The organism is Paracoccus aestuariivivens (assembly GCF_009711225.1).
GTDB lineage: Bacteria > Pseudomonadota > Alphaproteobacteria > Rhodobacterales > Rhodobacteraceae > Paracoccus > Paracoccus aestuariivivens.
In genome coordinates, this window is record NZ_WMIE01000021.1 from 1 (window position 1) to 56,477 (window position 56,477).

Genomic DNA, 56,477 nt, shown 5'->3' on the forward strand with positions numbered 1-56,477 from the left:
GCAAGATACGGGCTCATCTCCGGGCGCTTTGCTCTCTATTCCTTAAGCTGGGTGCGACGACCATCCGGGATGCAAACAGACGTCAGGGTGCATTGGCACTCGCCTGAAACGGTTGTTCAGAGCGGACTAATCAGCTATGACCTGCCGCTGCGGATTGGTTCGAGGCAACCGGCAACCGCGGCCGCAATCTGGGCATGGTCTCAGGTGGGTCTCTAGACGTTTCTCGAATAACATCCAGCACGGGCGATGATCGCGACCATGAACGTGTAAGCCATCATCGCCGACGCCTGGCAATTGTCGTCACGGGAAATCGTCAAAATATAAGCTATTTTTATATTTAAGCCATCGATACTAAATTCATTGGATTGCCCTAGTGGATCCCGACTTTGTCCTCCCTTCGCATATTTCGTGTTGTTCCGGCCGAAGGCAGAAGATTTGTCCGTCAGCGTAACAAGATTTAGGCCCGGGCGGTCGGGCTACCAGATCTGTCGGGCTGTCAGTTGTTGAACACGATTCGCTGAAAAGGTCAGATCAACGCGATGGCGGTCCTACCCGAGTCAGGCGATTCACATCGCTTCCAGCACCACCGCCAGTTTCGAAGTGCTTTAGCATTGACGTTATCACGGTTCAGTCGGGTGTTTTTCGCGGTAGAATCCGGATCAAGATCCATGGTAACGTCAGGTTATCCTGTGTTTGTTATTCAAGATCTCTTTTTTTGACGGCCGAGCTCGCGCGGCATCTCCGGATCGTTGACTGTCGGGAGGAGTTCACGCCCGTTTTTGGCCCCGTCATTGACCCCGAAGGCGGCGCACCATGCATCTAGAGATTTGGGCTATGCGGGCTTGCGTCTGCCGCAAGACTTTGTGCGAATCTGCGCGAGCCGCCGAGACTGTGAGCGGGTCCAGATACATGTTGGGCTAGTCGCCAATCCATCATCGCCTATAGGTTCATCACTGTTACACAGGCCGCAACCATGGTCTCTTGGCGGCTCTCGGACGCGAGACATGGCCACCGCTGCCGGTCAGGGTGATCTCAAATTCGTCCTCGGCGGACATGAAAGGCGCGGGCGTCGCGCAGAACCGGCCAACGGCCGCGCCGGGGTTGTCGTTATGGCCGTAGACCCCGCCTAAGCGAATGCGTTCCTGTGTAGTCTGTCTCCTGAATTGCGAGCGCGCCCGTGGGCAAGTCCTTGGGGTCTGGCAAAAGAAACGTACGGTCTTCTCGAGGCCGCCCTTATCCGCAATCAATCTAATCTTGTTGATGTCACCCTAGAGCTGATCCGGGCTGATGTTTGATTTCCACTGGGTTTTGACCCATGCGTCCGTTCCTCAGCACGATGATCTGCGGGGGCATTGGCGTGTTCCTTATGGGACTTTTGAAAGTCATCTTGCGGATGGCGCTGCACGAGAAGTTGCCGATCCGCGAGATAGCCGGACGGACAAGCCTATCTAGGAGTGAGGCGTGATCCGCCATCGGCCCGAGGCACGCCGAACCATAAATAAGTATCTGAACGCGGGTGCGATCGAGCCTAAGTTCTCCGTGCCCTATCGCCCGAGTAAGCTCGATCCGTTCGTCGATAAGCTCGCGGCGTGATTGCAGATAGAAGCAACCAAGTCGCGCAAGCAGCGCCTGACCTTGAAGCAGTTACACACCGAGCTTGTCGTGCTCGGCCATACCGGTTCCTACAATAGTGCCGCTGCCTTTGCCTGGGACGAGCGTGTCGACCGGCAACGCGCGTAGCAGATCAGGGGGCGCGGCACTTTCGTGACGTTGGCCTTCCGCCCTGGCAAATCCTTCCAGGTCGATTGGGGCGAGGACTACGTGATGCTGGACGGAAAACGCGACCCCGCTGCAAGTCGCCCTTCATCTCGGCTATCGCACGGCCGTGCGCTTCTCCCCAACCTTGGACCGCCGGCTACTGGAGTTTTCCGGCTTGGTCATGGCGACGAACTGGCTGCGCCGCCGGGGCAATGCGGGGCGATCGGGACGCTATATAGGATTGCGCTGTGGGGTCGGTCTTCGTTGTAGTGTCGACGCGAAACCTCCAGTCTTTCCGGTGCATCCGCAAGGCTCATGAACCAGTGCGCGCTCAGGCATGCGGACCGGAGCTTGCTGTTGAACGCCTTGACGAAGCCGTTGTCCGTGGGCTTGCCGGGGCGCGAGGAACCCAGCGTGACATCGTTGGCATAAGCCCACAGGTCAAGGTCGCGCGAGATGGACTCGCTGCCGTTGTCGACCCGGATGGTTCTGGGTAGCCGAATTGGGCACCGACCCGTTCCAAGGTCTGGACGACATCTTCGCCGCGGTAGGTGAAGCGGGGATCGGCAACCGGACAGAAGCGGGAATGCGTGTCCACGATAGTCAGGATCCGCAGCTTGGTGCCTAGGGCCAGTTGGTCATGGACAAAATCCATGGCCTAACACGTTGCTGAAAGACGCCGGGGTCGACGCTGGACGCAGAACATGATTCACGGTTCCTGCAGGACGAGAGGGAAAGTGGATGCGGGGATCGGGCGAGGCGAGCGGTTCGCTTTTCAGCTATGTTGACCTTGAGCAGCGCATCCCTGCCCGGCATCCGTTGCGCAAGATCCAACAGGTGGTGAATGACGCGCTCGTTAGCCTCGATGGTGAATTCGATCGGCTTTATGCCATGGGCGATCGCCCCTCGATTGCACCTGAACGTCTGATCCGGGCCATCCTGCTGCAAATCCTGTTCTCGATCCGCTCCGAGCGGCAACTGATGGAACAGATGCAGTATAACCTGTTGTTCCGCTGGTTCGTCGGCCTCGGGATCGATGATCCAGTCTGGGTCCCGACGGTCTTCACCAAGAACCGCGACCGGCTGCTGACGATCGAGATGTCCCGCAAGGTAATGGCGGCAATCCTTGCGCATCGCGACGTGGCACCGCTTTTGTCGGACGAGCATTTCTCGGTCGATGGCACACTCATCAAGGCCTGGGCGTCGACGAAAAGCTTCCGACCGAAGTCGGCGACGACCCCGCCTGACGATGACGGTGGATCCGGAAAGCCGCCACCCTCAATGCCGATCGACCCTCAAACCCACGAACCGTCCAATCCAGAGCTCACCCAGATGACCACGCCGAAGCCTGAAACCGGAAAGGCCGGAGAAAACTTCCGGGGCGAAAAGCGCTCGAATGCGACCCACGCATCGGTCACGGATCCGGAGGCGCGGCTCTACAAAAAATCCCCCGGTGCCGGCGCCGTCCTCTGCTTCATGGGGCATACGTTGATGGAGAACCGGCATGGCTTCGTGGTGCAGGCCGACCTGATTCAGGCGGACGGGCATGCCGAGCGGAAGGCGGCTCTCGACATGCTTCACCGCCACGCGCCCGGCTCGACGAAGCGGCTGACGCTCGGCGCCGAGTTGCCAGCGGATGCGCCATCGGTCCGAGCACCGATGGCGACGCTTATGACACCCGTGATTTCGTCAAGGAATTGCGGCAGGCCTGTGTCACACCGCATGTGGCGTGAGACAGGCGAAATTCTCAGCGATCGACGGCCGAACTACCCGTCATGCAGGTTACGCGATCTCGCAGCGGTGCCGAAAAAAGATCGAGGAGCCATTCGGATGGGCCAAGACGGTGGGGCCAATGGCACAAACCATGCTGCGAGGCGTCAAACGGATTGCTGCCCAGTTCACGCTGACCATGGCAGCCTGCAATCTTGCGCGCCTGCCCAGATTGCTCGCTTCATAAGGCGAAGCCCGCCACTGCGGCGGGCCAAATGTCGGGTGCGGCAGCCCTCACTGGCTATTGAAGAACAATCTTTCACCTGCCGCGCGTTTTTCAGCGGCGTGCTAGGGTGAGGGAAGCCAAACCGCTCCCGAAAAGCGATGACGCGAAAATCGGGGAGCTTTGGTTTCATGCAAAGGGGAGACCGCATCAATCAGGGTCATATCTTGATGGGACATTCGCTGCCGCATACCTCGAAGGTCAGCTTTTGGGCCGAACATTGCGAGGAAACGCCGCGATGTCGAGCCGCAAGCGAGTGTCGCCTATGTGGCTAAAGCGACTGAGTGAGTGCGACCACTGTTGGCGCAATGCATGCTTGTCGCGGATAATATGCCACCACTCATGAGCGAACGAACCCGGGGCGCGGCGACGCAGCCTAGTGGGTGGCGGAAAGGCATCTGGTGATGGCGTCGTCGTCTCGCCCACTACGCGGATCGAATAGCGCACAGCCAGGGTGATACACTCGGTGAAACCGGACCCGCCTGACGGGGTGTCAGGCAAAAGATCGGCAGGCCCGAAAAATGACATGACCGCCCAAAAGGGGCGGTCATGCAAATTCAATGGCTTGTGGAATCTTTGCGCCGAACCGTTCGTAACTTAACCGATTTGGCGGTAACTTTGGTCCGATTGACAGATCAGTGCGACCAGGGCTCGCGGCGGTCGGTGGCGAAGTTTTCGCCGTAGCCGCGCGGGCGAACGTTGACGGCGCGGGATTGCGGCTCGATCACTTCGAAATCCAGCCCCTTTTCGCGGGCGTAATCCTCGGCCTGCTCGCGGGTCTCGAAGCGCAGGCGGACCTGACTTTGGGTGTCGTCGCTGCTGGTCCAGCCCATCAAGGGATCGATTTCGCGCGTGTCTGCCGCCGGAAAGTCCAGAACCCAGTTTTTCGTGCGGGCGGTGCCCGACTGCATGGCGTTACGTGCAGGCTTGTAGATACGGACTCGCATTGGCGGGAAACCTCAGTTCTTGCTTGCGGGTCTTATCCACCAACAGGCGGACAGGATCAAGATCCGGCGCTCCTCGATGCGAATTCTGCCGGCAAGACTTGCATCTGCGCCAAACCATGCCAGATTCCGACGGGAACAAAGGTGAAACCATGGGTCACAACAATACCAACGCTCCGGTCGCGCGCTTTGCTGAAGTCACCCGACCAAAGCTTGAAGGCGGGCGGCGTTTCGTCATGCAATCCGAGTTCCAGCCAGCCGGCGACCAGCCGACGGCGATTGTCGAGCTATCGCAAGGCATCCGGGACGGAGAACGTGATCAGGTGCTGCTGGGTGCGACCGGTACCGGCAAGACCTTTACCATGGCGAAGGTCATCGAGGAAACCCAGCGGCCCGCGATTATCCTTGCCCCGAACAAGACCCTCGCGGCCCAGCTTTACGGCGAGTTCAAAGGCTTTTTCCCCGACAACGCCGTCGAGTATTTCGTCAGCTATTACGACTATTACCAGCCCGAGGCCTATGTCGCCCGCTCGGACACCTATATCGAGAAAGAATCCCAGATCAACGAAGCCATCGACCGGATGCGCCACTCTGCCACCCGGGCGCTGCTTGAGCGCGATGACGTGATCATCGTGGCTTCGGTCAGTTGCATCTACGGTATCGGTTCGGCGGAAACCTACTCGGCGATGACGCAGGACATGATCGTCGGCGAGATGTACGACCAGCGCGAGTTTCTTTCCGAGTTGGTCGCGCAGCAATACCGCCGCCTGGACGCTGCTTTCCAGCGTGGCGGGTTCCGCGTGCGTGGCGATGTCGTCGAAGTCTGGCCCGCCCACCTTGAAGATCGCGCGTGGCGCTTCGATTTCTTCGGGAACGAGTTGGAAACGATCACTGAATTCGACCCGCTGACCGGCCAGAAAACCGACACCTTCAAGCAGATCCGCATCTATGCCAACAGCCACTACGTCACCCCTCGCCCAACAATGCAGCAGGCAATCAAAGGGATACGGGCAGAACTTCAAACCCGTCTCAAGCAGTTCAACGACGAAGGGAAACTGCTGGAAGCGCAGCGGCTTGAGCAGCGGACCAATTTCGACCTCGAAATGCTGGAAGCCACGGGCGTCTGCAACGGCATCGAAAACTATTCGCGCTTCCTGACCGGTCGCGCACCGGGCGAGCCTCCGCCAACGCTGTTCGAGTTCATCCCCGACAATGCCATCGTCTTTGCCGATGAATCCCATGTCAGCGTTCCGCAGATCGGCGGGATGTATCGCGGCGACTTCAGGCGCAAGATGACGCTGGCCGAGCATGGCTTCCGCCTGCCGTCATGCATGGACAACCGTCCGCTGAAATTCGAGGAATGGGATGCGATGCGCCCGCAATCGGTCTTTGTCAGTGCCACTCCAGCGCATTGGGAAATGGACCAGACCGGCGGCGTGTTCACCGAGCAGGTCATCCGTCCCACCGGCCTGTTGGACCCCGTGATCGAGATCCGCCCCGTGGAGATGCAGGTTGACGACCTGTTGGACGAAATCCGCCGTGTCGCGGCCCAAGGCTATCGCTCGCTGGTCACGACCCTGACCAAGCGCATGGCCGAGGATCTCACCGAATATCTACACGAACAGGGCATTCGCATCCGATACATGCATAGCGACATCGACACGATCGAGCGGATCGAGATCCTGCGCGATCTGCGGCTGGGCGCCTTCGATGTTCTCGTGGGCATCAACCTGCTTCGCGAGGGTCTTGATATTCCCGAATGCGGTCTGGTCGCAATTCTTGACGCCGACAAGGAAGGGTTCCTGCGGTCCGAAACCTCACTGATCCAGACGATTGGCCGCGCCGCTCGTAACGCCGATGGCCGCGTCATCATGTATGCCGACCGGATCACCGGCAGCATGGAGCGCGCCATGGCCGAGACAGAGCGTCGGCGCCAGAAGCAGATCGCCTATAACGAGGCCCACGGCATTACGCCGCAGACGGTGCGCAAGAATGTCGAGGATGTTCTGGCGGGACTGTGGCAGGGCGATACCGATCAATCGCGGATCACCGCCAAGGTCGACAAACCACTTGTCGGCTCGAATCTGGCGGCTCATCTGGAGGCCTTGCGCGTACAGATGCGGAAAGCTGCGGAGAATCTGGAATTCGAGGACGCGGCCCGCTTGCGCGACGAGGTGAGGCGGCTCGAGGCCGTCGATCTGGCCATATCCGATGATCCCATGGCGCGGCAGTCTGCAATCGAGGAGGCCGCAGAACAGGCGGTCAAGGCGTCAGGCCGATCGACGGCCGGCCGGGCCGGACAGAGAGGCGGCAACAAAAGATCGAAGCGATCTCGTTAGCCGCAGCTCACGCGGACCAGCTTACCGGACTTGTCATGTTCGAAATTCAGCCGCTTGCTGTTGTAATCCATCGTGACCGGATCGCCCGTGGTGTATTTGCGATAGGCCGCGTTGGCGGGAACAGAAATCACCGGTGCGGTCTGGCCTATCAAAGGCACATAATTATTCGCCCCGCAGGTATCGTCCGCCAAACGGGGCGGAGGTGCAACCTGATCGGATTCCGACGGGTCGGGTACGCAGGCAGCTAGCAGCAAAGGCAGCACGATTACGGCAGGAATGGCGAATTGCACGAACGATTCTCCTTTTGTCGGAATCGTGGTGCAACGTGTCGGTTGTGAAAAAGTTTCTGGACGAATTCCTGCGCGCCAGAAAAGCAGCGGAAACCCGCACAACCGTCGCTACGAGATCCGCGACAGGACTTCATCGGCCAAGGCCTCGATCTCGCCCCGCGCGGCGACATTTCGCGAGGTGTCGGCCGCGCTTAAGCCGATGCCCAGCGTCTCGGCAAAGGCCACGCGGTTCGCGACCTGTGCGGCTGCGACCTCGGTGCCAAGTTCGCTGGCTTTTTCCGCGATATCGGCTGCAAGGCGGGTGTTCGGGCGGGTGCGGTTCAGGACGATCAGTGTGTCGCATTTTTCGCGACGGGCAAGGTCCAGCACCCCTTCGGTGGCCCAAAGATCGACGTGACTGGCGGCGACGGGCACGACAACCAGATTAGCCACGCGCAAGGCCGGACGAAGATCGCTGTCGATTTTGGGCGGAGTGTCGATGATCACAAAGTCGAAACGCTTCTTGAGCTTCTCGGATTCGTAGCTCGCGCCCCAAGCGGAGGAGGTGCTGAATTCCAGCATGTCATCGTCGCCGATGCGGTCAAGCCGCTCGAGAAACCAGCGGCCCATGCTGCCCTGGGGGTCAGTATCAAGCAGGGCGACGCTATGCCCCCTGCTCCGCAGCGCGATCGCCAGATTCACGGCGATGGTGGTCTTGCCCGAGCCGCCCTTTTGCTGCGCAACCGTTATGATCCGCCCCGCCATGATCCGCCCCTGCCCCGTCGATTGACCTTTCACTTAGACTAGGGGCAGGTCAGGCACATTGCACGACTAATTCGCAGGTGCAGCATCGCTGCCGCCGCGGACGTGCCAGGTTTCGACGACGTCATACATCACCGGCTCAAAATGGCGGCACATCGCGTGGATGGCGCGGTTCCGTTCGCGCATCTCCGAACTGCGCAGCATCGCCTGATAATCACGACGGTCGCGCCATTGCGAATAGGTGGCAATACGCGTTTGCGCGTCGTTCAGGTGTACCGCACCCGAGACATAACCCGGTTGGCGGCTGATCACTTCATTGTAAGCCGCGTTCAAGGCATCAATCACATCATGAGCCGTTCCGGGTGACACCTCGAAGGTGCAGATCACGGTCTGTCCCTGGAACTCCTTGGCGATATTCGTCATGGCTGGGTCTCCTCACCTCGCTCGGGTCCAGATTACGCCGAATTTGCCGCGGTTGAAGGTCTTTTGCATCGGGTACATGGTGCAGCCGAACTTTAGGAGACAGCCACATGATTCCGGTATTCGACGGGCATAACGACTTTTTGCAGCGCATGGTCGATGCAGGCCCCGCACGAGACAGCCTTTGGCTAAAGGGTGACGGCACTGGCCATCTGGACCTGCCGCGGATGCGTGAAGGCGGTCTTGCAGGCGGGTTTTTCGCGATCTGGACCCCGTCTCCTGCCAGCGAGGATGACAGTCTGGCCGCGATGCTCAAGGGTAATCCTCCGTTCGCGCTGCCCCTGCCAGCCGAGGTTTCGAACGCCGATTCCTTGCCGCGGGCGCTGGCACAAGCGGGCCAGTTGATGGCGATGGAGCGGACCGGCACGCTGGCGATCTGCCGCAGCGCCGCCGATATCCACGCCGCGATGGCCGCAGGAAAGATCGCCGCCATCCTGCATATCGAAGGGGCCGAGCCGATTGCCAATATGGATGCGCTGCATGTCTGGCACGCGATGGGGCTGCGTTCGCTCGGGCCGGTTTGGTCGCGCCCGACCCGCTACGGACATGGCGTGCCGTTCGCCTTCCCCGGCTCGCCTGACACGGGCGATGGCCTGACGGATGCAGGCAAGGATCTGGTCCGCGAATGCAATCAGTTGCGGATCATGCTGGATCTGTCGCATCTGAACGAAAAGGGTTTCGACGACATTGCCGTCCTGTCAGATGCACCTTTGGTCGCCAGCCATAGCTGCGCCCATGCGGTCGCCCCCAGCACCCGCAACCTGACCGACCGCCAGTTGCAGGTGATTGCGGAAAGCAAAGGACTTGTCGGGCTGAACTATGCGGTCGGCTTCCTGCATCCCGACGGACGCCGCGACCCGATGCATGGTTTCGAGGTCATCCTGCGTCATCTCGACCACCTGCTGAAGTTTCTTGGCGAGGATGGCGTGGCGCTCGGCTCGGATTACGATGGCGCCCAGATGCCCGAGGATCTGTCCGACGCATCGAAAGTCCAGAACATCGTGCAAGCCATGCTGGATCACGGCTATGGCGAGGAACTGACCACGAAAATCGCGCATCGCAACTGGATCGGCGTGCTGGAACGGACCTGGGGTGGCTGACGCCCCAAGCGCCTCGGGTCAAATCACGACCTGAGGCTCGGCTCCCAAGGCGCTGGCGAGCGAATTGAAACGCGCCAGCGCCACCTCGCCCATCAGTGCCTGTCCCGTCGGGGTCAGGCGCAGTTCCAGAATGTTTTTCTTGGCCGAGTATTTCAGCCGTCCCGCCTCGGCTGGGTCCTTGATCGAGAACATCGCCCCGAACCGCATGGCCTTGCCCAGCACTTCGGCGTCACGGATCTGCTGGTCGCTGAGAAGCTTGAACAGCGGCGCCATCGCGGAATTGGCGCGGCTGTTGCGATAGCGGTGCAGCAGAGACAGACCCAGAAACACCCGCTCTGGATGGGACAAGGCGGCCATATTGGCGCGGGTCACATTATCGAAGCACGCATCGGCACGATAATCGGGGTGGGTGCGCCATGTCGTGTCATGCAGCAGGCACGCCGCCTTGACCAAGCGGTCTAGCGATGGTTCGGGATCTTTGTAGATCGGTTCGATGAACTGGTACAGCCGCTTGCCAAAACCCGGCACGCGGGCCATCTGCCGTTCTGCAAATCGCGCCGCTTCGATCAAAGGATCGCGCGAACGCAGGTTCAACGGCATCTGTTCGTAAAGCAGCCCCTCGCGGATACCATACGAAGACACCGCAAGGCATTGGGGCGAGAAGGTCTGCACCAACTGGCGCAACACAAGGCTTGCCAGCGGCACCAATTCGATCCGGCTGGACGAAATTCCAAGCTTGCCGCGCAGGTCCGACAGGTTCTGCTTTGAAAGCCAGTCCACAGTTTCCAGAACGTTTTCCGGTGCCATGCGATATTCATGCAGCACGGTCATCGGGTATTTCGTCCGTTCCATATCCAGACGGGCGATGGCCCGCCACGAGCCGCCAACCAGATAGATCTGTTCATGGTCGGAGCCCATCTTGGCGACCGCATCCTCAAGGATGTTGCGGATATGCGCGGTGAGGCCAGCTTGACCGCCCTTGACCTGCTGCAGCCGGAACGGACCCAACGGGGTCGAGATCCTGCGCCCGACCTTACCATCCGAAAGCTCGGCCAGTTCCATCGAGTTGCCGCCGATGTCGCAGATCAGACCCTTTGCCTCGGGCCAGCCCAGTAGAACGCCCTGCGCGGATAGCCGCGCCTCTTCCTCGCCATCGATGACCCAAAGTTTCAGGCCGGTTTCCTTTTCGACAGCCTTGCGGAATTCCGGCCCATCCTCGGCTTCGCGCACGGCGGCGGTCGCAACGCAGGTTAGCGGCTTGATCCCCATCCCCTCGGCCAAGGCGGCAAAGCGCTTGAGGGCAGCCATGCCACGCGTCACACCTTCGGGGTTCAGCCTGCCGGTTTCGGCAAGCCCTTGCCCCAGACCCGCCATGACCTTTTCGTTGTAGAAGTAAGCCGGAGAGCGCGCCGCGCCGTCAAAAACGACCATCCGGATCGAGTTCGAGCCCACATCGACCACGCCGACCCGACTTAGCGCCCTCTCGGAAACCCGATCGAATAGCGACCGGCCAAAGGGCTCAATGGTTTCTCCGCTTGCGGTTACAACACCGTTCATCGGGTTCCTCGCGTTACTGTCGTCTGTATCAGGCGGCTAGGGTTGGATCGTCAATTAACCATCCGGCGTCAATCCACCGAATGTGTGAGTGCAGGCACGTCCTTGGCCCCTTTGGTGCCGCGACCGGAAAGAGACGGGTTCTCCATGAAGAACTTATGACAGTTGAACAAATCATCACGCCCCGCAGGCAGGTAACGCAGGTAGCGGCCATCAGGTTGCAACAGCCAGCTTTGCGCCTCGTCCGCCATGTTGGCGGCCATGACTTGGCTGGTGATCTGCGCCTTGACGGTCTCGTTGTTGCATTCGACCAATGTCTCGACCCGCCGATTCAGGTTGCGACCCATCCAGTCGGCGGAACTGATGAACACCCGGGCCCGCTTCGAGGGCAATCCGTGGCCGTTGCCAAAACAAACGATGCGCGAATGTTCAAGGAAACGCCCGACGATGGATTTGACGCGGATATTCTCGGACAGTCCCTTGATGCCGGGCCGTAATCCACAGATGCCGCGGATCACAAGGTTGATGCGGACACCCGCCTGACTGGCGTCATAAAGCGCCTCGATGACATCCTTGTCGATCAGGCTGTTCATTTTGGCCCAGATTTCGGCGGGGCGACCGCGGCGGGAATAGTCCGCCTCGCGCGCGATCAGTTCAAGCAGACGTTCCTTGAGATCGATGGGCGAAATGGCGATGTTTTCCAACCCGTCCGGCTGGACATATCCCGACAGGAAATTGAACACCTTGGATGCGTCCCGTCCAAGCGGCGCATCGCAGGTGAATAGCGACAGGTCGGTATAGATCCGCGCGGTGATCGGGTGATAGTTGCCGGTGCCGAAATGGGTATATGTCACCAGTTGATCGCCTTCGCGCCGGACGACCGTGCTGATCTTGGCATGGGTCTTGTATTGCATGAAGCCGTAGACGACATGCGCGCCCGAACGCTCCAGCCTGCGGGACTGCCGGATATTCGCGGCCTCGTCAAAACGTGCTTTCAACTCGACCAGCGCTGTCACCGACTTACCGGCCTCGGCGGCTTCGCATAGCGCATCCACGATCGGGCTATCGCGCGAGGTGCGGTACAGCGTCTGCTTGATGGCCACGACGTTCGGATCAAGCGCCGCTTGATTCAGGAAGCGCACCACCATGTCGAACGTCTCGTAGGGGTGATGCAGCAGCATGTCCTTTTGCCGGATCGCCGCGAACAGGTCTCCGTCATGGTCCTGCACCCGTTCGGGCACACGCGGAGCGAACGAGGGCCATTGCAATTCGCGACGGCTGTCCAGAACCAGTTCGCGCAGGTCGGCCATGCCCAGAAGCCCCTCGACCTCGACGACTTCTTCGGGGGCGACGTGCAATTCCTGCATGATCAGGCGGCGCATCCGGTCGGGCGCACCAGCGGTGATTTTCAACCGGATGACCGAGCCGCGACGACGGCGCTTCAGCGCCGTCTCGAACTCGCGGACCAGATCCTCGGCCTCTTCCTCGACCTCAAGATCGCTGTCACGCAGCACGCGGAAGGCGCAATGGCCGATATCGCGATAGCCTGGGAACAGGCTGGGCAAATGCATCAGCAACAGGTCTTCCAGCCGTAGGAAACGCTTGCCGCCCGGAAGCGCGATGAAACGCGTGATCTGCTGCGGGATCGGCAGCAGCGCCTGCATCTGCCGCCCGTCGCTTTCCCGCGCCAGTTCGACCGCCAGTGAAAAGCCGAGGTTCGGGATGAACGGGAATGGATGCGCTGGGTCGATCGCCAGCGGCGACAGGACCGGAAACACCTGCTCGATGAAGTAGCGGTGCAGGAATTCTTCCTCGGCACGCGTCACGCGCGTACGCGACAGGATCGAGATCTCGGCCAGTTCCATCTCGCGACGCAGCCCGTTCCAGACCGCCTGCTGCGCGCCCATCAACCGCCGCGCATCGGCATTGACCAGCGCCAATTGCTCGGCCGGGGTCAACCCGTCATCGGAAAGCGCGGCATGACCTTCTCGGACCAACTCGCGCAAACCGGCAACGCGGACGGTATAGAATTCGTCAAGATTGGTCGCCGAGATCGACAGGAAACGCAAACGTTCCAGTAAGGGCACACGCGGGTTGCGCGCTTCGTCGAGAACCCGCCAATTGAAACTCAGCCAACTGATCTCGCGGTTGAAAAAACGGGCCGGACCCTCGGGTGTGCCCTCGGCAAGCTCGCGCGCGGCAGGGAATTCGTTACGCAGGAAGTCGGCTTGGGTCATGGCTACTCAATTAGGCAGAGGGCATTGCGGTGGAATGATCAGGCGGGGAAAGCTTGTCCAGAAGCTCTGCGGCAAGGCGCCGGGTGACCGGCCTGCGATCGGCAAGAGATCTTTCGTCAATGGCCGCGACCAGATGGCGCGCGAGGCCTAGGTCACGCTCCATCCGGGTCGAAAGCCAATCGACGACATCGGGCGCAACCTGAATCTGGCGGTCAGCGAACAGCTTGACCAATACGGCTGGCAATAGCGCATCGTCAGGCGGGCCAAGCACAGCCTGCGCGGCCGATTCCAGTCGCGACAGCAGATCCGGCAGACAGATCCCCCAATCACGCGGCGCCATGCGGGCGGTGATCAACAGCAGGGCCTTGCGTGCTCCGGCAAGGTTCCACAGGTGAAAAAGCGCATCCTCGCCTTCCGAGATGCCGGCGATTTCATGTGCGTTCTCGATGACCAGCGCGCCGTGACGACCCAGCATAGCATCGACGCCAGCCGGAAAGATCGTCGCGGCCCGAAGGATAGGAGCCTCGTGCTCGTCGGCCCAGAAACGCGCGAGATGGGACTTTCCCGCCCCTGCTCCGCCGATCAGCAAAAGCCGCCCGCCCGGCCAGCGGTCCGGTTCGTCCAGCATGGCAAGAGCGTCCCGATTGGCCGAAGTCGTCAGGAAATCGTCCCGCGACAATGCAGGCGGAATGGTCAGATCCAGAGCCATCTGGCGAATCAAGGACCGGTCACCCCTTCTTGGTCGTGTCGTGATCGTGCGACCGCGCTTCGCGGTACAACTCGGCTGGCGATGGAGGACCCTCGGCCCGCTCGGGAGGATGCTTCGCGTTCCGGTCACGTTCTTGCTGGTCTTCGAGCAGTTCGGCCAAAGTATCCTGATGACGCAGTTCGGCAACGCGGGTGTCGTGCGACAATTGCGCAAGGCGGCGTTCGCGTTCGGCCGTGCCGCGGGGGGCGATCTCGATCAGTGTCGGCGGTGCGGGCGGCGCGGGAACCTCTCGGCCAGTGTAAATTGCGCTTTCCTTGTAACGGCTGACGGCATAGCGCACCAGCACACCCAATGCCGCAGCCATCGGCACGGCGACCAGCAGACCGACGAAACCGAAGATCGTGCCGAAGCAGGTCAGTGCCAACATCAGCCAGACCGGATGCAGACCGACGCTGCCACCGACGATCTTGGGTTGCAGGTAATTCCCTTCCAGCATCTGGCCGATGGCAAAGATCGCGATCACGGCGGCGATCCAGAACGGTTCGCCCCAGAAGCTGAACAGCGCGACACCGATGGCGGTCGCGCCTCCGATCACCACACCGACATAAGGGATGAATGACAGCGAGGCCGCCAGAACCCCGATGGCAATTCCGAACGGCAACCCCACGATCCCCAGACCGACCGAGTAGAACGTCCCGAGGATCATGATCACCAGACCCTGACCGCGCACGAAACCCGAAAGCGCCGTGTCGATCTCATGCGCAAGGCTGCGGATCGTTGGCGCGTGCTCGCGCGGCAAAAGATCGTCCAGCCGCGCCACCATATGGTCCCAATCCAACAGCAGATAGAACGCAACCACCGGCACGATAACGATCAATGCCAGCATGCTGACAACGCCCATGACCGAGCCCAGCACTGTGCTGACCAATTGGCCCCCCTTGGCGCTGATGTTCTTGGCCGCGTCGGTCAGCGCGGTATTCAGCGTGCTACCCTCGGTAAAGACCGCCGGAAAGCGGCCGACCAGAAATTGCTGCAGATGTTCGGCCATTTCAGGCGCGGTGTTGATCAGGGCCGTCGTCTGACGCACCAGCACCGGCATTACCACAAGGATCGCGATGACGACCACCAGAACCACGGCCAGCGTAATCACCACGACCGAAAGCGTCCGCGACAGACCTGCCCGTTCGAGCCGGTCCGCAACCGGATCAAGCAGATAGGCCACACCGGCCCCAAGAATGAACGGCAAAATGGCATTGCCGAGTGTCCAGAGAATGACGAGTGACGCGAAAAGCGCGGCACTCCAGTACCAGACCTGCTTCTGAGCCGGCAGCCTCATGGGCGATTACTCCGTTACCCCGCGTCAAAGTCTATTTGGAACGTCCTGACGCAGCTTGCAAGGAAGGGCGTTGCTCCGTCTGGCGCTCTGGGTTAACTCGGCCCTCGCCAACATGAGGATAATGCCATGCGTCTGTCGCGCTATTTCATGCCCGTTCTGAAGGAAGACCCCAAGGAGGCGCAGATTGTCAGCCACCGGTTGATGCTGCGTGCCGGCATGATCAAGCAGCAGGCAGCCGGTATCTATTCTTGGTTGCCAATGGGCTTCAAGGTTCTGAACCGTGTGCAGCAGATCGTGCACGAGGAACAGCAGCGCGCCGGTCACATTCCGATGCTGATGCCGACGCTTCAATCGGCCGATCTTTGGCGCGAAAGCGGTCGCTACGACGATTACGGCGACGAAATGCTTCGCATCAAGGACCGCCAGAAACGCGACCTGCTTTACGGCCCCACCAACGAGGAGATGATCACCGACATCTTCCGTTCGCATGTGTCCTCGTACAAGGATCTGCCGCTGACGCTGTACCACATCCAGTGGAAGTTCCGTGACGAGATGCGCCCGCGTTTCGGCGTGATGCGTGGCCGCGAATTCCTGATGAAGGACGGCTATAACTTCGACCTGACCAAGGAAGACGCGCTGCACGCCTATAACCGCCATCTGGTCAGCTACCTGCGCACCTATGAGCGCATGGGTCTGCAGGCGATCCCGATGCGCGCTGATGGCGGCCCGATCGGCGGCGACTACACGCACGAATTCCTTGTGCTGGCAGAAACCGGCGAATCCGAAGTCTTCTATGACAGCCAGATCACCGACCTGACATTCGGCGCGCGCGAGATCGACTATGACAGCGTCGAGGCATGCCAGTCGGTTCTGGAAGAATTCACCAGCCGCTATGCCCGCACCGACGAAACCCATGACGAAGCGATCTTCGCCGAAGTCCCAGAGGAACGCCGCCGGACCGCGCGTGGCATCGAAGTCGGCCAGATTTTCTATTTCGGCACGAAATACTCCGAGCCCATGGGTGCGACCGTCGTCGGCCCGGACGGCAACCGCGTTCCCGTTCATATGGGCAGCCATGGCATCGGCGTCTCGCGTCTGCTGGGCGCGATCATCGAAGCCAGCCATGACGACAAGGGCATCATCTGGCCCGAGGGCGTGACCCCGTTCCATGTCGGCATCGTCAATCTCAAGCAGGGTGACGTCTCGACCGACAGCGCATGTGAGGCTTTGTATGCCGAGTTGAAGGCACAGGGCATGGACCCGCTTTACGACGACCGCGACGAACGTGCGGGCGCGAAATTCGCGACGATGGATCTGATCGGCCTGCCGTGGCGCATCACCGTCGGTCCGCGCGGATTGGCCAACAACAAGGTCGAGCTGACCTCGCGCCGCACCGGAGAATCGCTGGAGATGTCGCCGCAGGAGGCCATTGTCCGGCTGAAGGAAATCTACCAGCCGATCTTCGACGCAGCGTTCTGATACCCGCTCATTTTGCCCGCCCGTGCTGCGGGCAGGACATGCAAGACAATGAACCCTGCCCGTGGCGGCCGCTGCGGGCAGTTTTCTGTCGGTCGTTGCACCTTGTGCCAGTTGCGGTCGCCATGAATTCGCCCCCTATCCCATTGGCCTAAAGTTGAATTCGGGGCGTCCCTTGCACCTATCGATTTGGAGAACTAGACGGTTGCCAACCGTTTCACTCATCATCTTACGGATCGGGGCTTAGCAGAGATCGAGCACCTCAGTGTTGATGAAAGAGTTGGCCGTTCTGACCATCGTCTTCCCCGCGGTCGCTGCACTGCTGTTCTGGTCATGGCCCGAACCTGCAAGGCCGCATGTTCCCGTACCACAGCTTGCGTCCGAGACAGGCCAAGGCAAGGCTTTGGTTTTCACCGATCTGGTGCCCTTGCAGCAAGGTCTGACACCCGTACCTGCGCTGGTGACTGGGCGTGCGTCGGGCGGGGCAAAGGGCGCGCTCATGCAGGAATGGCCCGGCTTTCACGCCGAGGCGCGCTTCCACGGCACTATGGTCACCGTGCGGTTCGCAGATACCGTGAACCGCTGGCGCATTCAGATCGACGACGGGCATACCTCGGTGATCGAACTGTCCCGACCGGGCGTGAATGACCTTCGCATTCGCGGCATGCCCGAGGGCGAACATCACATCCGCGTCGAGAAAATCAGCGAATCCTCGATGCCCACAAGCTTCGGCGGCATTTTCGTCGATGAGGGATCGCAGGCACTGCCCGCTCCGGACGCACGACCGAAACTGATCGAGTTCATCGGCGATTCGGACACGGTCGGCTTCGCCAACACCGCCTTGCGCCGTGATTGCACCGAGGAAGAGGTCTTTTCCGCGACCGATACCAGTCGCAGCTTCGGCCCTCAGGTCGCTCATGCGCTGGACGCGGATTTCCGCATGGTGGCGCGTTCGGGCATTGGTCTGGTGCGGAACTATGAAGGGGTGTCGCCGCAAGCGACGATGACGACGCGCTATCCCTTGGCGCTACCCAGCGAGCCATCCGCGACGCGGTTGGCGGATCGCAAGGCGGACATTGTCGTGACGGCCCTGGGCTCGAACGACTTCGGCTCCAGCTTTACCGACAACGAGCAATGGTCAGACAAGGACACGCTCAGTCGGGATTTCGGCACGGCCCTGATCGGCTTCCTGCGGGATCGTGTCCGCGAGAATCCGGGTGCGCTGCAAGTTCTGCTGGCATTCGGCGAATATGGCGATCCGCTGGTCATGCCATATCTTCGGGCTGAATCGGCCCTGAAATCGGACGGCGCAAGGGCGGTTCTGGTGACCCTGCCCAAGCTTCAGCGCAATGCCTGCCTATGGCATCCGTCCGCCTTGGACCATGAATTGATCGCCAAGCAATTATTGGCAGCAGTTTCGGGCCTCATGTAGTATCCAACTACCGCTTTCACGAAGCGCAAGTGAACTAGTATGACGATGCGTTGAGATTTTTGATCTCGGGTAAGGTTGTTCTCGATGGTCTCGTTGCGTCCCTTGACCTACAGCATCGGCAAGCTCATCGGCTTGGGCAGCAGCAACATTGCCGACGCGGCATCCGACCAGTGGGAGATCGATCCCGCCGAAACGCTGCCGGTTCCTCCGGTCATCATCCTGCCCGGGCAGGCCGAGCGGATCAGACAGGCCGAGTTCACCACGATGCCGCTTCTGATGCAGTCCTTGGCGGGCAATCCCGCCGAAAGGATCAGCCCGACCAAGGGATTTCGTATTCCCGACGTCGATATCGTTGACGGCGTGGTTTACGCGCGCGGCGTGACGCTTCATCTCAGGCAAAGGCGCTACAAGACACTGCTTGGCAGCATCAAGGATCTCGGGAAGGCCTCGTTCTACGAAACCTGGATCGGAAACCGCTGGTTCGGAAACTGGTTGACGGATGATTGCCTGACCTATCGCCTTGCTGAGACATCCGGCAGCTCTCCGGCGACCACGACGCCAGAGCGAGGCGGCCATGTCCCCCGCTACGAGGAACTGCTGGGAATGGCGCCTCGGCGGGTCACCGATGCCCATTTCGATGAACTGGTGCTTTTTGACGATCATGCGAACAATTCCGGCAGAATGCGCCGCGCGCAGCAGATGCGGGATGATCTTTTGACGCAAATCGCCGCAGAGGATCGTTCGGGTGTCTTCCTGCTCCGCGGCCGGACCGGCGACCTGCGTATTCTTGAAAACGAGATGGAGCTGGCCACCCGACTGGAGCGTGATTTCGGCTTCCGCATCATGCAAGCCGAGAAACACAGCGTCGATGAGTTGATTGCGGCCTGCGCAAATGCCCGAATCGTCGCCGGAGTCGAGGGAAGCCAATTGAACCATGGTATTGTCGCCATGCCTCCGGGCGGGACATTGTTGACGATCCAGCCACCGGACCGTGCAACCACCGCAATGAAGCTTCTGACGGATCGATGGCAACAGCGGTTCGCGATGTTGATCGGCGAAGGCGAAACCCGCCTTTTTCGTGTCGATCCGGATGAGTTGAGCCGCACGGTTGAACTCATTTACCATGCGGCAACCAAATAATGGTCTGAATGTACAGGTTGAGCTTGCTTCGCGCTGACGCAATCATGTTCAAATGAGTTCAATTTCCGCTCAACATTATGTGACGCCATGACATTGTTCGACGACATTCGGGGCGATTACATCCGCCACGGCAGTTCGATCACAGAGCCTGCATTTGTATCTCTGGCGGTGTATCGCTGGGGGAATTGGGCAATCGGATTGAAGAACCCAGTCGGGCGTTGGTTCGCGAATAAACTCTACGGCCTTTGCAAGATATTCATTCTGAACGTGACCAAGGTGTGGATTCCGCCTCAGGTGCAGTTGGGCAAGGATTTCCATATCATCCACGCCGAAGGCTCGCTTTCGCTACATCCCGAGGTGATCATCGGGGATCGCTGCGGTGTCATGCATAACGTGACAATCGGAACCAATATGCGCGGCAGGGCACCGATCATCGGCGATGATGTCTTTATCGGCGTGAACTCGGCCATACTTGGTCCGATCACCATCGGCGACCGGGTCCGGATCGGTCCGAACACTGCGGTGACCACAGATGTTCCGTCGGATTCGGTGGTCGTTGGCTCACCTGCCAAAATTTACCCGAGCCTGCCGAACCTCGCCCAAATGAAGAAAAAGGCCGGGAATGGTTGAAGTCTTTGATGGCAGCATGTGGCAGCTTCTGGCCGATAATCTTCCGGCGCGAAGCGATAAACTGGCGGCGATAGATCGGGACCGCCGCATTACCTACACCGAGATGGCAGCCGAGGCCGGACGGGTCGCGGACTGGCTGGTGTCGCAAGGCATCCAGCCCGGCGACCGGGTGATCGTGCATCTGCGCAAAAGCATCGACGAAGCCGTGGCGATGCTGGGCGCATGGAAGATGGGCGCGGTCGTCGTCAACGTGAACAGCCGTTGGACCGGTCATCAGCTGAGCTATGTCGCAGGGGATTGCCGTGCCAAGGCCGCGATTCTGGCCCGATCCGCCCTGACCGGCCTGTCTCCGGAAGATCACCTGCCCGAGGGAATGGCCTATCTGGTTCAGGGCAGGACGGACGGCTTGGATGTTGCTGCGGACCCTTGGGCCTCGCTGCCTTCGGACAGCGGAGCAATGCCCCATCAGCCCGACCCGTACCAGCTTGCGATGATCATTTACACCTCGGGCTCGACCGGACAGCCCAAAGGAGTGATGCTGAGCCATCGCAACATCCGCGTCGGTGCCATCTCGGTTGCGCAATACTTGCGCCTGACGCAGGATGACAAACTGCTGTCGGTGCTGCCCTATAGCTTCGACGCTGGCCTGAACCAATTGACCACGATGCTGCTGAAAGGCGGAACAATCGTCCATCAGCCGGTCACCATGCCCGCAGAAATCATCCGCATGGCGCGGGCCGAGAATGTAACGGGCATCGCTGGCGTGCCTCCGCTTTGGAACGAGATCGTCCGGTATCTTGACGACAATCCGATCGAACTGCCCGCGCTGCGTCGGATCACCAATACCGGCGGCAAGATTCCTCCGAATATTCTGGAACTGCTGCCCACGGTTTTCCCCGATGTAGATATCTTCCTGATGTATGGCCTGACCGAGGCTTTTCGCTCGACCTATCTACCGCCATCGCGCTTCGCCGCGAAAATGGGTTCGATCGGACAGCAGATCCCGAATGCGCAGGTCTTTGCGATCAAGCACGGTCAGGGGATCGCGGCTGCCGGAGAGCAGGGCGAACTGGTCCATGCCGGGCCCTTGGTCAGCATGGGATATTGGGAGCGCCCCGAAATCACCGCCCAGAAGATCCGGCCCTGCCCCGAACTGCGCCATCTGATTGGCGACGCTCCGGTGGTCTATTCCGGCGATCTGGTGCGGGTCGATGAGGATGGCGACTTGTGGTTCGTCAGCCGCATGGATGAAATGATCAAGACATCGGGCTTCCGGCTGTCCCCGACCGAGGTCGAGGATGCGCTTTGCCGCAGCGGTCTCGTCACCGATGTCGTCGCATACGGCGTCGAACACGCGGCTCTTGGACAGGCCGTCCATGCTGTCGTTACCTACCTTCCAGAAGCCAGCGAGGACGCGCTTATCCAACATTGCACCCGCGCCATGCCGAATTACATGCGCCCACATCGCATCCATGCCTGGGATGGCTTGATGCCGCGCACCGCAAGCGGCAAGCTGGACAGACCGACCGTCATCGCTGCAGCCAAGGCCGCAACTGCCCAAATCTGAACCAAGAGACTGAAACCCATGAGTCTGACGAAAAGCCAGTTGATAGACTATCTCCGCGACGAACAAAGTATTGAGGAGGCGATTGATGGCGATACCGAGCTTTTCTCGAGCGGACTTCTGGACTCGGTCTCGATGGTCGGCCTGATCACCTTCATCGAAGAGCAGACGGGCGCTGTTGTTCAGCCCGGAGACGTGACGCTGGAAAATTTCGATACGGTAGACCGGATTGCAGCATTTGCCACCACCCTTGGTTGAGGGCTTTGACCCCGATCTGGCCCTGACCGAGGCGGCAACCCGCTTCGGCACGCCGTCCTATGTCTATTTTACCGACGTCATCGAGGCACGGCTCGCTGCACTACGCGCCGCCTTTGCCCCTTGGTTCGCGGTCAGCTTTGCGGTCAAAAGCAACCCAAACCCCGCATTGTTGGGTTGGATGCGGGACCGGCTGGATTATCTGGACATCTCGTCGGGTGGGGAATTTGCACTTAGCCAGCAGGCCGGATGGGAACATGCGCGGATCAGCTTCACCGGACCAGCCAAGCGCGAGGATGAACTTCGTCCCGCCATCGCCGCGGGCTTGGGCGAACTTGTCATCGAAAGCCTGCGCGAAGCGCGGCTCGCCAATGAAATCGCCGCCGAACTTGGATGCGTGCAACCGGTATTGATCCGTATCGCCCCCGACCGCGTCCCCAAAGGCTTCGGGGACCAGATGGCGGGTCGGCCCAGCCCGTTCGGCATCGACGTCGAGGATGCGGGCGATGCCCTGCCCCGGATCGCGGCCATGCCGAACCTTCGCATCATCGGGCTGCACATCTATTCGGGGACGCAATGCCTCAAGCCGCAAGCCATCAGTGAAAACTGGCGGATCTTCATCGCGACGTTTGGCGCGATCTGCGATGATCTGGACCTTTCTCCTGAAAAGCTGGTTTTCGGCTCGGGGCTGGGGATTCCCTATCATCCGGGCGAGACGCCGCTTGATCTAGCTGAGATCACCGACGAAATCGGACCCGAACTTGACGCCTTCCGGGCCATACCGCGTTTCGCGAAAACGCGATTTGTGCTGGAACTTGGGCGTTACCTTGTCGCGCCAGCTGGCTACTTCGTGACCCGCGTCGTATCGGTCAAACAATCGCGCGGCACGCGGATCGCGATTTGCGATGGCGGACTGAATGCCAATCTGGCCGCTTCGGGCAATTTCGGCATGGTTATCCGGCGCAACTATGTCATGCATCGGGTCGCAATCGTGGACGCGGTCGACCCGCCGCATGAGAAGCACGACATCAGCGGCCCGCTATGTACCTCGATCGACAAACTGGGAAGCGGCGTGTCGCTGCCGCAACTGGAGGAAGGCGACCTTTTGGCAGTGCACGCCGCCGGAGCATATGGCCCGACCGCCAGTCCGATCCACTTCATCAGCCATCCTTTGCCCGTTGAGGTGCTGGTGACGGGCGGCCAGCTGCAAGACATCTCACAGTTCCGCGGTGACTGACAGGCGATTTTTCGATTTTACAAACTTTGGCATGAATCCCCTTGCTAACGCGATAAAAAACGAGTGAGCACGGGTCAGAAAATCCAAGTTTTTTGTCTTGCTTCGGTTGTACTCCCCGGCATTGGCCCATTATGATGGGACCAATCCAGGAATGAGTAGGAACCGATGGTCGAACAGAACCTGTTGCTTTTGCTTGTTCTGACGCCATTCATTTCGGCCGCTTTGGCGGCGACATTGCCTGTCGGATCGCGCAACGCCGAAACCTGGTTGGCGGGACTGACCATGGTTGTCGCGCTTGGGGTTCTTGCGGTCCTTTACCCCTCGGTCGCCGAGGGCGGTCGGATCATCGGCAAGGTCGAATGGGCCAGCAGCATCGGTCTGGATCTGACGTTCCGCATCGACGGGTTTGCGTGGCTGTTCATGGTCCTTGTGGCTGGGATCGGAATGCTGGTCCTGCTTTACGCGCGCTATTACATGGCCCCCGACGACCCCGTGCCGCGGCTCTATTCCTGCCTTCTGGCCTTTGCCGGAGCGATGTCGGGGCTGCTTCTGTCGGGAAACATCATCATGCTGGTGGTGTTCTGGGAACTGACCAGCATCGTTTCATTCCTGCTGATCGGCTACTGGTATCAACGTCAGGACGCCCGCGACGGCGCACGGATGGCCTTTGTCGTAACGGCCTCGGGCGGGCTTTGCCTGATGGTCGCGATGATCCTGCTGGGCCAGATCGTCGGCAGCTATCAACTCGAGGATGTACTGACGGCAGGCCCGACGATCACCAGCCACCGGCTTTATCCGGTCGTTCTGGTGCTGTTCCTGCTGGGCGCATTTACCAAATCGGCGCAGTTCCCGTTCCACTTCTGGCTGCCCAACGCCATGGCCGCGCCGACGCCGGTGTCGTCCTACCTGCACTCGGCGACGATGGTGAAGGCGGGAGTCTTTCTGCTGCTGCGCTTCCAACCCGCGCTTGGCGGCACGGATGCGTGGTTCCAACTGGTCACCGGAGCGGGTCTGATCACCATGCTAATGGGCGCGTTCGTCGCGCTGTTCAAACATGACCTCAAGGGGCTGCTCGCCTATTCGACGATCAGCCATCTGGGCCTGATCACCGCTCTGGCGGGAATCGGAACACCGATGGCAGTGATTGCGGCGGTATTCCACATCGTGAACCACGCGGTCTTCAAGGCCTCGCTGTTCATGGCCGCGGGGATCATCGACCACGAGACCGGCACCCGCGACATGCGCCGACTATCCGGACTGGCCCGTGCCATGCCCGTTACGGCGACGCTGGCGATCATCGCTTCGGCCGCAATGGCCGGAGTCCCGCTGCTGAACGGTTTTCTATCCAAGGAAATGTTCTTCGAGGCGACCTATGTCTGGAACAACGGCAGCCCGCTGGACAATGCCGCGCCCTATGTCGCGGTTATCGCGGGCGCGCTAAGCGCAGCCTATTCGCTACGCTTCATCGTCGCCGTCTTTTTCGGTCCGGCGGCCACCGACCTGCCCCATGCGCCGCATGAACCGCCTGCGCTGATGCGCCTTCCCGTCATGCTTCTGGTCGCGGCCTGCCTTGGCATCGGTATCGCACCTCAGGCTTTGTTGGGAGGTTGGCTGGAAAGCGCGGCCATGGCGATCCTTGGCCCCGACCTGCCGCATTTCAGCCTCAAGATCTGGCATGGCGTCAACCCGGCCCTGATCATGAGCCTGATCGCCACCAGCCTTGGCATCCTGATCTATCTTGTGCCGCGCCGCTGGATCGACCAGGGCGAGGAAGGTCTACGGATCACCCGCGCGCTGGATTTCGGTCGGGCCTTCGAGACCGCCCTGCAATTCCTGACCGTTCGCCTGCCCCGTCAGGCACTGAAACTGACCAGCGCCCCCGGCCTGCAGGCGCAGTTGCGCGTCATGGTTCTGATTGGCATGGCCGCTGCGTATTTTGCGTTGGGTCCGCTGGACTGGAACATTCCCCTGCCCGAAATCAACTCGCGCGAACTTGTTTTTGCGCTGCTTTGGCTGATCGGCGGCGGCTGCGCGCTCGCGGCAGCATGGCAGGCCAAGTACCACCGTTTCGCGGCGCTGATCCTGATGGGTGGCGCGGGGCTGGTCACCTGCACGACTTTCGTCTGGCTTTCGGCTCCTGATCTGGCCGTGACCCAGCTTCTGGTCGAGATCGCGACGACTGCACTTCTGCTGCTGGGCCTGCGCTGGCTTCCCAAACGGAATGTCGAAATTCCTGGTGACAACAACCTGACCTCGCGGTTCCGCCGTCTGCGCGACCTGCTGATCGCGGTGACCTGCGGCTTGGGTATGACGGCGATCGCGCTGGCGATCCTGCTGACCAAGCCCGGCAACTCGATCGGAGACTGGTTCCTGCGCCATTCCTATGTCGAGGGCGGCGGCACCAATGTGGTGAACGTCATTCTGGTCGATTTCCGCGCCTTCGATACGTTCGGGGAAATCTCGGTCCTCGCGATCGTGGGCCTGACCGTTTACGGCCTGCTGCGCCGTTTCCGTCCGGCTCCCGAAAGCGTCGAACGCCCCCGCCCTCAGGTCGAGGCCGAAGAGCAGGCATTGGAAGCCTATCTCTTTATCCCCGCGATCCTGATGCAATGGCTATTTGCTCCGATCATTGCCTTGGCCGCCTACCTGTTCTTCCGGGGCCACGATCTGCCAGGCGGAGGCTTTGCCGCTGGCGTCACATTCGCGCTTGGCCTGTTGCTGCAATATGTCGCCTCGAATGTCCGCTGGATCGAAGCGCGCCTGACGATCCTGCCCGTGCGCTGGATGGGGGCCGGTCTGCTGATCGCGGCTGCAGTCGGTCTTGGCTCGTGGATCTTCGGCGCGCCGTTCCTGACCACGCATTACCAATATCTGGACCTGCCGCTGGTCGGGAAAGTCCCTGCCTCGACTGCGATGCTGTTCGATGTCGGAGTGTTCTCGCTGGTCGTGGGTGCAATTGTCCTGATGTTGATCGCGATTGCCCACCAATCGCTGCGCGTCTCGCCACGCGTTAGGTCCGCCGACCCCGAGGAGCCGAACTGATGGAACTGATACTCGCCCTCGCGATTGGCGTTCTGACCGGCTCGGGTGTCTGGCTGCTGATGCGCCCGCGCTCGTTTCAGGTGATCATCGGGCTTTGTCTTCTGGCTTACGGGGTCAACCTGTTCATCTTCTCGATGGGACGGCTGTATGTCGGTGCCGCACCGATCATGTCCAAGGGCGGTTTCGTCGATCCCTCGGCCTATGCCGATCCCCTGCCACAAGCCTTGGTGCTGACGGCCATCGTCATCAGCTTCGCCACCACGGCACTGTTTCTGGTGGTGATGATCGCCTCGCGCGGGATCACCGGCACCGACCATGTTGATGGGAAGGAGCGCGAGCAGTGATGCCCGATCCCTTGCCTCACCACATGATCATCGCCCCGATCCTGATCCCGTTCATCGCGGGCGCGATCATGCTGTTCTACAATGACCGCAACCGCCAGACCAAGCTGGTGATGGGCATCGTCTCGATTGCGCTGATGTTCTTCAGTTCGGTCGAGCTGATGCAGGACGCGAAAAGCCTGACCGAGCAGGGCGATTCCGCCGTCCAGCTTTACTTGCTGGGAAACTGGCCGGTTCCGGTTGGTATCGTTCTGGTGCTCGACCGCCTGTCGGCCATGATGGTGATGCTGACCGCATTGCTGGCCGGACCGTCCCTGATCTATGCCGCCGCAGGCTGGCACGGCAAAGGGCAGCACTATCACAGCATGTTCCAGTTCCTGCTGGCAGGTGTGAACGGTTCGTTCCTGACCGGAGATCTGTTCAACCTATTCGTCTTTTTCGAGGTCATGCTGGCCGCCTCATACGGCTTGATGCTGCATGGGTCGGGTCCGGATCGGGTCAAGGCGGGCTTGCAATATATCGCTGTCAACCTTGCGGCATCGCTGTTTTTCCTGATCGGTGTGGCCTTGGTCTATGGCACGACCGGCACGCTGAACATGGCCCATATCGCGGCCCAGCTTGCCACGCTGAACGATGCGCAAAGGCTGCTGTTCCATGCGGCTGCGGGCTTTCTGGGCGTGGCATTTCTGGCCAAGGCGGCGATCTGGCCGCTGTGCTTCTGGCTGCCGCCCACCTATGCCTCGGCCTCGCCACCTGCGGCGGCGATCATGGCGATCATGACCAAGGTCGGCGTCTACGTCATTCTGCGGCTCTCGCTGCTGATCCTTGGACCGCAAGCAGGGGATTCGGCGGGATTTGGCGCTCCGGTTCTGATGATCGGCGGCATCCTGACCATGGCATTCGGCATGATCGGCATCCTTGGCACGCCGGACCTGACCCGCAAGGGCGGCTATCTGGCGATCATTTCCTCGGGAACGGTGCTGACTGCGGTTGGCTTTGCTCAGGCTGGCGGCGGGCCTGAAATCCTTAGCGGCGCGCTTTACTACCTGATCGGCTCGACCGCCGCGGTTTCGGCCTTTTTCCTGATCGCCGAGCCGGTCACCCGCGACGATCAGGGCAGCGATGACCAATCCGCCCCCGAGGAAAGCACGACCGGAGCCGATGCCGAGCGCTGGGACTGGACTCCGATGGGTTTGGATACTGTCGAGGACACCCCCAGCCCCGCCAGCACCCGCACGGTGTCGTGGCTGACCATGGCGGTCTGCTTTTCCTTGATCGCGGCGATGCTTGCTGGCCTGCCGCCCATGCCGGGCTTCATCGGCAAATTCGCCATTCTGCGCGGTGCGGTCGAGGGCAATATCGCCCTGTCGGGACAGCTTCCTGTCATGCTGTGGATCTATACCGCGATGCTGATCCTGTCGGGGCTTGGCGCGCTTATCGCCCTGCTGCGCTTCGGCATCCGGCGCTTCTGGGCCGAGGCAGGCCCCTCTCCGCGCATCCTTGCACTGGAAGTCGCTCCGGTTTTGCTGTTGCTCGGCATGATCCTGCTGCTGACCATCCGCGCCGATGCGGTGCTGAACTATACCCGTGACACGGCGATCACCTTGCTTGACCCCTCGGTTTACCGCAAAAGCGTGCTCGAGGATGCCAAGCGTGTCGATTCCTCGCCGCCGCAGAACCACGCCCCCTATGAACCGCCGGAGGGCACGAAATGACACGGCTGGTTCCCCACCCCCTGCTTTCGCTCGCGCTGGTCCTGATGTGGTTGATCCTGACCCGTTTCTCGATGGGTCATCTGATCCTCGGAACGCTGATCGCACTGTTGGCAGGCTGGACGGTCGAACGGTTGCACCCGCCCAGACCGCGTATCCGGCGTTGGACCGCCATCCCGATGCTGATGGGAATCGTTGCATGGGACATCCTGAAATCGAACATCTCGGTCGCGCGGGTTCTGCTGCTGGGCCCGAACCATCCGAGCTTCCATTCCGGCTTTGTCGAGGTCGAACTGACCCTGCGCGATCCGAACGGATTGGCGCTGTTGGCGATCATCATGACCGCAACGCCCGGGACCGCGTGGCTGGAATACGACCAACCCACCGGTCGTGTCCTGCTGCATGTCTTCGATCTGCGCAGCGAGGATGACTGGCAATCCCTGATCCGCGACCGCTACGAGCGTCTGCTTCTGGAGATCTTCGAATGAGCGCGCAACTGATCCTCGAATATGCTTTGAGCTATGCGCAAATCGCGATGGTGTTGGCGATCGGCCTGACCAGTTGGCGCGTCTTACGCGGACCAAGGGCGCAGGACAGGGTGCTGGCCATCGACACGATGTATATCAATGCCATGTTGCTGTTCCTGCTGATCGGCATGGGCAACGGCAATGTCTTCTTTTTCGAAGGCGCGCTGGTGATCGCAGTATTGGGCTTCGTCACAACCGTATGCGCGGCGAAATTCCTGATGCGCGGCGAGGTGATCGAATGAACCACCTGTCCGATCTTCCACCGGTTGCCGCAATCGTCATCGCCGTTTTCGTCGTGTTGGGATCGTCCTTGGCACTGCTTGGCAGCGTCGGACTGCTCCGGCTGAAAAGCTTCTATCAGCGGCTGCACGCGCCGACGCTGTCCTATAGCTACGGCACGCTGCTCATCATCATCGGCTCGATGGCGATGTTTTCGCTGCTCGAAGAACGTCCCGTCATCCATGAACTGATCATCGGGATCTTCATGCTGATCACCACGCCGATCAGCCTGTTGATGCTCGGGCGCGCGGCGCTGCGCCGCGACCGCGATGCGAAACTCGGGCATGACGAGATCGTGCCGCCGCGCGTTACCCCCTCCGAAGCCCCGGCCCAACCGCTGCGCGATCTGTCGAACTATGGCGAGGGCCGGCTGGACAAGGGACTGCTGTCCTCGACCAAGGACCAGCCGGAATCAGAGCCGTGAGGCTGCCAGAACCTCGTGCAGGCGGTCGCGGTCAACGGCGTCGGTGACAAAGGCGTCCCCGATGCCACGGGCCAGAATGAAGCGCAGCTTGCCATCCTGAACTTTCTTGTCCTGCCCCATCATCGCGATCAGGGTCTCGTTGTCGGGAATCTCGCCCGCGATGTCGGATATGCGCGAAGGCAGCCCCATCGCCGCGAAATGCGCCGCGACCCGCGAAGGCGCTTCCTGACTGCATAGCCCCATACGCGCGGAAAGATCGAAGGCCAGCGTGCAGCCGATGGCCACGCCCTCGCCATGGAGCAGGCGGTCCGAATAGCCGGTCACGGATTCCAGAACGTGACCGAAAGTGTGGCCAAGGTTCAAAAGTGCCCGCTCACCCTGCTCGGTCTCGTCACGTTGCACGATACCGGCTTTCATCTCGACCGAATGACGCACCGCACGTTGCAGGGCCATCGGGTCCGAGGCCAGTTGTGGTCCTGCCTTTTCCAGCCAGTCGAAGAAGTTCTCGTCACCAAGCAGGCCGTATTTGGCGACCTCGCCATAACCGGCGCGGAAATCGCGCGGCTCAAGCGTGCCAAGCACGTCGATATCGGCCAACACGAGGCCGGGCTGATGGAACGATCCGATCAGGTTCTTGCCCTGAGGGCTGTTGATCCCGGTCTTGCCACCGACCGAGCTATCGACCTGCGCCAGAAGCGAAGTCGGTATCTGCACAAAGCGCACACCACGGCGCAGAATTGCAGCGGCAAAACCGGCCAGATCGCCGATCACGCCTCCTCCTAGCGCGACAACCAGATCCTTCCGCTCGATGCGCTGCGAGATCAGCCACTCGACCGCATGCCCCAGTTCTGCCCAGCATTTGGTCGCTTCGCCCGCAGGCAGGACCAATGCCGAAGCCTCGATGCCCGTCGCCGCCAATGATTGCTGCAAACTGGCCAGATGCAGTGCCGCGACGTTCTCGTCGGTCAGGATGGCGACGCGCCGACGACCGAACAGAGCTGCGATCTCGGTTCCCGCACGGTACAGAAGGCCCCGCCCGATACGCACATCATAGGCGCGATCTCCAAGATCGACATGAACGGTTTCGATGGTCATTTCGGCTCCAGAATCATCGGCTTCAGGGTTTCGATGGCGGCAATCACCTGATCGGTCGTCTGCTCGACCGTGTCGCCCATATTGGTCTCGATATGGATATCGGCCAGCGCGTACACGGGACGACGCTCGGCCATCAACCGTTCCAGCGTCTGACGCGGCTCGGCGGTCTGCAAAAGCGGTCGGGTCGGGCGCGCACGAACGCGGTGCCACAACGTATCGATATCGCAATCGAGCCAGACGGAAATGCCGTTCCTGGTGACACGTTCGCGGTTCGATTCGCGGGTCCACGCGCCGCCACCGGTCGAGACGATGCTGTCCCCGCTTGCCAGCACACGCGACAGCACCTCAGATTCGCGGGCACGGAAGAACGCCTCTCCGTCGCGAGAGAAGATTTCCGGTATCGTCATGGCGGCCGCGCGTTCGATTTCGGCATCGGTATCCCAAAAGGGCCGACCCAACCGCCGAGAAAGCTCGGCTCCGATGGCGGTCTTACCCGCCCCCATCATCCCGACCAGCACGATGTTACGCCGCATTAACCCCTCGAATGCCTCGAACTTTTTTCCCGCAACCACATTCCTCATGGTCCGAGCAAGAGATATGGAGGCACTCAATGGCGTGATCTTTCGGGAAATGCCATATATATTCCACCGAGCCGGCATCAGACCGGCCACGAAATACGCCGGAAAGGCGGAAAGGACGGGCAATGAGGCTATTGTGGGTTGCGCTGGCACTGGTGATTCTGCTGTTGGGCGGTCTGACCGGCTATGCCTATTTCGGCGACATGAGTGCCGCCCCGCGCGAAACGCGCCTTCCGGTCGAACTGGATCTGGGTAGCGAGCCGAGCCAGCCTGCGCCCGTCATCGGGCAAACGGCCCCTGATTCCGCCCCTGCGGCCGCACCAGCGACACCCGAGGAGCCAGCCAGCACGGAGCAAGATGATCTGGACTGATCGCGGCCATCGCGCCACCCCGGCGTTGACTGTCCTGCTGGCCGGTCTTTTGCTGGCGTCCGGCCCGGCTTCGGCCCGGCCGCCGCTTTCGGCAAGTGACTGGCTTTCCGGCAGCATCCAGCAGCCGGACAATATTTCGGCATGGCGTCCCGGAGACGCCCGTCCGCCAGAACTGAAATCGCGCAATCGCAAGGACGTCGCGAAAAGCGGCGCTGTCGAACCGGTTGGCGTCACGCGGCTTGGCGAAAGCAATCCTGACAGCAAGGGCTCGGTGTCGGCCCATGCGGCAGGCCTGCCTGAGAATCTGTGGGGCGCGAGCGACGCCCTGACAATCGCGCATCTCATCCGGTCATCGGATGCCCGTCTTCCAGCGCTTCGCCGGTTGCAACGCCGTATCCTTGCCGCCCAGCTTGCCGCCCCCTCGACCCCTTCGGGCGGTGAGGGGCAACTGTTTCTGGCCCGTGTCGACAAGCTGCTTGATATGGGTGCGACCGGAGCGGCCAAGGAACTGATCAAGACAGCCGGTCCCGCCGATCCCGCGCGCTTCCGCCGTCTGTTCGACATCGCCCTTTTGTCCGGCGACGAGGCCCATGCCTGCGAGATCATGGATCTTACCCCCGGCGTCGCACCCAGTTTTCCCGCCCGCATCTTTTGTCTGGCGCTTGGCGGCGACTGGTCGGCTGCTGCGCTGGTCTTTCACGGAGCCGAGACATCCGGCCTGATCGACCCGCGGATGGCGCAGCTGCTGGCCCAGTATCTTGATGACGGCTATTCCGATTCGACCGTCATGCTTGACCCTCCCGAGGTCGTGACCCCGCTAGATCTGCGTCTGCATGACGCGATCGGACAGCCCCTACCCGCCGCCAATCTTCCGCTCGCCTTCTCGCTTTCGGATCTGGACCAGAACGGCGGTTGGAAATCGCGCCTTGATGCCGCCGAACGGCTTGCCCGCGCCGGAGCCATTCCGGCCTCGCAACTGCGCCAGATCTATCTCGAGCAGCGCCCTGCCGCCTCGGGCGGGGTTTGGGACCGCGCCGATGCGATCCAGCGGCTGGACGCTGTGCTGACAAGCCGCGACACGGCAGCCGTGCAGGAATATCTGCCGAAAGCCTTCGATCTGATGGTCGCAGCGGGCCTTGGGTCGGCATTCGCCGATATGGTGGGGGCGCGAAGCGCGTCACTGCCGCTCGAGGGTCGCGCGGGTCAGATCAGCTTGTGGCTGACCGTCGAGGCGGGCCAGTGGCAGGCCATGCAGGATACCGCACCCGACGCCCAACCTTTCGATCTTTGGCTGCTCGACTTTGCCAGCGGATTGGCCGATGCCAAGCCGCCCGCCGGACAAGGCTCTGACCGTGCCGAACGCCTGATCACGGCATTCCGTGCCGACGCGGATCTGCCTCCGGTCGCGACGCAATTGATCAATGAAAAGAAGCAAGGCGAAGCGATGCTGCTGGCCATCGCGGATACGGATGCCGGCCTGGACGGAGACCTGACCCGTGCCGCACATGGGCTGCGGGTTTTGCGAGAGCTTGATCAGGGCGAGATTGCCCGCCAAGCGGCCATCGAACTGATGCTGGCTCCGGTGATAGGCTCGACGCCGGGCGCATTGGCCACGAGTCCATAAGCGGCCATGCCTGATCCCGACAGAGCCAACGACTGGCGCCGGATCTCGGCTTTTCTGGACGCACAGGCCGCCGAGGCCGGTTCGGCGCAGAATACGTTGCTGGCCTATGGCCGGGATCTGAAGGATTTCAGCGAATGGCTGGGCACGCGCAAATTGACATTGCTTGCCGTCAGTCGCGAGGCGATCGAGGATTATCTGGGCTATTGCAATGCACAGGGTCTGTCACGCTCGACGCGGGCAAGGCGGCTGTCGGCCATCCGGCAACTGACCCGTTTCGCGCTTGAAGAAGGCTGGCGGGACGACGATCCCGCTGGCCGTATCGCGGGACCGGGTCGGGCCCAACGACTGCCCAAGACCCTCGACCGCGCCGAGGTGCAGGCCCTTCTGGATGCATTGCCGCAGATTGGCCGCAATGGCATCGAGCGGGCACGGAACCTTGCCTTGATGGAGTTGATCTACGCCACCGGAATGCGCGTCAGCGAGTTGGTTGCCTTGCCGGTGACGGCATGTCGCGGCAACCCTGCCGTACTTCTGATCCGCGGCAAAGGCGGAGTCGAGCGGATGGTTCCCCTGAACGAACCGGCCCGACACGCGCTTTCGGCATGGCTACGGATCAGGGACGACGCCCCCGCAGACACGCCGCTTGGCAAGCTGGTCGAAGGACGTGGCGGGCGTTGGCTGTTTCCCGCGCCCAGCCGCGAGGGACACATGACCCGTCAGGCAATGAACAGCTTGCTGAACCAGTTGGCCATCGCCGCCGGTATAGATCCGGCGCGCGTTTCTCCGCATGTGATCCGCCATGCCTTTGCCACCCACCTGCTGGAAGGCGGGGCCGATCTGCGGGCGATCCAGATGTTGCTGGGCCATGCCGATCTGGGCACGACCGAGATTTACACCCATGTGCTGGACGCGCGGATGCGCGATCTGGTGCTGAAACACCATCCGCTGGCAACCCGCCGACGCAAAGAGGATACCGAAGAATGATCGCGCCGCTAGAGGCCGCCGCTGCCGTTGCCGAAACCGATTTAGCCACCACAGGCGCATCCGCGTTGGATGCCGCCTTCTGGCTTACCGTAGGGGCAATTGTCGTGCTGCTGGCGATGTCGGCGTTCTTCTCGGGCTCGGAAACCGCGCTGACCGCCTCCAGCCGCGCCAAATTGCGTGCGCGGGCGGATCGCGGCGATAGCGGGGCAAGGGCCGCGCTTGACGTGACCGAGGATAGCGAAAGGCTGATCGGCTCGATCCTTCTGGGCAATAACGTCGTCAACATCCTGTCGGCCAGTCTTGCCACGGCTCTGTTCACCCGATTGCTGGGCTCGGGCGGGGTGGCACTGGCGACATTGGTGATGACGTTTCTGGTGCTGATCTTTTCCGAGGTCTTGCCGAAAACCTACGCCATCCTCGCCCCCGAGGACATGGCCAGCCGCGTCGCCCGCCCGATCCGTGCGCTCACGGTCATCATCTCGCCGGTCGTCACCATTGTCCGGCTGATCGTGCGGGCCATTCTGGCGATCTTCGGCGTCCGTTCGAACAGCGGCGATCACGTCTTCTCGGTGCAAGAAGAAATCGCCGGTGCGTTGGCCATCGGCCATTCCAGCGGCACCGTCCAGAAAGAGGAACGCGACCTTCTGCTGGGCGCGCTGGACCTTGGCGACCGCTCGGTCGAAGAGATCATGCTGCACCGCTCGCGTATCGAAATGATCGACGCCGATCTGCCGCCGCAAGAGATCATCGACCGCGTCTTGCAAAGTCCGCATACCCGGCTGCCCGTCTATCGCAACGAACGCGAGAACGTCGTCGGCGTCATCCATGCCAAGGATCTACTGCGCGGTGTCAGCCGGATCGTGCGCGAATCGGGTGATGAGGGCCTGGAGGCGTTCGACGTCCTCAGCGTCGCGATGCCGCCTTATTTCGTGCCCGAGACGACGCCTTTGGACGAACAGATGCGCGAATTTCTGGACCGCCGCACCCATTTCGCGCTGGTGGTCGACGAATATGGCAGCCTGCGCGGCCTGATCACGCTTGAGGATATTCTTGAGGAAATCGTCGGCGAGATCACCGACGAACACGATACCGACGCGGCCCAGACGCTGGTTCCGAATGAAACGGGCGATTATCTGGTCGATGGCGCGATGACCATCCGCGACCTGAACCGGGCGCTGGACTGGACCCTGCCCGATGACGAAGCCAACACCATCGCCGGTCTTGTGATCCACATGTCGCAATCCATCCCGACGGCGGGTCAGGTCTTTTCGTTCCACGGTTACCGCTTCGAAGTCGTCAGCCGCCGCGAGAACCGCATCACCCGCATCAGGATCAGGCCGCTGGGCGAGACGGTCCCGCCCAGCGAGGTTCATGCCGATCAGTGATCGGCCATGCTGGCGGCGCGCTTGGCGTCCTCGACGGATGCGCCTTGGGTGCCGTTGAAGAACGCGTTCAGCACCACCGCTGAAATCGTCGCCAACAGGATGCCGGATTCAATCAGTGGATGGATGGCATGCGGCATCCATTGCTTGAAGTCGGGCGCGATCAGCGGGATCATCCCGAAGCCCAAGGACACCGCGACGACGAACAGGTTGTTGCGATTGGTGGCGAAATCCACGTTCGACAGAATGCGGATGCCGGTCGCCGCGACCATCCCGAACATCACCAGCCCCGCCCCGCCCAGAACCGAGGTCGGCAGCGATTCCACCGCCGCGCCCATCTTGGGGATCAGCCCGAACAGGATCAGGATCACGCCCCCCGCGACACAGATATAGCGACTTTTGATGCCCGTGACGCCGACAAGACCGACGTTCTGGCTGAACGACGTATAGGGGAAGGTGTTGAAGATCCCGCCGATCAGCGTGCCCAGTCCATCGGTGCGCAAGCCTGCGGTCAGACGCTCTTGCGTGACCTCGCGCCCGGTCATTTCGCCCAAGGCAAGAAACATGCCAGTCGACTCGATCATCACGACGATCATCACCAGAACCATGGTCAGGATCATCACCGGATCAAAGATCGGCATCCCGAAATGAAAGGGCGTGACCAGCCCGAACCATGACGCCTCGGCGACCTTGGCAAAGCTCATCTGGCCCAGAAGGATGGTCAGCGCCGCCCCGATCAGCATGCCCAGCAGAACCGCGATATTGGCGACGAAACCCTTGCCGAAACGCGCGATCATCAGGATCGCCACAAGCACCACCGCCGAGATGCCGACGTTCAGCGGCTTGGCATACAGCGGGTTCTGCATGCTGGCCGCGGGGGCAAAGCCCTGCGGCAGCGCCGGAACTGCGCCGGTTCCGGCCATGTCCTTCAACTGGTTCAGCCAGCCCGACACCACCGGATCGACCACCTTGGGCGCGGTCGGCCCCACGGGATTGCCAAAGATCCAGTTGATCCCGATCCGCATCAGGGTGACGCCGATGACCAGAATGATCGTGCCGGTCACCAGCGGCGGAAAGAATTTCAGCATCCGCCCGACAAAAGGCGCGATCAGCATGGCAATGATGCCCGCACCGATGATCGCGCCAAAGATCATCCGCGCGCCGTCCTGCCCCGGATAGGCCCCCGCCATCGCCACCATCGGCCCGACCGAGGCGAAAGTTACGCCCATCATCACCGGAAGCTGGATGCCGAACCAGCGCGTCGCGCCCAGCGACTGGATGATCGTCGCAATACCGCAGCAGAACAGGTCCGCCGAGATCAGGAAAGCCACGTCCTCGGGCGAGAGTTTCAGCGCACGGCCCACGATCAGCGGCACGGCGACCGCCCCCGCATACATGACCAGCACATGTTGAAGTCCAAGTGTCGTCAGGCGCAGCGGCGGTAGAATCTCGTCCACCGGGTCCACCGCATTCGGTGCGGTCTTTGCCATGATGTCTCCCGTGCAAAAACGGATTGTCGCATTTTTCAAGTAACGGACCGAAACCGCGACAAAGCAACGATTTTGTGTCAGGGCAAACACCACTGACCAGACGCGCCGCATTCGAAGGCACAGTGCCAAAGCCCTGTCCGCAGGGCATGGTGCGATGGTCACCGGATCGCTGTCATCAGCCTGCCCATCCGGATATTTTTGCCGTGCAGGCTTGCGGATGCCGGAAGAAAACGCCAACCTCGGCGGGCAGTAACGCCGACGGGACCGGTTCACCCTCCCCCTGACGCGCATAAAAATCAGGCAATATTAACCTGTTACCCTGAGTTTTGAAGCTGCCGACCGAACGCGGGACGAGCAATCATCCCGTTTTACCCCGCGATCCTTCGATACGTCGGGGTTTTAGTCATTCTGGCAGTCTCGGGTTGCAACATTGCCGCCGCCTGAATATCAGGGCCTCGCCCGCATCCACAGCACGGAAATCCACAATGGACATCGCTGACCGCCGCAAGGCAAATCCCGATCACTGGCGTCTTGCCGCAGCCATCCGCGCCCTGTCGATGGACGCCGTCGAGGCTGCGAATTCCGGCCATCCCGGCATGCCGATGGGCATGGCCGATGTCGCCACCGTCCTGTTCCGCAATCACCTGAAATTCGACGCCTCGGCCCCGAACTGGTTCGACCGCGACCGCTTCGTGCTGTCGGCGGGCCACGGCTCGATGCTGATCTATTCGCTGCTGCACCTGACCGGCTACGAGCAGATGTCGCTTGAGCAGATCAAGAACTTCCGCCAGTGGGGCGCGATCACCGCAGGCCATCCGGAATATGGCCATGTCGAGGGCGTCGAGACGACGACCGGCCCGCTGGGTCAGGGCATCGCCACCGCCGTCGGCTTCGCTATCGCCGAAGAATCGATGCGTGCGCAATACGGCGCCGACCTGTGCAGCCACAAGACCTGGGTCATCGCCGGTGACGGCTGCCTGATGGAGGGTATCAGCCAAGAGGCAATCGGCCTTGCCGGTCACCAGAAGCTGAAAAACCTGATCGTCCTGTGGGACAATAACGACATCACCATCGACGGCCGCGTCTCGCTGTCGGACAACACCGACCAGCTGAAGCGCTTCGAGGCCTCGGGCTGGCGTGTTCTGGCCTGCGACGGTCATGATGCGGCGGATATCGACCGCGCCCTGACCGATGCTGCCAGCGGCGTTGACGACCGTCCGGTTCTGGTCTCGTGCAAAACCATCATCGGCTATGGCGCGCCGAAGAAACAGGACAGCTCGGGCGCGCATGGCTCGCCGCTGGGTGCCGAGGAAATCGCCGCGACCCGCGCCGCTTACGGCTGGGAGCACGACGCCTTCGTCATCCCCGAGGACATTCTGGCCGACTGGCGCGCCATCGGCTCGCGCGGCAAGACCGCTCGCATGGAATGGGCGACCCGTGTTGACGCGAGCGCAAACCGCGACGAATTCGCCCGCCGCATCTCGGGCGAGGGCAGCGAGAAACTGGCCGCCGCAATTGCCTCGGTCAAGGAAGCCGCCATTGCCAACAAGCCCAAGGTCGCGACCCGCAAGGCCAGCGAAATGGTGCTGGAGGCCGTGAACCCGGTCCTGCCGGAAACGCTGGGCGGCTCGGCCGACCTGACCGGCTCGAACAACACCAAGACCAAGGATCTGGGCATCTTCTCGCCCGAGAACCGCACCGGCCGCTACATCCATTACGGCATCCGCGAACACGGCATGGCGGCGGCGATGAACGGCATCTGGCTGCATGGCGGCTTCCGCCCCTATGGCGGCACCTTCATGTGCTTCACCGACTATGCCCGTGGCGCGATGCGTCTGTCGGCGTTGATGGGGCTGCCGGTCGTCTATGTCATGACGCACGACTCGATCGGTCTGGGCGAAGACGGCCCGACCCACCAGCCGGTCGAGCATCTGGCGATCTGCCGCGCGACGCCGAACACGCTGACCTTCCGTCCCTGCGACGTGGTGGAAACCGCCGAGGCTTGGGAAATCGCGCTGACCGAGCAAGAGACCCCCTCGATCCTCGCGCTGTCGCGTCAGAACCTGCCGACGCTGCGTGAGACTGCTGGCGAGAACCTGACCGCCAAGGGCGCTTATGTCCTGCGCGAAGCTTCGGCCGAGCCCAAGGTCGTGCTGATGGCCACGGGCTCCGAGGTCGAGATCGCCGTCGCCGCCCGCGAGGCGCTGGAGGCAGAAGGCATCCCGACCCGCGTCGTCTCGGTTCCGTCGATGGAGTTGTTCCGCGATCAGGACGTGGACTACCGCGCCTCGGTCCTGCCCGCTGGCACCGTCCGCGTCGCGATCGAAGCCGCCGTGCGCCAGCCGTGGGAATGGCTGCTGCTGGGCGAGCGTGGCCGCGAGGAGAAATCGGGCTTCATCGGCATGGCCGATTTCGGCGCTTCGGCTCCGGCTCCGACGCTGTACAAGGAATTCGGCATCACCGCCGAGGACACCGTCGCGCTGGCCCGCAAACTGCTGGGCTAAGACCCGATCACATGAACTTGATGGCCGCGCTTATAGCGCGGCCATCTGCATTTGCGGGCATGGACCTTGGGCTTCCATACAGGCATAACCCCCGCGAGGGAGTTCCCAGATGAGCCAATCCACCACTGCCCCGCAGATTCTTGCGCCCGCAGGCAGCGCGGCACGTTCGACCCAGTTGCAGGGGATCGTCCTGCTGCTGCTGGCGATCTTTACCTTCACGTTGATGGATGCATCGGCCAAGCATCTGGCCGAGCGTTACCATCCCGCGCAGATCGTCTGGGCGCGCTTTGTCAGCAACCTTCTGATCGTCGGCATCATCTTTGCCCCGCGTCTGCGCAGCACGATGGTGACCAAGCGCCCCGTGGTGCAGCTGTTCCGTGGTCTGACGCAGCTTGGCTCGGTCGGGCTGTTCTTCACCTCGTTGCAATTCATCGGTCTCGCCGAGGCCACCGCGATCATGGACATCAACCCCGTCCTGATCACGCTGGCCGCCGCGATTTTCCTAGGTGAAAGCATCGGCATCCGTCGGATCATCGGAATTGGCGTTGCGCTTTGCGGCGCGCTGATCATCATCCGCCCCGGCGCGGGCGTCTTCCAACCCGCCGCCGTGCTACCGCTAATCGGGGCCTTCACCTATGCTGCGGGCGCGATCCTGACACGGCTGGCACGCGAGGATTCGACAGCGACTTCGATCCTGTGGTCGGCCATGGTGGGCACGGTGCTGTCGTCCTTGGCGGTGCCGTTCTTCTGGCAACCGATCCAGACCAGCGATCTGTGGGTATTCCTGATGCTCGGGGCCTTTGGTACCGTGGCGCAGGCGCTGCTGATCCGCGCCTTTGCGCTGGCCGAGGCCGCCGCCATCGCCCCCTTTGGTTATACCGGCCTGATCTGGGCCGGCTTCTGGGGTTGGCTGTTCTGGGGCACCCTTCCCGACAAATGGACCATCATCGGTGCGTTGATCATCGTCTGCGCCGGCCTATATGTGTGGATGCGAGAAGCCCGCGCCATGCATCGGGCAGGATAGAACGAGCGGATGAGTGACAAGGAAGAAGAGACGGTCGCCCTAAGCGATCGCATCGCGAATGGTGCATTTCTGGCGATCATGGGGCTGGCCAAGATCCTGCCCTATGAGCGGCGCATCCCCGCGATGGGCTGGTTCTTTGCCCATGTGCTTGGCCCCGTCGCAGGCTGGCGCAAGCGCATCCGCACGAATCTTGCCAAGGCCCGCCCCGACCTGACCGAAGCCGAGATCCGCCACCTGACCCGCGCGGTCCCCGATAATGCGGGCCGCTCGCTGGCCGAGATCTATTCCGGCGCAGAATTCATCAACCGCATCCATGCCTCGGACCCGCTTTGCGGCGCCGGCCTGCCTGCGCTGGAACAAGCTGCTGCGGCGGGACGTCCGGTCATCCTCGCCGTCGCGCATTTCGGCAATTACGACGCCATGCGTGCGGCGCTAACGGGTCGCGGCTGGCCGGTCGGCGCGCTTTACCGCCCGATGAACAACGAGGCTTTCAACCAGCATTACATCCCCGCAATGCAGGCCATCGCCGAGCCGATGTTCCCGCGCGGACGCTCGGGGCTGGCCGCGATGCTGCGCTTCCTGAAAGGCGGGGGATGGCTCTCGCTTGGTTATGACCAGTTCGACGGCAATGGTGCGATCCTGCGCTTCTTCGATCTGCCGACGAAAACCGTGCTGACCCCCGCCGAATTGGCGATCCGCTACGACGCGCTGATCCTGCCCATCGCGGGCATCCGCCAACCCGACGGGCTGAGTTTCCGCGTCGAGGTCGGTGAGCCGATCCCCCATTCCGACCCCGCAACCATGATGCAAAGCCTGAACGACCATCTGGAGGCGCAGGTCCGCGCCCATATGGACCAATGGTTCTGGGTGCATCGCCGATGGAAAGAACGTCGAACCCGATGACGGGATCAGGCGAAACCCTTTCCCTCGGGTCATGGCACAGGCTATAAGCTGCGCAACCATCGCGCCCGAAGGTGCGATCCCAAACGACAATATCCAGAGGACGGCATGAGCGACGACAAGAAACCCGCAGGTCAGGACGAACGCACCAGCCAAGACGATGTGGCCTTCATCCAGGCACTGGCCGAGCTGCTCAACCGCAACGAACTGACCGAGCTTTCGGTCAAGCGCGAATATAGCGAAAACGATCGCCTGACCGTCAGCCTGTCCAAGCAGGGCAAGCAGGTCATCCAGACCGTCGCGGCTCCTGCCCCGATTGCTGCGCCGGTGTTGAATGCGCCCGCGGCTGCTCCGGTTGCGGCGGCCCCCGCAGCAAATGACGACCCCGCCAATCTGCCCGGCATCGTGACCTCACCCATGGTCGGCACGGCCTATCTGGCAGCCGAACCCGGCGCAGCCCCCTTCGTGGCCATCGGCAAGCAGGTCAAAGAGGGCGAGACCCTGATGATCGTCGAGGCAATGAAGACGATGAACCACATCCCTTCGCCGCGTTCTGGCACGGTCAAGCGCATCCTCGTCGATGATGGCAGCCCGGTCGAGTTCGGCGCCCCCCTGATGGTCGTCGAGTGAGGCCCTGATGTTCGACAAGATCCTGATCGCCAATCGCGGCGAGATCGCCCTGCGGGTGATCCGTGCCTGCCGCGAGATGGGCATCGCCTCGGTCGCGGTGCATTCGACCGCCGACACCGACGCCATGCATGTGCGCATGGCCGACGAATCGGTTTGTATCGGCCCGCCTTCATCGTCCGAAAGCTACCTGTCGATGTCCGCGATCATCGCGGCCTGCGAGATCACCGGCGCGCAAGCGATCCATCCGGGATACGGGTTCCTGTCGGAAAACGCAGGCTTCGTCCAGATGGTCGAGGACCACGATATCGCCTTCATCGGCCCTTCGGCCGAGCATATCCGCATCATGGGCGACAAGATCACCGCCAAGGAAACCGCCAAATCCCTTGGGATTCCGGTCGTTCCGGGATCGGATGGCGGCGTTCCGGATGTAGCTGCAGCCAAGCGCGTCGCGGCTGAAATCGGCTATCCCGTTATTATCAAGGCCACTGCGGGTGGTGGTGGTCGCGGCATGAAAGTCGCGCTCGACGAGGCAAGCCTAGAGAATGCCTTCCGCACCGCGCGAAGCGAATCCAAGGCCGCCTTCGGCAATGACGAAGTCTATATCGAGAAATACCTGCAGCGCCCGCGCCATATCGAGATTCAGGTCTTCGGTGACGGTCGTGGCCGCGCGGTCCACTTGGGTGAACGCGACTGCTCGTTGCAGCGCCGCCACCAGAAGGTGCTGGAAGAGGCCCCCGGCCCCGTCATCACCCCCGAACAGCGCGCCCGTATCGGCAAGATCTGCGCCGATGCGATGTCGAAACTGGGCTATCGCGGTGCGGGAACGATCGAATTCCTGTTCGAAGACGGCGAGTTCTATTTCATCGAGATGAACACCCGCTTGCAGGTCGAACATCCGGTGACCGAAGCAATCTTTGACGTCGATCTTGTTCGCCAGCAAATCCTTGTCGCCGCTGGCGAGGAAATGGAATTCCGTCAGGAAGACCTGAAAATCCGGGGCCATTCCATCGAAGTCCGGATAAATGCAGAAAAATTGCCGAATTTTACCCCTTCTCCGGGCAAGATCACGCATTACCATGCTCCGGGTGGACTTGGTGTGCGGATGGATTCGGCGATTTACGACGGTTACAAGATCCCGCCATACTATGACAGCCTGATCGGCAAGCTGATCGTGCATGGCCGCGACCGTCAGGAAGCCTTGGCCCGTCTTGAGCGCGCTCTTGGCGAATTGATCGTCGATGGCGTGGACACCACCGTTCCGCTGTTCGTCGCGCTTCTGCAGAACCCCGACATCCAGAAGGGCGATTACTCGATCCACTGGCTGGAACGCTGGCTCGCCCAAATGGCAAAACAGGATAGCTGAAACCGTAATGACGCTGCTGACTGCGGAAAGATTGCTACAGGCATACGCCCAAGGTGTCTTTCCCATGGCAGAGTCGGCATTGGATACCCAACTATACTGGTTCGACCCCCCCGAACGCGGAGTTCTTCCGGTCGGGGGGGTGCATATCTCGCGCTCGATGCGGCGCTTCCTGCGCAAGTCGAACTGGCGCGCGAGCATCAATCAGGATTTCTCGGGCGTCATCGCCGGCTGCGCGGACCGTGAAGAGACCTGGATCAACGGCCCGCTGATCGATCTTTACATGCAGCTTTTCCGCATGGGGAATGCCCATTCGCTTGAGATCTACGAGGGCGACGAGCTGATCGGCGGCACCTATGGCATTTCACTGGGTGGCGCGTTTTTCGGCGAAAGCATGTTCTCGCGCCGAACCAATGCCTCTAAGGCCGCGCTGATCTGGATGTCGTATCAGTTGAAGCGCACGGGCTTTCGGCTGTGGGATACGCAGTATAGGACCGAACATCTGGTCTCGATGGGCGGCTATTCGATACCGCGTTCGGCCTATCGCCGCGCTCTGCTACGCGCAATAATGATCGACGCCAAGTTTACGGCCACGCCGCTACCTGACCTTCAGCTTTTGCTGCAGGACATGACCCAGACGTCGTAACGCGGATCATCCATCGCCGAAAGCGCAGGAGCCGAAGCGATCATCCAGCCGGAAAATACCGTCTGGTTTACACGCTTGTCGAACACCGTCAGCTCGGCATAGGCGTCGGCTTCCGGGTCTTTGGCAGGAAAACGGCACTCGCCCAACGTAACCTGCAGGCGGCCGAATTCGGCCATTTCACCCGCAGCAAGATGGAAATCCAGAAGTTGGCCGGTCACCTTATCCAGACCGCGCAATTCCGCTCCGCTGGCTTTGGCCGTTTCGGGACCACGCGCCGCAGCAATCGCCGCCTGTCGTTCGGCTGCCGAAAGCTCGGGGACGACGATGGCATTCGGGTCCTCGCTCAGCGCCGGATCCATCGAAAAATCTTCGCCCTGTACCGAAGGCACTTCTTCTTCGTCCTGCGCCAGTGCGGGATTTGAGGCCATGAGCGTCGCGCAGATAGCAATGCCGATCAGTGTCCGTTTCATTTGTCATCTCCGGCTTGGGCATCGACAAATTTCATCATCAGCGACAACAGGCTGACCGCACCCTGCACATCCTCGATCTCGTCCCCCGGGGCCAGATTGTCAACGGCACCACCGGGTTGCAGTTCGATATAGGAACCGCCCAGCAAGCCGTCGGTCTGGATCAGGGCGGCGCTGTCGGTGGGAAGCTGGATCGCAGACGGGATGCGCAGCTTGGCTTCCGCGAGATAGGTCGCGGGGTCCAGATCCACGGCACTTACGCGACCAACTTTGACGCCTGCCACGCGAACATCCGTTCCGATCTCGATCCCGTCGACGTTGGGAAAGGCGGCGCGCAGTTCATAGGTTTCGGAACCCAGACCACGGGCAACGCTGTTGCCCGCAGTGGACCAGTACAGAAAGCCCGCAGCGGTCAGAAGGATTGCTGCCCCGACCCAGAGTTCGACCCGTTCTGCGGCGCTTTGCATCGGTTACTCAGGCTGCCAGGCGTCGTAGTCGCGACGTTCTGCCGGCTCGGCGCGGTACAAAGATCCGGCGGGGTGATACGCCCCCGAGGTACCTGTCAGGTTCGGCTTATGCTCTTTTTCCCACGTCTTATGGGCCAAAGGTTCAGTAGTCGGCGGTTGCTTATAGGTGTGGTGCAACCAGCCATGCCAGACCGGCGAAACACGGCTTGCCTCGGCTTCGCCGTTATAGATCACCCAACGGCGTTTGCCACCGCCCGACTGGTAGTAGACGTTACCTTGATCGTCCTCGCCCACTTTCTCGCCGTAAAGTTTGGTCCAGACTTGGGTGTTGATCGTCTGGCTGTTCCACCAGGTCAGAACGCGCAGCAAAAAGGACATGGAAGCGAACCTCGTCATTCGGAGTTGGCCGAGATATGGCGCAAACCGCGCCCGAGGTCCAGAGATTGCGCGCATTTCCCTCATGCCGAAAGGCAAAGCGCTGCCGATAATCGGGCCTCAACGGAAAAGGGCCCGCGCCGTTACCGGTACGGGCCCCTGAAACTGATGGCGAGCAGTCGATTAACCTGCAGTCGCCGTTTCTTTCTTCGCATCTGTATGGATCAGCAGCGGCGTCGCGTTCGGGTTGTCGACCGCCTCTTCGTTCACCACGACCTCTTCGACGCTGTCGAGCCCCGGCAGTTCGAACATGGTATCCAGCAGGATATCCTCCATGATCGAGCGCAGGCCGCGGGCGCCGGTTTTGCGCTTGATGGCCCGACGCGAGATCGCGACCAAGGCATCGTCGGTAAAGGTCAGCTTCACATCCTCAAGATCGAACAGGCGCTGATACTGCTTCACCAAAGCATTTTTCGGCTTGGTGAGGATCGCAATCAATGCGTCTTCGTCCAGATCGCCCAAGGTAGCGATGACGGGAAGACGGCCAACGAATTCCGGGATCAGGCCGAATTTCAGCAGATCCTCGGGTTCGAGCTGCTTGAAGGTTTCGCCGACGCCCTTGTCGTCGTTTTCCTTGACCGCGGCACCAAAGCCCATCGCCGTGCCCTTGTTGCGCTGCGAGATGATCCGATCAAGCCCCGCGAACGCGCCACCACAGATGAACAGGATGTTCGTGGTGTCCACCTGCAGGAATTCCTGCTGCGGATGCTTGCGGCCACCTTGCGGCGGAACGCTTGCGACGGTCCCTTCCATGATCTTCAGCAGAGCCTGCTGCACGCCCTCGCCCGAAACGTCGCGGGTAATCGAGGGGTTGTCGGACTTGCGGGTGATCTTGTCGACCTCGTCGATATAGACGATGCCGCGCTGCGCCCGCTCGACGTTATATTCCGACGCCTGCAGAAGCTTCAGGATGATGTTTTCGACATCCTCGCCAACGTAACCCGCCTCGGTCAGGGTGGTGGCATCGGCCATGGTGAAGGGTACGTCAAGGATGCGGGCCAGCGTCTGCGCAAGCAGCGTCTTGCCGCAACCGGTCGGGCCGATCAGAAGGATGTTCGACTTGGCCAGCTCGATATCGGTTTTCGAGCTGTGGTTCAGCCGTTTATAGTGGTTGTGGACAGCAACCGAAAGCACGCGTTTGGCATGTTCCTGTCCGATCACATAATCATCAAGAACATTGCAGATCTCGCGCGGACTGGGAACGCCATCGCCCGATTTCAGGGCCGAAGACTTGGTTTCTTCCCGGATGATGTCCATGCAAAGTTCAACGCATTCATCGCAGATGAAAACGGTGGGACCGGCAATCAGCTTACGCACTTCATGCTGGCTCTTGCCGCAGAAGCTGCAGTAAAGCGTGTTTTTGCTGTCGCCGCCGGTCGGATTGGCCATCAGTTCGATCCTCGTTATGCCCGGACGACCAGCACAATCGCCGGACGTCCGCCTGTTTGTCCTGCGGCCGGGGCCGCGTCTTGCGTTAGGGCCATGTTACGAGCCGCACTTGCTCGTCACAATCCCCAAAAAAGTCTGCTCCTTCATAGGAAGGAGACAACTACGCCGCGGGTTCGGCCTTGCCGCGTGCGACAAGGATTTCGTCGATCAGGCCCCATTCCTTCGCCTCTTCGGGGGACATGAAGCGGTCGCGTTCAAGCGCTTCCTCGACCTCCTCAAGGGTGCGGCCGGTGTGCTGGACATAGATCTCGTTCAGCCGGCGCTTAAGCTTTTCCGTCTCGCGCGCGTGGATCAGGATGTCGGTTGCCTGCCCCTGGAACCCGCCCGAGGGCTGGTGGACCATGACGCGGCTATTGGGCAGCGAGAAGCGCTGACCGGGCTGGCCTGCACACAGCAGCAGCGATCCCATCGAGGCCGCCTGCCCCACGACCAGCGTAGAAACGCGGGGCTTGATGTATTGCATCGTGTCGTAGATCGACAGACCGGCGGTCACGACGCCGCCCGGGCTGTTGATGTACATGCTGATGTCCTTGTTCGGATTTTCCGCTTCAAGGAACAGCAGCTGCGCCGAAATCAGCGTGGCCATGCCATCATGCACCGGCCCAGACAGGAAAATGATCCGTTCCTTCAGCAAGCGAGAGAAGATGTCATAGGCCCGTTCGCCCCGGCTGGTCTGTTCGACGACCATGGGGACGAGCGTGTTCATGTAGAATTCTGCCGGATCTTGCATGTCTTTCCTTGCTTTTATCCCTGCCAGGCCTGCCCGTTTCGCGATTCGTCCCTGAAATATGCCACGGTGGCACTCTCGTAACGGCGAAACGTTGAGAGAGTCTTAGTAACGCCGGACCGCGAGGACAAGAGAGCGTAAGAATTTGCTCCTTCCGAACCAAGCCGGTATCCTATGCCCAAGTTACGGAGAAACTGATGAAACTGATCGTCGGCTTGGGCAATCCGGGCCCGAAATACGAAAAAAATCGCCACAATGTCGGCTTCATGGCGTTGGACCGCATCGCGTCGGACCACGGATTTGGGCCGTGGAAGGCCAGATTTCAAGGCGAACTCTCTGAGGGACGCCTAGGTGATATGCGGGTCGCATTGCTCAAACCCGGCACGTTCATGAACCTTTCGGGCCAATCGGTCGGCGAAGCGATGCGCTATCTCAAGCTGGAACCCGCCGATGTCATTGTTCTGCATGACGAGTTGGACCTGCCGCCCGGCAAGGCCAAGCTGAAACTTGGCGGCGGACATGCGGGCCATAATGGTCTGCGTTCGATTCATCAGCATATCGGCGAGGCCTATCGTCGCTTGCGCATCGGAATCGGTCACCCCGGACACAAGGACCGCGTCGCGGGATATGTGCTGTCGGACTTCGCCAAAGCCGAAGAAAACGGCCTCGACGATCTGTTGCGCGGCATTTCGGACGGTGCCGCCTCGCTGGCCTCGGGCGATGATGCGCGCTTCATGAACGCCGTCGCGGCTCGGGTAGCACCGCCCCGCAACAGCGGCACACGGCCACAGCCCGAGACGAAAGCCAAAGACCCCGCCGCAAAAGCGCCTCCGGCCGTCACCGAGGCACCACAAAGCCTGTCTGATCGTCTGCGCGCGCTCGGCGACCGCTTTCGATAGGCCAGAAAGGAGAGCGTACATGGACCAGCCACTCAATGTCCTTGGAGGCCCACTTGCCCCCTGCTCGACCGATCCGCTGACCGGATTCTATCGCGACGGCTGCTGCAATACCGGTCCCGAGGATGCGGGCCGCCACACGGTCTGCGTCATTGCAACGGCCGAGTTTCTGGCGGTCTCGAAATATCTGGGCAACGACCTTAGTACACCGCGGCCCGAATTCCGCTTTGCCGGTTTGAAACCGGGTGATCGCTGGTGCCTATGCGCAACGCGCTTCCTACAGGCAGCGCAGGAATTTGCCACGCCTCAGGTCGTGCTCGAAGCGACCCATCAGCGCAGTCTGGAAATCGTCCCGCTGGAACTTCTTGAGGCACACGCTATTCAGGGCTGAACCTGTCCGAGGTAATGGCGGACAGCATCGACGACGTGGCGAAAACGGTCGCCACCCAGATGCTTGCCGCCATACCAGCGCGTGACGATGACGACATGGTCTGTCAGACCGGCACGCTCCAGCATTTGCAGAATGATCTGGCCCGCGCCGGATTCGCCGTCATCGTCCTTTACGCCTTCCCCTGACAGGATGGCGGCCCATGTGTTGTGCGTCGCCTTGTCGAATTTCTTGTTCTGCCGCAGTTCCGTCAGGACCGCACCGACCTCGGCCCTGTTACACGCCGGAGCCCCCGAGACAGCATAGCGCGACCCGCGATCCGAGATGATTTTGTCATAAATCCGCAGAGTCATGGCTTTTTGCGGACGTATAGTTCCAAGCGGTGGCGTACGATCTCGTAGCCCAGTTCAGCAGCGATCTCGGCTTGAAGCTTTTCGATCCGCTCGCTGACGAATTCGGTCACTTCGCCGGAATCAACATCAATCATGTGATCGTGATGCTTGCCATCTGCTGGCTCGAAGCGGGCTGGCTCGCCCTCGAATTCGACCTTCAGGATGACGCCCTGCGCTTCGAGCGCGGATAGAGTGCGGTAGACCGTCGCAAGGGACACGCCCGCGCCTGCCTTGGTCGCACGATGGAAAAGCTGGTTCGCATCAGGGTGATCCTCGGCCAAGGCTAGGACCCGCAGCAGCGCCGCACGCTGGCGGGTGATGCGGATACCGGCGCGCCGTAGCGCGTTTTCGAATGCTTGGGCTCGGGCTTCGTGATCCATGCCTTCTTTTCCCTCAGTTGAGAATGAATTACAACTGGCTTGACAGTTGAGAACCATTCGCAGATAACTTGGGCATAAAATTGGGGGTAGAATGTTACGCAGGACTTTTCTTGGGACCGCATTTGCCACACTGGCTGCTCCGGCGCTGGGACAGGCGCGACGGCCCAAGGTAGCTACGACTTTCACCATTCTGGCCGACATGGCCCGAAACGTGGCGATGGATCGCGCCGAGATCGTCTCGATCACCAAACCCGGAGCCGAGATCCACAATTATGAACCGACCCCCAGCGATCTGGTCGGCGTGCGGGATGCGGATCTGATCCTGCGCAACGGGCTGAATCTGGAACTGTGGTTCGAACAATTCCTGCGCAATCTGGGCGATCTGCCTTCGGCCACGTTGACCGATGGGATCGAACCGATGCCGATCTCGGGTGGAAGCTACAAGGGCAAACCCAATCCACATGCATGGATGGCGCTCGATTCCGCGATGATCTACATCGACAATATCGCGGCTGCGTTGAGCAAGCTGGACCCTGCAGGAGAGGCCGATTACCGCGCCAATGCCGCCGGTTACAAGGACCGCATCGCCGCGACCATCGCCCCGCTGCGCGATCAGGCCCGCGCCCTGCCAGAACAGCGGCGCTGGCTGGTGACTTCGGAAGGGGCGTTTTCCTATCTGGCGCGCGATTTCCATCTGAATGAAATGTATCTGTGGCCGATCAACGCCGATGCCCAAGGCACTCCGCAGCAGGTCCGCAAGGTTGTCGATGCGATCAGGCAGCACCAGATTCCGGTCGTGTTCTCGGAAAGCACCATCTCGGATCGTCCTGCGCGCCAAATCGCCTCCGAGACCGGCGCGACATATGGCGGATTGCTGTACGTGGACAGCCTGTCAGAGGCCGACGGCCCGGTTCCGACCTATCTGGATCTGTTGCGCGTCACGTCGGAAACAATCGTGGCAGGGCTGAGCCATGTCTGAATTGGGAATCGAGGCGAGCGGACTGACCGTCACCTACCGCAACGGTTTCACCGCGCTCAGGGATGCAAGCTTCACGGTCCCGACCGGCTCGGTCACCGCGCTGGTAGGTGTGAACGGGGCCGGAAAATCTACGTTGTTCAAGGCATTGATGGGGTTTGTTCCAGCGGCGCGCGGTACGGTGCGGGTGTTGGGCATGACCGTCACCGAGGCGCTGCGCCGAAATCTGATCGCCTATGTCCCCCAATCCGAGGAGGTCGACTGGACCTTCCCCGTCCTTGTCGAGGATGTGGTGATGATGGGCCGCTACGGTCATATGGGTTTCCTGCGTCGCGCCCGTAAGACCGACCGCGATGCGGTCAATACCGCATTGGACCGCGTCGGCATGCAGGACTTCCGTCACCGCCAGATCGGTGAATTGTCCGGTGGCCAGAAAAAGCGTGTGTTCCTTGCGCGTGCCTTGGCGCAGGGCAGTCAGGTCATCTTGCTGGACGAGCCCTTTACGGGAGTCGATGTCAAAACCGAAGAGGCGATTATCACCCTCATGCGCCAGATGCGCGACGAGGGACGGGTGATGCTGGTTTCGACCCACGATCTTGGTTCGGTGCCCGAATTCTGCGACCGCGTCGTGCTGGTCAAGGGCACGGTGCTGGCCGATGGCCCCACCGCCGAGGTCTTTACACAGGACAACCTGCGCCTGACCTTTGGCGGAGTATTGCGGCACTTCGTGATCGGCGCCCAGCAGTTGCATGCGGACGACGACCCGCGCGGCGTCACCCTGCTATCGGACGAAGAGCGCCCGCTGGTGTTCTACGACGGCCGTCAGCGCAGCACCGAGGCCAGCGGCAAATGATCAAAACTCTGCTGATCCCGTTCGAATACAGCTACATGACCGATGCGATCTGGGTCTCGGCGCTTGTCGGCGCGGTCTGTGCATTTCTGTCGGCCTATCTGATGCTCAAGGGGTGGTCCCTGATCGGAGACGCTCTAAGCCACGCGATCGTCCCCGGTGTCGCGGGCGCTTACATGCTGGGCCTACCCTTTGCGCTTGGGGCATTCCTGTCGGGAGGCTTGGCCGCGCTCGCGATGCTGTTCCTGAACCAGCGCACCGGCCTCAAGGAAGACGCGATTATCGGTCTGATTTTCACCGGTTTTTTCGGACTGGGCCTGTTCATGGTCTCGCTCAATCCGATGGCGGTCTCGATCCAGACCATCACCATGGGCAATATTCTTGCAATCAGCCCGGCGGACACATTGCAGCTGGCGCTGATCGGAGGGGTTTCTCTGTTGATTCTCAGCCTTAAATGGCGCGATTTTCTGGTTGTTTTCTTTGACGAAAACCACGCCCGCACCATTGGCTTGCGCCCCGGCCTTCTGCGCGTCGTCTTCTTCACATTGCTTGCGGGTTGCACGGTCGCCGCGATGCAGACCGTCGGCGCATTTCTGGTTGTTGCGCTGGTCGTGACCCCCGGTGCGACCGCCTATCTGCTGACCGACCGCTTTCCGCGCCTGATCGTCCTGTCAGTCACCATCGGAGCGGCGACCTCGGCGCTTGGGGCCTATGTCTCGTTCTTTCTGGATGGTGCAACTGGTGGCGTAATCGTCTGCCTGCAAACCGCGATCTTCCTGCTGGCGTTCTTCTTCGCACCCAAGCACGGGCTTTTGGCGGCCCGCCGACGCGGACGCGCCGCAATCGAGGACGCCGCATGATAGATTTGATCAGCCTGCCCTTTTCCTTTCCCTTCATGCGTGATGCGGCGCTGATCGGGCTGATGATCTCTGTTCCGGCGGGACTTTTGTCGTGTTTTCTGGTGCTGCGCGGTTGGTCCCTGATGGGGGATGCTGTCAGCCATGCCATCCTGCCCGGAGTCGTCATCGCCTATGTCCTGAACCTACCCCTGATCATCGGGGCCTTTGTCGCGGGGTTGGGATCGGCGCTGCTGGCCGGTTGGCTGCAAGAAAACAGCAGGGTCAAACGCGACACCGTTCTGGGTGTAGTGATGTCGGGAATGTTCGGACTTGGCGTGGTGCTTTACACCGCCATTCCGTCTGACCTGCATCTGGATCACATCCTGTTCGGGAACATGCTAGGGATCGGTCCCGAGGATCTGCGCCTTGCCGCCATGATCTCTGGCGTGGTCGGGTTGCTGATCGTACTGAAATGGCGCGATCTGGCACTCGCCTCGTTCGATCCCGTTCAGGCGCGCGTGTCGGGACTGGCGCTGCGGTGGCTGGATTACGGATTGCTGGCGATGATCTCGGCCACGGTGGTCGCAATGCTCAGTTCGGTCGGGATCATTCTGTCGGTGGCCCTGCTGATCGCACCCGGAGCGATTGCCTTTCTGGTAACACGGCGGTTGTCGGCGATGTTGGGACTTGCCGTGAGCATCGCCGCATTCTCGACCGTCAGCGGTGTCTGGGCCAGCTTCTGGCTGGACAGCGCGCCTGCCCCGACCGTGGTTCTGGTGCTGATCTCGCTGTTCGCACTGGCCTTTCTGTGGCGCAACTACACGGTCAGGCGGCTGGGTCGGGCGTAGTTTCCCGCCGGTAGCTGCTGCTCGCGGCCAACAGGTCGCGGGCATATCCGGTTTGTGCGTCCCCCGAGCGCAAGGTCGCCGCCTGCATCTGCTCGACCACCTCGCCACCGCGCATGACGGCCAACCGATCACACATATGGGCCACCACCGACAGATCGTGGCTCACCATCACGAAGGTCAGGCCACGTTCCTTGCGCAAGTCCGAAAGCAGGTTCAGGATTTCAGCCTGTACGCTGACATCCAAAGCCGAGGTCGGCTCATCCAGCAACAACAGCCGTGGTTCGGCAGCCAGGGCCCGCGCGATGGCAACCCGCTGACGTTGACCGCCCGACAGTTGATGCGGATAACGGAAGCGGAACCCCCGCCCTAACCCGACCGAGTCGAGCAATCGGGTGATCCGCGCGTCGATCTGGTCCATCCCTTGCAGATGCAATGTCTCTGACAGGACGCGGTCGACAGAGTGGCGCGGATGCAGGCTCGCGTAGGGGTCTTGGAACACCATCTGCACGGCTTTGTGGAAGGCACGCGAGCGGTGGCGGCCCGACACCCGCTGCCCCGCGACCTCGACCAGACCAGACCAGCTACCGAAAAGGCCGGTGATCGCGCGCAGAATGGTGGATTTGCCCGAACCGCTTTCGCCCACAAGTCCGAAGCTCTCCCCCGTCCCGACGGTGAACGAGGCTGAACGGACGGCATGCACGCGTTCATGGTGATCGCCGAACCAGACATTCAGATCTTCAACCTTCAGCATTTGGCGGGCCCTGCAATTGGATGTTCACGAAATGGCGCACCATCTTATGCGCCATTCGGGCGGATTTCGTCGCGCCAGCCATCTTGGCGCTCAAGAACGGACAGCCGCTCGACCGCATGGTCGAGACGAGGCAGGCTCTCAAGCAGACCACGCGTATAGGGATGACGGGCGTTATGCAGGTCTTTTGCGGCAAGTTCCTCGACCACACGTCCCGCATACATGATCAGCACACGGTCGCAAAACTGCGCCACAAGGTTCAGGTCATGGCTGATGAAAATCAGCCCCATGCCACGATCGCTGACCAGCTTATCCATGATGCGCAGCACCTCGTTGCGAACCGACACGTCCAGCGCCGAGGTTGGTTCGTCCGCAATCAGGATCTGGGGATCGGGGGCAAGCATCATCGCGATCATGATGCGTTGCCCCATCCCGCCCGAGACCTCGTGCGGATAGGCGTCGAACACCCTCTCGGGGTCGCGGATCTGGACAGCGTGCAGCATGCCCAACGCCTTTTCCCGCGCGGCCCGTCCGCTTTGACCGGAATGAAGGCGATAGCTTTCCATGATCTGCTGACCGACGGTCATCACGGGGTTGAGGCTGAACTTGGGGTCCTGCATCACCATGCTGATGCGCGAGCCACGGATAGCCCGCATCTGTTTTTCGGGCAGGTTCAGGATCGACTGGCCGTTCAGCTCCAACCGGCCGGCGGTGACTTTTCCCGGCGGGCGGACAAGTCCAAGAATGGCCCGACCGGTCATGGATTTGCCCGAGCCGGATTCTCCGACGACGCCCAGCCGCTCTCGCCCCAGATCGAAACTAACGCCACGGACGGCCTCGAAAACACCCGAGCGGGTCGGGAAGCTGACGCGCAAATTGCTGACGGAAAGCAGGGTATCGGTCATTCTTTGGCCCCTTTCGGGTCAAGCACGTCGCGCAAACCGTCGCCCAACAGGTTAAAGGCCAGACTGACGATAAAAATCGCCATGCCGGGCATCGCCGCGACCCACCAGAAATCCAGAATATAGGTCCGCCCGTCCGAGATCATCGCACCCCACTCGGGCATCGGCGGCTGCGCACCAAGCCCCAGAAAGCCAAGCCCCGCTGCCGAAAGGATAATGCCTGCCATATCCAGCGCCACGCGGACGATCAGAGAGGAAATGCATAGGGGCCAGATATGGCCGATCAGCAGCCGCAGCGGTCCCGCACCTTGCAAGCGTGCTGCCGCGATGTAATCCGCGTTGCGGATGGTCAGCGTCTCGGCCCGCGCCAGACGCGCGTAGGGCGGCCACGAGGTGATGGCAAGCGCCAGCACCGCATTACCGATCCCCGGCCCCAACGCCGCGACGAATGCCAGCGCGAGGATCAGCTTGGGGAAGGCCAGAAAGATATCGGTGATCCGCATCAGCACCTGATCGACCCAGCCACCGGCAAAGCCCGCGACCGTGCCGACGAACAGCCCGATCACCGGCGCGATCAAGGCCACGGTGCCCACGATGAACAGCGTGACCCGCGAACCGTGGATCAGGCGGGACAGGATATCGCGGCCCAGTGAATCCGTCCCCAGCCAATGCGCCGAGGACGGAGGCTTCAACCGTTCGGCAAGGTTCTGGGCAACAGGATTTTGCGGCGCGATCCAAGGCGCGAATGCCGCCATCAGCAACAGCAGGATCAGGATCACCAGCCCGAACATCGCGAGCCGGTTCGCCTTGAAGGTCAGCCAACCCTGATAGAATGCGCCCAGCCTCGCTTGCCTGCGGGTCTGGGGGGCATCGGACAAAAGCCATGCGCGTGTGGTCAGGTCGGTCATTTCGCTCTCGGGTCCAGCACGCGGTAAAGGATGTCAGAGATCAGGTTCAGCGCGACGAAACAGGTCCCGATCAGAACCGTTCCGCCAAGTACGGCGTTCATATCACCCGCGAGCAATGCCTTGGTGATGTATTGGCCAATGCCGGGCCAACTGAAAACGATCTCGGTCAGGACCGATCCCTCCAGCAAGGAACCGAAGCTCAGCGCGATAACAGTGATCAACGGCACGAAGATATTGCGGAACGCATGACCCCAGATCACCCGCCACTCGCTGAGGCCCTTGACGCGGGCGGTGGTGATATATTCAGCGGAAAGCTGTTCAAGCATGAAGCTGCGCGTCATGCGGCTGATATAGGCAAGGCTGAAATAACCAAGCAGGCTGGCAGGCAGGATGATATGGCTGAATGCATCGCGGAAGGCGGCCCAGTCTCGGGCAATCAGACTGTCGACAAGGATCATTCCCGTTACGGTCGGAACGAAGCCGTCAAAGATGATGCCCTGCCGCCCCGGCCCGCCGACCCAACCAAGGATGCCGTAAAACAGCAACAACCCCATCAGTCCCAGCCAGAAGATCGGCATCGAATATCCGACCAGCGCCACGACCCGCGCGATCTGGTCGATCCAGCCGCCACGTTGCGCGGCGGCGATAACTCCCAAAGGCACGCCGACAAAAACGCC

The 56,477-nt window shown here is 61.2% G+C and carries 54 protein-coding genes and 2 pseudogenes (1 of these 56 running past the window's edge); 33 read left to right on the top strand and 23 right to left on the bottom strand.

Annotation, left to right across the window (positions count from 1 at the left end; genetic code table 11):
* Positions 1-1,593 precede the first annotated feature (1,593 nt).
* Complete coding sequence (locus tag GL286_RS18985) at positions 1,594-1,740, top strand: hypothetical protein (RefSeq protein ID WP_155097155.1); 147 nt, start codon at positions 1,594-1,596, stop codon at positions 1,738-1,740.
* A gap of 197 nt (positions 1,741-1,937) precedes the next feature.
* On the opposite strand, the pseudogene GL286_RS18990 reads toward GL286_RS18985, so the two are convergent.
* A pseudogene (locus GL286_RS18990) lies at positions 1,938-2,416 on the bottom strand (integrase core domain-containing protein); the annotation flags it as partial.
* Positions 2,417-2,499: 83 nt separating this feature from the next.
* Between GL286_RS18990 and GL286_RS18995 the strand changes: the two are divergent.
* Positions 2,500-3,715, top strand: a pseudogene (locus GL286_RS18995) (IS5 family transposase).
* 671 nt (positions 3,716-4,386) lie between these two features.
* Here the strand turns inward: GL286_RS18995 and GL286_RS19000 are convergent.
* The gene (locus GL286_RS19000) at positions 4,387-4,698 is read right to left on the bottom strand and encodes an ETC complex I subunit (protein ID WP_155097156.1); all 312 of its coding nucleotides are present in this window, start codon (positions 4,696-4,698) and stop codon (positions 4,387-4,389) included.
* Between the two features lie 149 nt (positions 4,699-4,847).
* Here GL286_RS19000 and uvrB point away from each other — a divergent pair, with 149 nt between their 5' ends.
* On the top strand, positions 4,848-7,034 hold the full coding sequence (uvrB, locus tag GL286_RS19005; RefSeq protein WP_155097157.1) for an excinuclease ABC subunit UvrB: 2,187 nt from the start codon (positions 4,848-4,850) through the stop codon (positions 7,032-7,034).
* Here uvrB and GL286_RS19010 read toward each other — a convergent pair.
* From GL286_RS19010 to GL286_RS19020, 3 genes are all read right to left on the bottom strand, one after another.
* Complete coding sequence (locus tag GL286_RS19010; RefSeq protein WP_170295298.1) at positions 7,031-7,324, bottom strand: I78 family peptidase inhibitor; 294 nt, start codon at positions 7,322-7,324, stop codon at positions 7,031-7,033. The genes uvrB and GL286_RS19010 overlap by 4 nt on opposite strands.
* 108 nt (positions 7,325-7,432) lie before the next feature.
* Positions 7,433-8,068 carry a ParA family partition ATPase gene (gene parA / locus GL286_RS19015; RefSeq protein WP_155097158.1) on the bottom strand — a complete coding sequence of 212 codons (636 nt, stop codon included), beginning with the start codon at positions 8,066-8,068 and terminating at the stop codon, positions 7,433-7,435.
* A gap of 66 nt (positions 8,069-8,134) precedes the next feature.
* Positions 8,135-8,488, bottom strand: coding sequence for an antibiotic biosynthesis monooxygenase family protein (locus GL286_RS19020; protein ID WP_155097159.1), 354 nt, complete (start codon positions 8,486-8,488; stop codon positions 8,135-8,137).
* A gap of 107 nt (positions 8,489-8,595) precedes the next feature.
* On the opposite strand from GL286_RS19020, the gene GL286_RS19025 reads away from it, so the two are divergent.
* Positions 8,596-9,645, top strand: coding sequence for a dipeptidase (locus GL286_RS19025; protein WP_155097160.1), 1,050 nt, complete (start codon positions 8,596-8,598; stop codon positions 9,643-9,645).
* A gap of 18 nt (positions 9,646-9,663) precedes the next feature.
* On the opposite strand, the gene GL286_RS19030 is transcribed toward GL286_RS19025, so the two are convergent.
* From GL286_RS19030 to GL286_RS19045, 4 genes are all read right to left on the bottom strand, one after another.
* On the bottom strand, positions 9,664-11,202 hold the full coding sequence (locus tag GL286_RS19030) for a Ppx/GppA family phosphatase (RefSeq protein ID WP_155097161.1): 1,539 nt from the start codon (positions 11,200-11,202) through the stop codon (positions 9,664-9,666).
* A gap of 68 nt (positions 11,203-11,270) precedes the next feature.
* Positions 11,271-13,436 carry an RNA degradosome polyphosphate kinase gene (locus GL286_RS19035; protein ID WP_155097162.1) on the bottom strand — a complete coding sequence of 722 codons (2,166 nt, stop codon included), beginning with the start codon at positions 13,434-13,436 and terminating at the stop codon, positions 11,271-11,273.
* A gap of 10 nt (positions 13,437-13,446) precedes the next feature.
* Positions 13,447-14,145, bottom strand: coding sequence for a P-loop NTPase family protein (locus GL286_RS19040; RefSeq protein ID WP_343038939.1), 699 nt, complete (start codon positions 14,143-14,145; stop codon positions 13,447-13,449).
* 19 nt (positions 14,146-14,164) lie between these two features.
* Entirely contained in the window at positions 14,165-15,481 is a 1,317-nt protein-coding gene (locus GL286_RS19045; protein ID WP_155097164.1) for an AI-2E family transporter, read from the bottom strand.
* Between the two features lie 126 nt (positions 15,482-15,607).
* On the opposite strand from GL286_RS19045, the gene proS reads away from it, so the two are divergent.
* The 13 genes from proS (at position 15,608) to mnhG (ending at position 29,540) form a co-directional block, all read left to right on the top strand.
* Complete coding sequence (gene proS / locus GL286_RS19050) at positions 15,608-16,960, top strand: proline--tRNA ligase (protein ID WP_155097165.1); 1,353 nt, start codon at positions 15,608-15,610, stop codon at positions 16,958-16,960.
* Positions 16,961-17,228: 268 nt separating this feature from the next.
* The gene (locus GL286_RS19055) at positions 17,229-18,389 is read left to right on the top strand and encodes an SGNH/GDSL hydrolase family protein (protein WP_155097166.1); all 1,161 of its coding nucleotides are present in this window, start codon (positions 17,229-17,231) and stop codon (positions 18,387-18,389) included.
* A gap of 84 nt (positions 18,390-18,473) precedes the next feature.
* Complete coding sequence (locus GL286_RS19060; protein WP_155097167.1) at positions 18,474-19,529, top strand: glycosyltransferase 61 family protein; 1,056 nt, start codon at positions 18,474-18,476, stop codon at positions 19,527-19,529.
* 87 nt (positions 19,530-19,616) lie between these two features.
* Positions 19,617-20,159, top strand: a complete 543-nt coding sequence (locus GL286_RS19065) for a serine O-acetyltransferase (protein WP_155097168.1) — start codon at positions 19,617-19,619, stop codon at positions 20,157-20,159.
* Entirely contained in the window at positions 20,152-21,726 is a 1,575-nt protein-coding gene (locus GL286_RS19070; protein ID WP_155097169.1) for an AMP-binding protein, read from the top strand. Before GL286_RS19065 ends, GL286_RS19070 begins: the two co-directional genes overlap by 8 nt.
* 18 nt (positions 21,727-21,744) lie before the next feature.
* Positions 21,745-21,981, top strand: a complete 237-nt coding sequence (locus GL286_RS19075; RefSeq protein WP_155097170.1) for an acyl carrier protein — start codon at positions 21,745-21,747, stop codon at positions 21,979-21,981.
* Positions 21,962-23,215, top strand: coding sequence for a type III PLP-dependent enzyme (locus GL286_RS19080; RefSeq protein WP_246185028.1), 1,254 nt, complete (start codon positions 21,962-21,964; stop codon positions 23,213-23,215). The genes GL286_RS19075 and GL286_RS19080 overlap by 20 nt, the downstream gene beginning before the upstream one ends.
* Positions 23,216-23,380: 165 nt before the next feature.
* Entirely contained in the window at positions 23,381-26,257 is a 2,877-nt protein-coding gene (locus GL286_RS19085; RefSeq protein ID WP_155097171.1) for a monovalent cation/H+ antiporter subunit A, read from the top strand.
* Positions 26,257-26,601, top strand: a complete 345-nt coding sequence (locus tag GL286_RS19090; protein WP_155097172.1) for a Na+/H+ antiporter subunit C — start codon at positions 26,257-26,259, stop codon at positions 26,599-26,601. The genes GL286_RS19085 and GL286_RS19090 overlap by 1 nt, the downstream gene beginning before the upstream one ends.
* The gene (locus tag GL286_RS19095; RefSeq protein ID WP_155097173.1) at positions 26,601-28,313 is read left to right on the top strand and encodes a monovalent cation/H+ antiporter subunit D; all 1,713 of its coding nucleotides are present in this window, start codon (positions 26,601-26,603) and stop codon (positions 28,311-28,313) included. The genes GL286_RS19090 and GL286_RS19095 overlap by 1 nt, the downstream gene beginning before the upstream one ends.
* On the top strand, positions 28,310-28,798 hold the full coding sequence (locus GL286_RS19100) for a Na+/H+ antiporter subunit E (protein ID WP_155097174.1): 489 nt from the start codon (positions 28,310-28,312) through the stop codon (positions 28,796-28,798). Before GL286_RS19095 ends, GL286_RS19100 begins: the two co-directional genes overlap by 4 nt.
* Positions 28,795-29,079, top strand: coding sequence for a K+/H+ antiporter subunit F (locus tag GL286_RS19105; RefSeq protein WP_155097175.1), 285 nt, complete (start codon positions 28,795-28,797; stop codon positions 29,077-29,079). The genes GL286_RS19100 and GL286_RS19105 overlap by 4 nt, the downstream gene beginning before the upstream one ends.
* Positions 29,076-29,540: a monovalent cation/H(+) antiporter subunit G gene (gene mnhG / locus GL286_RS19110; protein WP_155097176.1), complete on the top strand. Its 465-nt coding sequence runs from the start codon at positions 29,076-29,078 to the stop codon at positions 29,538-29,540. The genes GL286_RS19105 and mnhG overlap by 4 nt, the downstream gene beginning before the upstream one ends.
* Here mnhG and aroB read toward each other — a convergent pair.
* Both aroB and GL286_RS19120 read right to left on the bottom strand, forming a co-directional pair.
* Positions 29,529-30,635 (bottom strand): 3-dehydroquinate synthase, encoded by a 1,107-nt coding sequence (aroB, locus tag GL286_RS19115; RefSeq protein WP_155097177.1) that lies wholly within the window; start codon positions 30,633-30,635, stop codon positions 29,529-29,531. The genes mnhG and aroB overlap by 12 nt on opposite strands.
* On the bottom strand, positions 30,632-31,216 hold the full coding sequence (locus GL286_RS19120; RefSeq protein ID WP_155097178.1) for a shikimate kinase: 585 nt from the start codon (positions 31,214-31,216) through the stop codon (positions 30,632-30,634). Before GL286_RS19120 ends, aroB begins: the two co-directional genes overlap by 4 nt.
* A gap of 122 nt (positions 31,217-31,338) precedes the next feature.
* On the opposite strand from GL286_RS19120, the gene GL286_RS19125 reads away from it, so the two are divergent.
* From GL286_RS19125 to GL286_RS19140, 4 genes are read left to right on the top strand one after another with little or no spacing between them, the layout of a single operon-like run.
* Entirely contained in the window at positions 31,339-31,584 is a 246-nt protein-coding gene (locus GL286_RS19125; protein ID WP_155097179.1) for a hypothetical protein, read from the top strand.
* The gene (locus GL286_RS19130; RefSeq protein WP_155097180.1) at positions 31,571-33,208 is read left to right on the top strand and encodes a hypothetical protein; all 1,638 of its coding nucleotides are present in this window, start codon (positions 31,571-31,573) and stop codon (positions 33,206-33,208) included. The genes GL286_RS19125 and GL286_RS19130 overlap by 14 nt, the downstream gene beginning before the upstream one ends.
* Positions 33,209-33,214: 6 nt before the next feature.
* Positions 33,215-34,192, top strand: coding sequence for a site-specific tyrosine recombinase XerD (locus GL286_RS19135; RefSeq protein ID WP_155097181.1), 978 nt, complete (start codon positions 33,215-33,217; stop codon positions 34,190-34,192).
* Entirely contained in the window at positions 34,189-35,577 is a 1,389-nt protein-coding gene (locus GL286_RS19140) for an HlyC/CorC family transporter (protein ID WP_155097182.1), read from the top strand. Before GL286_RS19135 ends, GL286_RS19140 begins: the two co-directional genes overlap by 4 nt.
* Here the strand turns inward: GL286_RS19140 and GL286_RS19145 are convergent.
* Complete coding sequence (locus tag GL286_RS19145) at positions 35,571-37,064, bottom strand: nucleobase:cation symporter-2 family protein (protein ID WP_155097183.1); 1,494 nt, start codon at positions 37,062-37,064, stop codon at positions 35,571-35,573. The genes GL286_RS19140 and GL286_RS19145 overlap by 7 nt on opposite strands.
* 485 nt (positions 37,065-37,549) lie before the next feature.
* Between GL286_RS19145 and tkt the strand changes: the two genes are divergently transcribed.
* The 6 genes from tkt to aat all read left to right on the top strand — a co-directional run bounded on the left by tkt (position 37,550) and on the right by aat (position 44,128).
* On the top strand, positions 37,550-39,568 hold the full coding sequence (gene tkt / locus GL286_RS19150; protein WP_155097184.1) for a transketolase: 2,019 nt from the start codon (positions 37,550-37,552) through the stop codon (positions 39,566-39,568).
* Positions 39,569-39,677: 109 nt separating this feature from the next.
* Positions 39,678-40,592, top strand: coding sequence for a DMT family transporter (locus GL286_RS19155; protein ID WP_155097185.1), 915 nt, complete (start codon positions 39,678-39,680; stop codon positions 40,590-40,592).
* A 9-nt stretch (positions 40,593-40,601) separates the two neighbouring features.
* Positions 40,602-41,495 carry a lysophospholipid acyltransferase family protein gene (locus GL286_RS19160; protein ID WP_155097186.1) on the top strand — a complete coding sequence of 298 codons (894 nt, stop codon included), beginning with the start codon at positions 40,602-40,604 and terminating at the stop codon, positions 41,493-41,495.
* A gap of 105 nt (positions 41,496-41,600) precedes the next feature.
* Positions 41,601-42,122 (top strand): acetyl-CoA carboxylase biotin carboxyl carrier protein, encoded by a 522-nt coding sequence (gene accB / locus GL286_RS19165; RefSeq protein WP_155097187.1) that lies wholly within the window; start codon positions 41,601-41,603, stop codon positions 42,120-42,122.
* A 7-nt stretch (positions 42,123-42,129) separates the two neighbouring features.
* Positions 42,130-43,485, top strand: a complete 1,356-nt coding sequence (gene accC / locus GL286_RS19170; protein ID WP_155097188.1) for an acetyl-CoA carboxylase biotin carboxylase subunit — start codon at positions 42,130-42,132, stop codon at positions 43,483-43,485.
* A gap of 7 nt (positions 43,486-43,492) precedes the next feature.
* Positions 43,493-44,128 carry a leucyl/phenylalanyl-tRNA--protein transferase gene (aat, locus tag GL286_RS19175; RefSeq protein ID WP_155097189.1) on the top strand — a complete coding sequence of 212 codons (636 nt, stop codon included), beginning with the start codon at positions 43,493-43,495 and terminating at the stop codon, positions 44,126-44,128.
* Here the strand turns inward: aat and GL286_RS19180 are convergent.
* The 5 genes from GL286_RS19180 to GL286_RS19200 all read right to left on the bottom strand — a co-directional run bounded on the left by GL286_RS19180 (position 44,092) and on the right by GL286_RS19200 (position 47,676).
* Positions 44,092-44,598, bottom strand: a complete 507-nt coding sequence (locus GL286_RS19180; protein ID WP_155097190.1) for a DUF2155 domain-containing protein — start codon at positions 44,596-44,598, stop codon at positions 44,092-44,094. The two genes, aat and GL286_RS19180, sit on opposite strands and share 37 nt — an antisense overlap.
* Positions 44,595-45,062 (bottom strand): outer membrane lipid asymmetry maintenance protein MlaD, encoded by a 468-nt coding sequence (gene mlaD / locus GL286_RS19185; protein ID WP_155097191.1) that lies wholly within the window; start codon positions 45,060-45,062, stop codon positions 44,595-44,597. The genes GL286_RS19180 and mlaD overlap by 4 nt, the downstream gene beginning before the upstream one ends.
* Positions 45,063-45,065: 3 nt before the next feature.
* Positions 45,066-45,440, bottom strand: coding sequence for an NADH:ubiquinone oxidoreductase subunit NDUFA12 (locus tag GL286_RS19190; protein ID WP_155097192.1), 375 nt, complete (start codon positions 45,438-45,440; stop codon positions 45,066-45,068).
* Positions 45,441-45,620: 180 nt separating this feature from the next.
* A complete protein-coding gene (clpX, locus tag GL286_RS19195) occupies positions 45,621-46,886 on the bottom strand; it encodes an ATP-dependent Clp protease ATP-binding subunit ClpX (RefSeq protein ID WP_155097193.1) in 1,266 nt (421 codons plus the stop codon).
* A 160-nt stretch (positions 46,887-47,046) separates the two neighbouring features.
* Positions 47,047-47,676 carry an ATP-dependent Clp protease proteolytic subunit gene (locus tag GL286_RS19200; protein ID WP_155097194.1) on the bottom strand — a complete coding sequence of 210 codons (630 nt, stop codon included), beginning with the start codon at positions 47,674-47,676 and terminating at the stop codon, positions 47,047-47,049.
* Between the two features lie 194 nt (positions 47,677-47,870).
* On the opposite strand from GL286_RS19200, the gene pth reads away from it, so the two are divergent.
* Together pth and GL286_RS19210 are read left to right on the top strand one after the other, a co-directional pair.
* Positions 47,871-48,572: an aminoacyl-tRNA hydrolase gene (pth, locus tag GL286_RS19205; protein ID WP_155097195.1), complete on the top strand. Its 702-nt coding sequence runs from the start codon at positions 47,871-47,873 to the stop codon at positions 48,570-48,572.
* A 19-nt stretch (positions 48,573-48,591) separates the two neighbouring features.
* On the top strand, positions 48,592-48,960 hold the full coding sequence (locus tag GL286_RS19210; protein ID WP_155097196.1) for a DUF2237 family protein: 369 nt from the start codon (positions 48,592-48,594) through the stop codon (positions 48,958-48,960).
* On the opposite strand, the gene GL286_RS19215 is transcribed toward GL286_RS19210, so the two are convergent.
* Positions 48,951-49,310, bottom strand: coding sequence for a YigZ family protein (locus GL286_RS19215; protein WP_155097197.1), 360 nt, complete (start codon positions 49,308-49,310; stop codon positions 48,951-48,953). The genes GL286_RS19210 and GL286_RS19215 overlap by 10 nt on opposite strands.
* Complete coding sequence (locus tag GL286_RS19220; protein WP_155097198.1) at positions 49,307-49,729, bottom strand: Fur family transcriptional regulator; 423 nt, start codon at positions 49,727-49,729, stop codon at positions 49,307-49,309. Before GL286_RS19220 ends, GL286_RS19215 begins: the two co-directional genes overlap by 4 nt.
* 91 nt (positions 49,730-49,820) lie before the next feature.
* Here GL286_RS19220 and GL286_RS19225 point away from each other — a divergent pair, with 91 nt between their 5' ends.
* The 4 genes from GL286_RS19225 to GL286_RS19240 are packed head-to-tail and all read left to right on the top strand — an operon-like array spanning position 49,821 to position 53,242.
* The gene (locus GL286_RS19225) at positions 49,821-50,708 is read left to right on the top strand and encodes a metal ABC transporter substrate-binding protein (protein ID WP_155097199.1); all 888 of its coding nucleotides are present in this window, start codon (positions 49,821-49,823) and stop codon (positions 50,706-50,708) included.
* On the top strand, positions 50,701-51,558 hold the full coding sequence (locus GL286_RS19230; RefSeq protein ID WP_155097200.1) for a manganese/iron ABC transporter ATP-binding protein: 858 nt from the start codon (positions 50,701-50,703) through the stop codon (positions 51,556-51,558). The genes GL286_RS19225 and GL286_RS19230 overlap by 8 nt, the downstream gene beginning before the upstream one ends.
* Entirely contained in the window at positions 51,555-52,415 is an 861-nt protein-coding gene (locus tag GL286_RS19235) for a metal ABC transporter permease (protein ID WP_155097201.1), read from the top strand. The genes GL286_RS19230 and GL286_RS19235 overlap by 4 nt, the downstream gene beginning before the upstream one ends.
* A complete protein-coding gene (locus tag GL286_RS19240) occupies positions 52,412-53,242 on the top strand; it encodes a metal ABC transporter permease (RefSeq protein ID WP_155097202.1) in 831 nt (276 codons plus the stop codon). Before GL286_RS19235 ends, GL286_RS19240 begins: the two co-directional genes overlap by 4 nt.
* Here GL286_RS19240 and GL286_RS19245 read toward each other — a convergent pair.
* The 4 genes in view from GL286_RS19245 to GL286_RS19260 are tightly spaced (at most 44 nt apart) and all read right to left on the bottom strand, a layout consistent with a single transcriptional unit that may run on beyond the window.
* Entirely contained in the window at positions 53,220-53,993 is a 774-nt protein-coding gene (locus GL286_RS19245) for an ABC transporter ATP-binding protein (RefSeq protein ID WP_155097203.1), read from the bottom strand. The two genes, GL286_RS19240 and GL286_RS19245, sit on opposite strands and share 23 nt — an antisense overlap.
* Positions 53,994-54,037: 44 nt before the next feature.
* Positions 54,038-54,895, bottom strand: a complete 858-nt coding sequence (locus GL286_RS19250; protein WP_155097204.1) for an ABC transporter ATP-binding protein — start codon at positions 54,893-54,895, stop codon at positions 54,038-54,040.
* Entirely contained in the window at positions 54,892-55,800 is a 909-nt protein-coding gene (gene nikC, locus GL286_RS19255) for a nickel transporter permease (protein WP_155097205.1), read from the bottom strand. The genes GL286_RS19250 and nikC overlap by 4 nt, the downstream gene beginning before the upstream one ends.
* Positions 55,797-56,477: the 3' portion of an ABC transporter permease gene (locus GL286_RS19260; protein WP_425496103.1), read on the bottom strand. It continues 420 nt past the right edge of the window; only the last 681 of its 1,101 coding nucleotides appear in the window; its start codon lies beyond the right edge, outside the window; its stop codon occupies positions 55,797-55,799. Before GL286_RS19260 ends, nikC begins: the two co-directional genes overlap by 4 nt.

Excerpts from the sequence above, each read along its gene's own strand:
- pth (WP_155097195.1), top strand. The coding sequence starts at position 47,871 with ATGAAACTGATCGTCGGCTTGGGCAATCCGGGCCCGAAATACGAAAAA.
- nikC (WP_155097205.1), bottom strand. The coding sequence starts at position 55,800 with ATGACCGACCTGACCACACGCGCATGGCTTTTGTCCGATGCCCCCCAG.
- GL286_RS19230 (WP_155097200.1), top strand. The coding sequence starts at position 50,701 with ATGTCTGAATTGGGAATCGAGGCGAGCGGACTGACCGTCACCTACCGC.
- GL286_RS19025 (WP_155097160.1), top strand. The coding sequence starts at position 8,596 with ATGATTCCGGTATTCGACGGGCATAACGACTTTTTGCAGCGCATGGTC.
- GL286_RS19235 (WP_155097201.1), top strand. The coding sequence starts at position 51,555 with ATGATCAAAACTCTGCTGATCCCGTTCGAATACAGCTACATGACCGAT.
- proS (WP_155097165.1), top strand. The coding sequence starts at position 15,608 with ATGCGTCTGTCGCGCTATTTCATGCCCGTTCTGAAGGAAGACCCCAAG.
- GL286_RS19240 (WP_155097202.1), top strand. The coding sequence starts at position 52,412 with ATGATAGATTTGATCAGCCTGCCCTTTTCCTTTCCCTTCATGCGTGAT.
- GL286_RS19035 (WP_155097162.1), bottom strand. The coding sequence starts at position 13,436 with ATGACCCAAGCCGACTTCCTGCGTAACGAATTCCCTGCCGCGCGCGAG.
- GL286_RS19210 (WP_155097196.1), top strand. The coding sequence starts at position 48,592 with ATGGACCAGCCACTCAATGTCCTTGGAGGCCCACTTGCCCCCTGCTCG.
- GL286_RS19090 (WP_155097172.1), top strand. The coding sequence starts at position 26,257 with ATGGAACTGATACTCGCCCTCGCGATTGGCGTTCTGACCGGCTCGGGT.
- GL286_RS19180 (WP_155097190.1), bottom strand. The coding sequence starts at position 44,598 with ATGAAACGGACACTGATCGGCATTGCTATCTGCGCGACGCTCATGGCC.
- GL286_RS19140 (WP_155097182.1), top strand. The coding sequence starts at position 34,189 with ATGATCGCGCCGCTAGAGGCCGCCGCTGCCGTTGCCGAAACCGATTTA.
- GL286_RS19220 (WP_155097198.1), bottom strand. The coding sequence starts at position 49,729 with ATGGATCACGAAGCCCGAGCCCAAGCATTCGAAAACGCGCTACGGCGC.
- GL286_RS19100 (WP_155097174.1), top strand. The coding sequence starts at position 28,310 with ATGACACGGCTGGTTCCCCACCCCCTGCTTTCGCTCGCGCTGGTCCTG.
- uvrB (WP_155097157.1), top strand. The coding sequence starts at position 4,848 with ATGGGTCACAACAATACCAACGCTCCGGTCGCGCGCTTTGCTGAAGTC.
- aat (WP_155097189.1), top strand. The coding sequence starts at position 43,493 with ATGACGCTGCTGACTGCGGAAAGATTGCTACAGGCATACGCCCAAGGT.
- GL286_RS19200 (WP_155097194.1), bottom strand. The coding sequence starts at position 47,676 with ATGCAAGATCCGGCAGAATTCTACATGAACACGCTCGTCCCCATGGTC.
- GL286_RS19160 (WP_155097186.1), top strand. The coding sequence starts at position 40,602 with ATGAGTGACAAGGAAGAAGAGACGGTCGCCCTAAGCGATCGCATCGCG.
- GL286_RS19045 (WP_155097164.1), bottom strand. The coding sequence starts at position 15,481 with ATGAGGCTGCCGGCTCAGAAGCAGGTCTGGTACTGGAGTGCCGCGCTT.
- tkt (WP_155097184.1), top strand. The coding sequence starts at position 37,550 with ATGGACATCGCTGACCGCCGCAAGGCAAATCCCGATCACTGGCGTCTT.
- GL286_RS19190 (WP_155097192.1), bottom strand. The coding sequence starts at position 45,440 with ATGTCCTTTTTGCTGCGCGTTCTGACCTGGTGGAACAGCCAGACGATC.
- GL286_RS19120 (WP_155097178.1), bottom strand. The coding sequence starts at position 31,216 with ATGAGGAATGTGGTTGCGGGAAAAAAGTTCGAGGCATTCGAGGGGTTA.
- GL286_RS19065 (WP_155097168.1), top strand. The coding sequence starts at position 19,617 with ATGACATTGTTCGACGACATTCGGGGCGATTACATCCGCCACGGCAGT.
- GL286_RS19225 (WP_155097199.1), top strand. The coding sequence starts at position 49,821 with ATGTTACGCAGGACTTTTCTTGGGACCGCATTTGCCACACTGGCTGCT.
- GL286_RS19145 (WP_155097183.1), bottom strand. The coding sequence starts at position 37,064 with ATGGCAAAGACCGCACCGAATGCGGTGGACCCGGTGGACGAGATTCTA.
- GL286_RS19040 (WP_343038939.1), bottom strand. The coding sequence starts at position 14,145 with ATGGCTCTGGATCTGACCATTCCGCCTGCATTGTCGCGGGACGATTTC.
- accB (WP_155097187.1), top strand. The coding sequence starts at position 41,601 with ATGAGCGACGACAAGAAACCCGCAGGTCAGGACGAACGCACCAGCCAA.
- GL286_RS19000 (WP_155097156.1), bottom strand. The coding sequence starts at position 4,698 with ATGCGAGTCCGTATCTACAAGCCTGCACGTAACGCCATGCAGTCGGGC.
- GL286_RS19130 (WP_155097180.1), top strand. The coding sequence starts at position 31,571 with ATGATCTGGACTGATCGCGGCCATCGCGCCACCCCGGCGTTGACTGTC.
- GL286_RS19105 (WP_155097175.1), top strand. The coding sequence starts at position 28,795 with ATGAGCGCGCAACTGATCCTCGAATATGCTTTGAGCTATGCGCAAATC.
- GL286_RS19085 (WP_155097171.1), top strand. The coding sequence starts at position 23,381 with ATGGTCGAACAGAACCTGTTGCTTTTGCTTGTTCTGACGCCATTCATT.
- mnhG (WP_155097176.1), top strand. The coding sequence starts at position 29,076 with ATGAACCACCTGTCCGATCTTCCACCGGTTGCCGCAATCGTCATCGCC.
- GL286_RS19060 (WP_155097167.1), top strand. The coding sequence starts at position 18,474 with ATGGTCTCGTTGCGTCCCTTGACCTACAGCATCGGCAAGCTCATCGGC.
- GL286_RS19245 (WP_155097203.1), bottom strand. The coding sequence starts at position 53,993 with ATGCTGAAGGTTGAAGATCTGAATGTCTGGTTCGGCGATCACCATGAA.
- clpX (WP_155097193.1), bottom strand. The coding sequence starts at position 46,886 with ATGGCCAATCCGACCGGCGGCGACAGCAAAAACACGCTTTACTGCAGC.
- parA (WP_155097158.1), bottom strand. The coding sequence starts at position 8,068 with ATGGCGGGGCGGATCATAACGGTTGCGCAGCAAAAGGGCGGCTCGGGC.
- GL286_RS19250 (WP_155097204.1), bottom strand. The coding sequence starts at position 54,895 with ATGACCGATACCCTGCTTTCCGTCAGCAATTTGCGCGTCAGCTTCCCG.
- GL286_RS19055 (WP_155097166.1), top strand. The coding sequence starts at position 17,229 with ATGAAAGAGTTGGCCGTTCTGACCATCGTCTTCCCCGCGGTCGCTGCA.
- GL286_RS19155 (WP_155097185.1), top strand. The coding sequence starts at position 39,678 with ATGAGCCAATCCACCACTGCCCCGCAGATTCTTGCGCCCGCAGGCAGC.
- GL286_RS19215 (WP_155097197.1), bottom strand. The coding sequence starts at position 49,310 with ATGACTCTGCGGATTTATGACAAAATCATCTCGGATCGCGGGTCGCGC.
- GL286_RS19070 (WP_155097169.1), top strand. The coding sequence starts at position 20,152 with ATGGTTGAAGTCTTTGATGGCAGCATGTGGCAGCTTCTGGCCGATAAT.
- GL286_RS19095 (WP_155097173.1), top strand. The coding sequence starts at position 26,601 with ATGCCCGATCCCTTGCCTCACCACATGATCATCGCCCCGATCCTGATC.
- GL286_RS19020 (WP_155097159.1), bottom strand. The coding sequence starts at position 8,488 with ATGACGAATATCGCCAAGGAGTTCCAGGGACAGACCGTGATCTGCACC.
- mlaD (WP_155097191.1), bottom strand. The coding sequence starts at position 45,062 with ATGCAAAGCGCCGCAGAACGGGTCGAACTCTGGGTCGGGGCAGCAATC.
- accC (WP_155097188.1), top strand. The coding sequence starts at position 42,130 with ATGTTCGACAAGATCCTGATCGCCAATCGCGGCGAGATCGCCCTGCGG.
- GL286_RS19075 (WP_155097170.1), top strand. The coding sequence starts at position 21,745 with ATGAGTCTGACGAAAAGCCAGTTGATAGACTATCTCCGCGACGAACAA.
- GL286_RS19125 (WP_155097179.1), top strand. The coding sequence starts at position 31,339 with ATGAGGCTATTGTGGGTTGCGCTGGCACTGGTGATTCTGCTGTTGGGC.
- aroB (WP_155097177.1), bottom strand. The coding sequence starts at position 30,635 with ATGACCATCGAAACCGTTCATGTCGATCTTGGAGATCGCGCCTATGAT.
- GL286_RS19030 (WP_155097161.1), bottom strand. The coding sequence starts at position 11,202 with ATGAACGGTGTTGTAACCGCAAGCGGAGAAACCATTGAGCCCTTTGGC.
- GL286_RS19135 (WP_155097181.1), top strand. The coding sequence starts at position 33,215 with ATGCCTGATCCCGACAGAGCCAACGACTGGCGCCGGATCTCGGCTTTT.